This window comes from Phycisphaerae bacterium, assembly GCA_035275405.1.
Taxonomy (GTDB): domain Bacteria; phylum Planctomycetota; class Phycisphaerae; order UBA1845; family UTPLA1; genus DATEMU01.
Window position 1 is genome coordinate 1 of the sequence record DATEMU010000004.1, and the last position, 57,671, is coordinate 57,671.

General features: G+C 61.7%; 45 protein-coding genes and 1 pseudogene (1 of these 46 running past the window's edge). 16 read left to right on the forward strand and 30 right to left on the reverse strand.

Going from position 1 to position 57,671, the window contains the following annotated elements; genetic code table 11:
- Together VJZ71_06970 and VJZ71_06975 are read right to left on the reverse strand one after the other, a co-directional pair.
- The coding region (locus VJZ71_06970; GenBank protein ID HKQ47792.1) for a hypothetical protein at positions 1–2,106 on the reverse strand (2,106 nt) is incomplete at its 3' end.
- A gap of 528 nt (positions 2,107–2,634) precedes the next feature.
- On the reverse strand, positions 2,635–5,457 hold the full coding sequence (locus VJZ71_06975; protein ID HKQ47793.1) for a hypothetical protein: 2,823 nt from the start codon (positions 5,455–5,457) through the stop codon (positions 2,635–2,637).
- A gap of 131 nt (positions 5,458–5,588) precedes the next feature.
- On the opposite strand from VJZ71_06975, the gene VJZ71_06980 reads away from it, so the two are divergent.
- Positions 5,589–7,307 (forward strand): glycosyltransferase family 39 protein, encoded by a 1,719-nt coding sequence (locus VJZ71_06980; protein HKQ47794.1) that lies wholly within the window; start codon positions 5,589–5,591, stop codon positions 7,305–7,307.
- A gap of 30 nt (positions 7,308–7,337) precedes the next feature.
- Positions 7,338–8,006 (forward strand): hypothetical protein, encoded by a 669-nt coding sequence (locus VJZ71_06985; GenBank protein ID HKQ47795.1) that lies wholly within the window; start codon positions 7,338–7,340, stop codon positions 8,004–8,006.
- A gap of 75 nt (positions 8,007–8,081) precedes the next feature.
- Here the strand turns inward: VJZ71_06985 and VJZ71_06990 are convergent, their stop codons facing one another.
- Complete coding sequence (locus tag VJZ71_06990) at positions 8,082–8,690, reverse strand: superoxide dismutase (protein HKQ47796.1); 609 nt, start codon at positions 8,688–8,690, stop codon at positions 8,082–8,084.
- Positions 8,691–8,856: 166 nt separating this feature from the next.
- Between VJZ71_06990 and VJZ71_06995 the strand changes: the two genes are divergently transcribed.
- Positions 8,857–9,873, forward strand: a complete 1,017-nt coding sequence (locus VJZ71_06995; protein ID HKQ47797.1) for a hypothetical protein — start codon at positions 8,857–8,859, stop codon at positions 9,871–9,873.
- A gap of 43 nt (positions 9,874–9,916) precedes the next feature.
- On the opposite strand, the gene VJZ71_07000 is transcribed toward VJZ71_06995, so the two are convergent.
- Complete coding sequence (locus VJZ71_07000) at positions 9,917–10,960, reverse strand: hypothetical protein (protein HKQ47798.1); 1,044 nt, start codon at positions 10,958–10,960, stop codon at positions 9,917–9,919.
- Between the two features lie 227 nt (positions 10,961–11,187).
- Between VJZ71_07000 and VJZ71_07005 the strand changes: the two genes are divergently transcribed.
- The 4 genes from VJZ71_07005 to pdxA all read left to right on the forward strand — a co-directional run bounded on the left by VJZ71_07005 (position 11,188) and on the right by pdxA (position 14,000).
- Entirely contained in the window at positions 11,188–11,454 is a 267-nt protein-coding gene (locus tag VJZ71_07005) for a hypothetical protein (protein HKQ47799.1), read from the forward strand.
- Between the two features lie 112 nt (positions 11,455–11,566).
- Positions 11,567–11,989 carry a hypothetical protein gene (locus tag VJZ71_07010; protein HKQ47800.1) on the forward strand — a complete coding sequence of 141 codons (423 nt, stop codon included), beginning with the start codon at positions 11,567–11,569 and terminating at the stop codon, positions 11,987–11,989.
- Positions 11,990–12,262: 273 nt separating this feature from the next.
- Positions 12,263–12,919 (forward strand): riboflavin synthase, encoded by a 657-nt coding sequence (locus VJZ71_07015; GenBank protein HKQ47801.1) that lies wholly within the window; start codon positions 12,263–12,265, stop codon positions 12,917–12,919.
- 19 nt (positions 12,920–12,938) lie between these two features.
- Positions 12,939–14,000, forward strand: a complete 1,062-nt coding sequence (gene pdxA / locus VJZ71_07020; protein HKQ47802.1) for a 4-hydroxythreonine-4-phosphate dehydrogenase PdxA — start codon at positions 12,939–12,941, stop codon at positions 13,998–14,000.
- Between the two features lie 33 nt (positions 14,001–14,033).
- On the opposite strand, the gene VJZ71_07025 is transcribed toward pdxA, so the two are convergent.
- The 5 genes from VJZ71_07025 to VJZ71_07045 all read right to left on the reverse strand — a co-directional run bounded on the left by VJZ71_07025 (position 14,034) and on the right by VJZ71_07045 (position 23,027).
- Positions 14,034–15,986 (reverse strand): putative Ig domain-containing protein, encoded by a 1,953-nt coding sequence (locus tag VJZ71_07025; protein HKQ47803.1) that lies wholly within the window; start codon positions 15,984–15,986, stop codon positions 14,034–14,036.
- A 72-nt stretch (positions 15,987–16,058) separates the two neighbouring features.
- On the reverse strand, positions 16,059–18,188 hold the full coding sequence (locus tag VJZ71_07030; protein ID HKQ47804.1) for a putative Ig domain-containing protein: 2,130 nt from the start codon (positions 18,186–18,188) through the stop codon (positions 16,059–16,061).
- Positions 18,189–18,229: 41 nt separating this feature from the next.
- On the reverse strand, positions 18,230–20,200 hold the full coding sequence (locus tag VJZ71_07035; GenBank protein ID HKQ47805.1) for an NF038122 family metalloprotease: 1,971 nt from the start codon (positions 20,198–20,200) through the stop codon (positions 18,230–18,232).
- A 188-nt stretch (positions 20,201–20,388) separates the two neighbouring features.
- Positions 20,389–21,228, reverse strand: a complete 840-nt coding sequence (locus VJZ71_07040) for an inositol monophosphatase (GenBank protein ID HKQ47806.1) — start codon at positions 21,226–21,228, stop codon at positions 20,389–20,391.
- Positions 21,229–21,254: 26 nt separating this feature from the next.
- Entirely contained in the window at positions 21,255–23,027 is a 1,773-nt protein-coding gene (locus VJZ71_07045) for an ATPase, T2SS/T4P/T4SS family (protein HKQ47807.1), read from the reverse strand.
- Positions 23,028–23,440: 413 nt separating this feature from the next.
- On the opposite strand from VJZ71_07045, the gene VJZ71_07050 reads away from it, so the two are divergent.
- Both VJZ71_07050 and VJZ71_07055 read left to right on the forward strand, forming a co-directional pair.
- Complete coding sequence (locus VJZ71_07050; protein ID HKQ47808.1) at positions 23,441–24,319, forward strand: FHA domain-containing protein; 879 nt, start codon at positions 23,441–23,443, stop codon at positions 24,317–24,319.
- Complete coding sequence (locus VJZ71_07055) at positions 24,316–25,113, forward strand: type II secretion system protein (protein HKQ47809.1); 798 nt, start codon at positions 24,316–24,318, stop codon at positions 25,111–25,113. The genes VJZ71_07050 and VJZ71_07055 overlap by 4 nt, the downstream gene beginning before the upstream one ends.
- Before the next feature lie 9 nt (positions 25,114–25,122).
- Here the strand turns inward: VJZ71_07055 and VJZ71_07060 are convergent, their stop codons facing one another.
- The 9 genes and pseudogenes from VJZ71_07060 to VJZ71_07100 all read right to left on the reverse strand — a co-directional run bounded on the left by VJZ71_07060 (position 25,123) and on the right by VJZ71_07100 (position 33,025).
- Complete coding sequence (locus VJZ71_07060; GenBank protein ID HKQ47810.1) at positions 25,123–26,325, reverse strand: PilT/PilU family type 4a pilus ATPase; 1,203 nt, start codon at positions 26,323–26,325, stop codon at positions 25,123–25,125.
- Between the two features lie 86 nt (positions 26,326–26,411).
- Positions 26,412–28,142, reverse strand: a complete 1,731-nt coding sequence (locus VJZ71_07065; GenBank protein ID HKQ47811.1) for a DUF885 domain-containing protein — start codon at positions 28,140–28,142, stop codon at positions 26,412–26,414.
- A gap of 51 nt (positions 28,143–28,193) precedes the next feature.
- Entirely contained in the window at positions 28,194–30,176 is a 1,983-nt protein-coding gene (locus VJZ71_07070; protein HKQ47812.1) for a helicase C-terminal domain-containing protein, read from the reverse strand.
- A 15-nt stretch (positions 30,177–30,191) separates the two neighbouring features.
- The gene (locus VJZ71_07075; GenBank protein ID HKQ47813.1) at positions 30,192–30,617 is read right to left on the reverse strand and encodes a hypothetical protein; all 426 of its coding nucleotides are present in this window, start codon (positions 30,615–30,617) and stop codon (positions 30,192–30,194) included.
- 48 nt (positions 30,618–30,665) lie between these two features.
- On the reverse strand, positions 30,666–31,478 hold the full coding sequence (locus VJZ71_07080) for a thiazole synthase (protein HKQ47814.1): 813 nt from the start codon (positions 31,476–31,478) through the stop codon (positions 30,666–30,668).
- Between the two features lie 8 nt (positions 31,479–31,486).
- Entirely contained in the window at positions 31,487–31,699 is a 213-nt protein-coding gene (gene thiS, locus VJZ71_07085; GenBank protein ID HKQ47815.1) for a sulfur carrier protein ThiS, read from the reverse strand.
- Between the two features lie 122 nt (positions 31,700–31,821).
- Positions 31,822–32,124, reverse strand: a pseudogene (locus tag VJZ71_07090) (TlpA disulfide reductase family protein).
- 12 nt (positions 32,125–32,136) lie between these two features.
- Positions 32,137–32,331 carry a hypothetical protein gene (locus tag VJZ71_07095; protein HKQ47816.1) on the reverse strand — a complete coding sequence of 65 codons (195 nt, stop codon included), beginning with the start codon at positions 32,329–32,331 and terminating at the stop codon, positions 32,137–32,139.
- A 40-nt stretch (positions 32,332–32,371) separates the two neighbouring features.
- Positions 32,372–33,025, reverse strand: a complete 654-nt coding sequence (locus tag VJZ71_07100) for a phosphoribosylanthranilate isomerase (GenBank protein HKQ47817.1) — start codon at positions 33,023–33,025, stop codon at positions 32,372–32,374.
- An 86-nt stretch (positions 33,026–33,111) separates the two neighbouring features.
- Here VJZ71_07100 and recJ point away from each other — a divergent pair, with 86 nt between their 5' ends.
- Entirely contained in the window at positions 33,112–34,863 is a 1,752-nt protein-coding gene (gene recJ / locus VJZ71_07105) for a single-stranded-DNA-specific exonuclease RecJ (GenBank protein ID HKQ47818.1), read from the forward strand.
- Positions 34,864–34,905: 42 nt separating this feature from the next.
- On the opposite strand, the gene VJZ71_07110 is transcribed toward recJ, so the two are convergent.
- The 5 genes from VJZ71_07110 to VJZ71_07130 all read right to left on the reverse strand — a co-directional run bounded on the left by VJZ71_07110 (position 34,906) and on the right by VJZ71_07130 (position 41,079).
- On the reverse strand, positions 34,906–35,865 hold the full coding sequence (locus tag VJZ71_07110) for an acyl-CoA desaturase (GenBank protein HKQ47819.1): 960 nt from the start codon (positions 35,863–35,865) through the stop codon (positions 34,906–34,908).
- Positions 35,866–35,954: 89 nt separating this feature from the next.
- A complete protein-coding gene (locus VJZ71_07115; GenBank protein HKQ47820.1) occupies positions 35,955–36,227 on the reverse strand; it encodes an RNA-binding protein in 273 nt (90 codons plus the stop codon).
- A gap of 446 nt (positions 36,228–36,673) precedes the next feature.
- Positions 36,674–37,639, reverse strand: a complete 966-nt coding sequence (locus tag VJZ71_07120) for a fatty acid desaturase (GenBank protein ID HKQ47821.1) — start codon at positions 37,637–37,639, stop codon at positions 36,674–36,676.
- Positions 37,640–37,908: 269 nt separating this feature from the next.
- Positions 37,909–40,656 (reverse strand): protein kinase, encoded by a 2,748-nt coding sequence (locus tag VJZ71_07125; protein ID HKQ47822.1) that lies wholly within the window; start codon positions 40,654–40,656, stop codon positions 37,909–37,911.
- A 45-nt stretch (positions 40,657–40,701) separates the two neighbouring features.
- Complete coding sequence (locus VJZ71_07130; GenBank protein HKQ47823.1) at positions 40,702–41,079, reverse strand: FHA domain-containing protein; 378 nt, start codon at positions 41,077–41,079, stop codon at positions 40,702–40,704.
- A 202-nt stretch (positions 41,080–41,281) separates the two neighbouring features.
- Between VJZ71_07130 and VJZ71_07135 the strand changes: the two genes are divergently transcribed.
- The gene (locus VJZ71_07135) at positions 41,282–41,482 is read left to right on the forward strand and encodes a hypothetical protein (protein ID HKQ47824.1); all 201 of its coding nucleotides are present in this window, start codon (positions 41,282–41,284) and stop codon (positions 41,480–41,482) included.
- A gap of 152 nt (positions 41,483–41,634) precedes the next feature.
- Here VJZ71_07135 and VJZ71_07140 read toward each other — a convergent pair whose 3' ends face one another.
- Complete coding sequence (locus VJZ71_07140; protein HKQ47825.1) at positions 41,635–43,764, reverse strand: fused MFS/spermidine synthase; 2,130 nt, start codon at positions 43,762–43,764, stop codon at positions 41,635–41,637.
- 7 nt (positions 43,765–43,771) lie between these two features.
- A complete protein-coding gene (locus VJZ71_07145; GenBank protein ID HKQ47826.1) occupies positions 43,772–45,190 on the reverse strand; it encodes a UDPGP type 1 family protein in 1,419 nt (472 codons plus the stop codon).
- Between the two features lie 74 nt (positions 45,191–45,264).
- Here VJZ71_07145 and VJZ71_07150 point away from each other — a divergent pair, with 74 nt between their 5' ends.
- Positions 45,265–46,296: a DUF362 domain-containing protein gene (locus VJZ71_07150; GenBank protein HKQ47827.1), complete on the forward strand. Its 1,032-nt coding sequence runs from the start codon at positions 45,265–45,267 to the stop codon at positions 46,294–46,296.
- Between the two features lie 601 nt (positions 46,297–46,897).
- Complete coding sequence (locus VJZ71_07155) at positions 46,898–47,746, forward strand: prepilin-type N-terminal cleavage/methylation domain-containing protein (GenBank protein ID HKQ47828.1); 849 nt, start codon at positions 46,898–46,900, stop codon at positions 47,744–47,746.
- 81 nt (positions 47,747–47,827) lie between these two features.
- On the opposite strand, the gene pyrE is transcribed toward VJZ71_07155, so the two are convergent.
- The 3 genes from pyrE to VJZ71_07170 are packed head-to-tail and all read right to left on the reverse strand — an operon-like array spanning position 47,828 to position 50,817.
- Positions 47,828–48,361, reverse strand: a complete 534-nt coding sequence (pyrE, locus tag VJZ71_07160; protein HKQ47829.1) for an orotate phosphoribosyltransferase — start codon at positions 48,359–48,361, stop codon at positions 47,828–47,830.
- Positions 48,358–49,818 (reverse strand): adenylosuccinate lyase, encoded by a 1,461-nt coding sequence (gene purB, locus VJZ71_07165; protein ID HKQ47830.1) that lies wholly within the window; start codon positions 49,816–49,818, stop codon positions 48,358–48,360. Before purB ends, pyrE begins: the two co-directional genes overlap by 4 nt.
- A 3-nt stretch (positions 49,819–49,821) precedes the next feature.
- Positions 49,822–50,817, reverse strand: a complete 996-nt coding sequence (locus VJZ71_07170) for a DUF1570 domain-containing protein (protein ID HKQ47831.1) — start codon at positions 50,815–50,817, stop codon at positions 49,822–49,824.
- A gap of 76 nt (positions 50,818–50,893) precedes the next feature.
- Here VJZ71_07170 and dauA point away from each other — a divergent pair, with 76 nt between their 5' ends.
- Positions 50,894–52,654 (forward strand): C4-dicarboxylic acid transporter DauA, encoded by a 1,761-nt coding sequence (gene dauA, locus VJZ71_07175; GenBank protein HKQ47832.1) that lies wholly within the window; start codon positions 50,894–50,896, stop codon positions 52,652–52,654.
- 82 nt (positions 52,655–52,736) lie between these two features.
- Complete coding sequence (locus VJZ71_07180; protein ID HKQ47833.1) at positions 52,737–53,798, forward strand: LacI family DNA-binding transcriptional regulator; 1,062 nt, start codon at positions 52,737–52,739, stop codon at positions 53,796–53,798.
- Positions 53,799–53,809: 11 nt separating this feature from the next.
- Here the strand turns inward: VJZ71_07180 and rfbB are convergent, their stop codons facing one another.
- Positions 53,810–54,841: a dTDP-glucose 4,6-dehydratase gene (rfbB, locus tag VJZ71_07185; GenBank protein ID HKQ47834.1), complete on the reverse strand. Its 1,032-nt coding sequence runs from the start codon at positions 54,839–54,841 to the stop codon at positions 53,810–53,812.
- Complete coding sequence (locus VJZ71_07190; GenBank protein ID HKQ47835.1) at positions 54,838–55,554, reverse strand: sugar phosphate nucleotidyltransferase; 717 nt, start codon at positions 55,552–55,554, stop codon at positions 54,838–54,840. Before VJZ71_07190 ends, rfbB begins: the two co-directional genes overlap by 4 nt.
- A 188-nt stretch (positions 55,555–55,742) precedes the next feature.
- Here VJZ71_07190 and VJZ71_07195 point away from each other — a divergent pair, with 188 nt between their 5' ends.
- Positions 55,743–57,671: the 5' portion of an alkaline phosphatase family protein gene (locus VJZ71_07195; protein HKQ47836.1), read on the forward strand. The gene runs 261 nt beyond the window's last position; the window shows 1,929 of its 2,190 coding nt (coding positions 1–1,929); it begins with the start codon at positions 55,743–55,745; the stop codon falls past the right edge of the window.

Genomic DNA, 57,671 nt, shown 5'->3' on the forward strand with positions numbered 1-57,671 from the left:
CGGGGCCGCGTTGAACGAGAAGGGATTCTCCGAATTGAACAGGATGTCGTCGTTGCACTCGATCTGGCCGTCCGTGCAGTTGCAGACCTGCGTGCCGGCCGTGCCGCCGACATCGCCATAGACCGCGATGAAACCATCGAATTCCGAGCCCGCCATGCTGATCGACAGGATCGCGGCATTGTAGGCCACCCCGGCCAGATTCGTCGGAATCGTGTAGTTGTAGAAAATGTCCTCGCGCATCTGCGGCTGAGGATTCGGCGGTGCGCCCACCGAGCAGGTCGGCGGCGTGTCCGGCGTCCCCGGCGTCGCGTCGAAATCCGTGTCCGTCGCGAACGACGTGTCGAACGTCTTCATCACCGCCACGCCCGTCAACTGCAACTTATCAATGCACTCATCATTGACCGGGACGCCCGGACAAACGTCTGCGCAAGTGTCCGCACAGGAATTGCAGGGCGGATCAAGACTACCCAGCCATGTCCCCCCGCGGGGCGTACAGGCCTTCTCGGGCCTCTCGAAACAACCGGCCTCGCTGGCATCACAACAAGCCGCATAGACGAGTGGTTCTGCACAAGGACTCGCACACGCGACACTGATGCGGTACGCCGAATTGCAGGGAATTCCGAGGAACGTGCTCGGACGCACGCGCAGCCACCAGGCACCGGCCGGCAGGCACTCGGTGATGGTCTTCGTTTCACACGCTTTGCCGGCCACGATCTGACGCGTTGTGAACGTGCAAGTTTCATCATCCCCGCCGTTATTCATCAACGACATTTCATAAGGGAAGCGCGACGTTACCGTCCACGTCACCTCGCGCTCCGCCGTGAGCGTCAGCTCATACCAGTCGTTGTCGCGTGAATCGTTTTCGCCGTTGCACACATTGCTCACGCAAAGTACGCCCGAGGCGCACTCGCTGTCCTGCGTGCAGAAGGACTGGTAGTTGCCGGAAAAGCCGCACACCGCCGCGCCGCAGGAAATCGGCGAGAAACTGATGATGCCGCCGACGTTGTCCGCCAGGCAGCCGCTGTTGAAGGAATCCTGATAGCCGGCCCCGCAACTCGGCTCATTCTCCGTCGTGGCCCCCGCGCACGCCTCCGCCAGGGTAATGCACGACGTGCAGACCGGATTCGTATCATCGAAGTCCGCGCACAAGCCCTCTTTCCAGATGTTGACCAGGTTGTTCACGCAGTTCGCGCGCAGGATGTCGTCCGTGCACACGGCCGGAACCACGTCCCGATTACAACAGGCCCCGGGAGGACCGGGGTTTGCCCGGATTTCAATGGCCATACCCGAATACGGATTGCCGCCGAATGATCGATAATCCTGACCCCCGCACGTCCCATCGTTGTTGGGGCGAAGGAAGGAATCGACCGTGCTGCCGACATCTCCCCCATCAATGGTATTGCCGGCAATGCTCCATGCCGAATCAACATTGGATGAGGTGATACAAACCCACAGAAAATTCTCGTCCACCAAAAGCGGCGGGGAGATGTCAAATGTCACGGTCGTACCCGGATTGTTAAGCGGGTAGTTCTTCGTCGCCGAGTACAGTAGAGCAGACCCTGGATCGTCCGGGCAATTGGGCGTCTGGTTTCCGCTATGAAGCGTGAGCGTCGCCGAGTCAGGATCTCCGCTGCCGGCAAGGCCGCCGAGATTGACGAGCACCGAACACAGGAACCGGTCGGTTCCGACCAGACTGACATCATCACAAGATGTGTCCGTCCCCAGGTCACTGCGAACGATCACCGAGAAACCCGAGATGTTGTCGTTGCGATAGATCGCCGTCTCGCACGGCTCAAAGACGCACTCCGCCGGCGGGGAGCCTCCCCGCAAGCCTGCCTGCTCAGTCCCGGGCGGCGCAGGATTGACCGGATACCAGGTCTCAATGACCGGTTCAGCTACCGAAGAAACGCTCCACGCACGATCACGCGGCGTCTCGGCGCTTTTGGACGCGGCAGATTGAATACTGCTCTTCGCAAAGTTGTTTCTAACGGGCTTGCTTGGCAGGGAGGCCTTGCCGGCCGACGGCGTCTCCGCCATCGCGCTGAAGGCCCAAACCCAACAGGCACAAAGTCCTGCAATCACGGCAATGGTATTTCGCCTCGTCATCAGTCCAGACTCCTTGTTCGACGTTGTCGCTCAATCCATTCGGCTCGACCAAATATTCAACGATCCCCATCAACTCCCATCACCCACACATTGTCTATGTTTGACCCGACTGCGCGCAACGCGCAACGCGAACCGTAAACCGGGCGGTCGCGCATACTTAGACGGTCGCAGGCCTATCATTCATTTTTCAAGAAGCGGGGCGGTCAGGGATGGTGCTTCTATCTCCGGGCTTGGCTCGCCGAGTTAACGGCTTCGTCTATCGTATCCAAAGCCCCAAGCCCCGGTCAAGTGATATCGGTCGGAAAAAGGAAACGATTTCCGGTTTGAGGCTGACCCCGGCGGTCAATATTGAAAGTAACGGCGAATAAGCTCGATACCCGAACTCACTGTGCCGGCGCGGCTTGGGGACCCTGCAACATCCCAGAAAAAACCAGCTTGGGGCCCTGAAAAACGCCACTCGCGCGCATCAGGTACCTGGGCCGCCCGGCCATGCTATCAGTGGGTTGGGAAGCCCTGCATCGTCCTGTGTCAGGGCACCAAGAGCGCGGACGCCATGCCGTCAATGTCGCCGGCCTCCAAGTTACTCGAAACGTTGAAATCACCTGCACAGATTTGAGCCGCCGTGGGTGACCCAAGCATGGCATCGACAAAGACTTGCAGGTCCCGGCCGTCCACAAAAGTGTCTTCATCGAGATCACCCGTCGCTCCGGCGCAGGGCGGCGGACAGACAAAATCAAAGATGGTGAATTCATCGATCGCCGCCTCGACGACGCTCCCGTTCAGGGGAAGGTCTGACGCAGAAAACCGGATTCGGAATTGATTGGTGAGGGCCACGAAATCGGCGATCCGATAGGTCTTCACAAACCACCCGCCATCGACTTCCGGATTCGGCGAACCGGTCGTCGGTCCGACCGTCTCAAGATTCACCCAGGAGCCTCCTCCGTTACTTGAGACTTCCACCACCAACACGTCGGCCTGCGGCAGCGCGCCAAACGTGTTCGAGTACCACCGCGCATAGCTGACTCGGGGATCGCTCAGGCTCGACAAATCAATGACTTGCGAAGTCAATGTGGTCGTGCCGTCATCCACGTCGGAGTTGCAACTGTTTAGCGCGTTATTGTCCGTCATCCAGCATTGACCCGAACCGCCGAATCCGGATGTTGGGTCCCCCCGACCACAGTTGATCGGCGTCGCGGGATTGGCGTCCCAAGGGCCATCGACCACGCTTCCCGAAACCGTCCAACCGGGATTCGCCTGGAAGTCGTACGCGACGAACGTACTGACCCCGAGCGCCGCGGTGGTCGAATACACGACTGCCGGCGCATTGGTCGGATCGGTGACGGTCCCGATGTCCACGGCGTCCACGCTGAAGTAATATTGAATTTCCTGCGTACACGCGGCCGACGGAAGCAACCCCTCGTACTCATTGGGGTTGATCTCGTTCATGCTGACCGTCGTGAACGGCCCGATGTTCCCGATCCGATAGCTGATCGTCCCCGATCCGGGAATCGGCGGCCGGCATGCGGCGGCGGCATCCAACCGAACCGTGCTCGCCTGACTCGGGGGAACAAATTGCGGAAGGCCGATCGGGTGCGTGAATGTCAGGGGGCCATACTGCGCCGCGGCCATGCCATGGGCATCGAAGCCTTCAAAAATCTCCGGACAATGCGGCGTCCCGTTGCTCAGGTTGGCGTCATCGTCGTCCAGCGTCAGAAAATCGATGTGAATCTGCGGCGTAATCGACGATCCGGTGTGCATGAGAATGCTGTTGACCGTGAGGTCGGCAATGATATCGCGGTACGTAACGGGATTGGATGCCGCCAGGGCGTTTCGCGTTTCCCAGACGCATCCGGAGATCAACTGGCCGCAGAAGTGGGACTCGCCGCCGCACGGGTATTGCAACGAATTGACCGCATTGCGAATCCCCGCGTTGCAATTGTTGTTAAACCCCTTGCCCAGAGCCGGATCGTCGGCGATCAGCATCGACATGCAATCGCCCATGCCCTCGCCGTACTGGTCCTGGCCGCTGCCCGCTACTTGCACCAGATGATGGCCGTACTCGTGATGCACGACGCTCGAAAACGCCGAATTCGCGCAGCCCCCGCCGGCCCGATAGAAATTGATCGAGCTCCCGTTGTAAAACGCGTTGCACGTCGTCGCAATGTTGACGTTGACGGTAAAGTTCGACTGCGTCGAAATCGTCGGATAAAACGGATTATACGCCAGCGCGAAATCGCGAACGATGTTCGCCTGAACGTAGGCGTTGGCCTCGGCCCGCACGAATTCACTCGCGTTGGCCGCATTGTGTACAAAATCGGCCGGCCCCGGCGGAGTCACCGTCTGGGAGAGCGCCTCGGCCGCCTGCGCCTGGTCCACGACGATAAATCGTTGGCCGCGCATCAGCGAATCGACCTGCACATCCGCTGTCCCCGCGTTGGGAATCGTATAGTCCCCGTTCACATTGGCGAACGCATGCGTCGTCCCAATGCTGGCCCGCGCATAGGGCATCGGCACCAGCGTTTCATTCTCGCAAGAATCCGCCGCGTCGCCTTCGCTCGCCATCACGCTTACGTTTCCGTTAACGTCCGTCTCCAGGACCAGGTCCTCTTGATACAGGATCGCCCCCGACTGCGCATCTGCAATGAACAACCACTTCTCGTAGCCCTGCGGCGAAAACTGGTCGGCGGATGCACCGACAAACTCAATCGCTAACGCCGGCGGCACCACAGTTTCATCGTTCCCCGCCCAGATCACCTGCTTCGGCGCGGTAAAATTCGTCAATCTGGGAAACAGGGCGATCGCCGCCGCGCGCGCCGCCTCCGCTTGGACCACCGCCGCTCGCGGCACGGCAAACCCGCCCAAATCCCGCAAGTTGGACCCCGCCCACACGACCGGATTGCCCGGTTCATTGCGCACCAATAGACGAAGCTCGCCGCGGAACACCGGCAGACCACCCCGAACCTGCGAGTAATAGACCAGCGTGAACTTGAACTTCCCGGTCGCCCGATCAAACATGACCGGCTGAGTGTGGCGCCGATCCGCCAGGAGACTCTGCGGAACCAAGTCCTCCGCCGCCACGCCAAACATCTGCGAGTACGCCGTCCGGAATTGCGCGGCCGCCGACTCGGCCCCGTCGCCTTGCGCAAACACCGATCCGTGAATCGACGTGATGCGCGACTCCGATCGGGTCAATTGAACATCTGGAAACGCCCGAGTAAACGCCTCCACCGCGGCCTGCGCAGTCTCGACGCTCGTCGTCGGGGCGCTCGGCACCGGCTCGGCCGCAGACGTGTTCGCCCAACCTGTAAAAATGCCGATAAGGAGAAATCCCGCCCCTGCCGATCGTTTCATCGTGTGCTCCCAAATAAAGAAACCCGCGATCCGCGGGTCGATCCCCACCCTGAATTCTTCTCAGAGAGGACTTACGCTACGCATTTTACGGCGCAGGCTGTTAAAGTTCCAGCCTTGAAGGCCCATAATTGATGAAAATCTCGCCGGAAGGTCGCCATCGCCATGATCGACGACTTCGCTTCATTTCATTCGTCGTGTTGGTGGCGGCTGTTGCTGCGCGATTGAGCTACCTCATTGCTTCGCCCGACCGTGCATGGCCGCACAGCGTCGCCTACGAAGGCGATGCGCCGCTTTGGGCGCGATTCGCGGACGCGCTGCTAATCGGACAACCTTTTGAATTCGATCTTCCGGTCCATCCGCCCGGCGTTGCGTACCTCCTATCGTGGTTGCCAAATCACGAATCCCACGGCTATTTCCTCGCCGCCAAAGTAATCTGGTGCCTGCTCGGCGCCCTGAGCTGCGCCCTCACGATCGTCGCGGCGCGTCCGCATTTCGGCCTGCGTGTGGCGGCACTCGCGGGCCTGTTGTCCGCCGCTTCGTTCGGCCTGATCGTCCAGTCCACCTCGCTCAACAACGAGACGCCCTACACGCTGCTTTTGCTCATCACCATCATCGTGACGAATTCGATCCTCACCGCCCCAAGCGTCGCAAAGGCGGTACTGTGGGGGCTGTGCAACGGCTTTGCGGTGCTCCTTCGCCCCGAACACACCCTGCTGGTCGTCCTGCTCCTCGGCTTTCTCGCGCTCCGCCGGCGATCAATCAAGCCTGATCCGCAATCCGCCGGTGCACATCCCAGGCGAATCGCGATTCCTCTCGCCGTCGCCGTGGTCTGCTTCTTTCTGGTCCCGCTTCCTTGGAGCATCCGCAGCGCACGGGCGCTCCTCCGCTTCAATACTGTCGAGGCGCAGCCCATCGACTACGCCCGCAGCGAAGTCCCCTGGACGATGGACGCGGCGGATTTCCTCCGCGCGCTTCCCGCCTTCGCCCGTGAGGGAAACTGGCGATACATCACCTATCTCGCCCAACAGAAACGGCTTGCCCACGTCGACCGCGAATTCGTCCAATCGTTCTTTAGTGACGCCGGATACATCCCCAAGCCGATTTCCCCCTTTGTCTTCGTCAGCAATCAAGGACCGCTTTGCTTCGCACTCGCCAACAACGAACACGCCGATGGCGGGTTCTCCACGGCCCTCCTCGGCACCTCCGGCCCCTCCGTCCTCGCCTTCGGCAGTCCGTGGCACCTGCGCCTTTACCAGGAAGGCTACGCCGTAGGGATGCGCTATCTCCTCGACCACCCACGCGACGCTGTCGAGCTGTTCTATAAGAAACTACTCTTTTTCGCAGAAGGGGCCTCCCAGGGATTCACGGTTTGGAATTTCCCATTAGGTGTAGAAGGAATCCGCCGCCCCGTGGATCAGCTCACCGCCCCGATTACCAATCACAAGATTTGGGCGACCTTCATCCTCACCTTCGTCGCCGCCGGCATCGCACTCGCCCTTCGCCGGCGAATCACCAGTTTTTGGCTGACCATCATCGCCTACAAATTGATCATCGCCATCGCCTTTTTCGGCTACGCGCGGCAGGCCGTCTCCATCCTGCCGGTCTTCTACGTTTTCGCCGCCGTTGCCCTCGATGCCGTGCTTCTTTCGCCGCTTGCCAAACGCTGGCCCATTCTTGTCGATCGCTGGCGGCTTATTCTCGTCCTCACTTCTGCAGGTGTTTTCGCAACAGCCGCCAGGACGAGTTTCTTGTCGTGGAAGTACGAAATCTCCGGCCCCGCCGACAGCGCGCCGCAATGGGGCCCCGGGGCGTTTGAGTCACATCAGGCGCTAAACATTCGACGTCTATAACAGCGAGCCGTTCGCTTCTACAATTGCACAATGCAAACGCCCGAAGTACTAGCTGCGCTGTCGCCGCGCGGCATCGACGAGATCGCCGCCGCCGCCCAGGCCGTACAGGCCAATCTCATCGCCCTCCGCGTCGCCTGGTGCAAGCGCACCGGTCAGGACCCCGCCACCCACGACATCCAAACCCCGCCGCCCGGTCCCGTGCGCAAGATGCGCGAGATCCTGATCGACCGCCACATCATCAAAGACTATTCGCCCGAAGAAATCACCCTCCGTCTCCGCCAGGTCTGGGGCGAGTTCACGGCGCTCTGCTGGCTTTTCCCCCACGTAAACCCGCAAACGCCAATCTCGTTCGAACCGCTTGCGGCCGATCAGGGAATCCGCTGCCCTATGCACGTCTACGAAAAACTCGAAGAAGTCCAGCGAGGTCTCTGGCGTCTCCGCCACGAACAGCGCCTCCGCCACGACAAGAGCGCCACGCAAGACCCCGACTTCCGCCGCGAACACGAACTGGCCCTCGCCCACCCGCTCAGCGTCTTTGGCGAGTCCATCAGTACCTGCGGCAACGAGGAACTCCTCTGCTGCGCCTGCGAATATGCCGGCATGCTCGCCGCCCTCCGCTGGACCACCGACAACCGCTGGACCTGGGAAGCCCCCGGCATCATGGATGTGGCACTGTCACCTAGTTCGCCGGAGATTTGATAACCGGTCGTCAAAACAAAAAAAGCCCTGGCATAGGGAGCCAGGGCTGTATTCCAACAAAAGACTTGTACGATTTTATTTCGCGGCCTTGAAGTATTCGTCCACCTTCTTCCAATTCACCACGTTCCACCACGCCGTGATGTAGTCCGGCCGGCGGTTCTGGTAGTTCAGGTAGTACGCGTGCTCCCAGACATCCAGCCCCAGCACCGGCGTATGCCCGGTCATGTAAGGCGAGTCCTGGTTGCCCGTGCTGAAGACCTCAACCTTGCCATCCTTGACCGCCAGCCACGCCCAGCCGCTCCCGAAGCGCGTCGTCGCTGCGGCGGTGAATTTCTCCTTAAACGTCTCGAAGCTGCCGAACGTGCTCTTGATCGCGTCGGCGATTGCGCCCGACGGCTGGCCCCCGCAATTCGGCCCCATGATCTGCCAGAACATCGAATGGTTCGCGTGCCCCCCGCCGTTGTTGATGACCGTCTGGCGGATGTTCTCCGGCACGTCCTTGATCTCGCGGAGCAGCTTCTCGACCGGCTTTGCCGCGAGCGCTGCCTGCCCTTCGAGGGCCTTGTTCACATTCGTGATGTACGCCTGATGATGCTTGCCGTGATGGATCTCCATCGTCTTGGCGTCGATGTGCGGCGCGAGCGCGTCGAACTTGTACGGTAGCGGTGGAAGTTCAAAGGCCATGGCAAAGGCTCCTTTCAAGGTGCGTGGGTGAGATGTTTCCCAAAACCGGTTAGAATCTAGCCCCACGATGCGGAGGGGTCAAGATTAGCCCGTGCTTCCGAGGCCCTTCGGAACCGGAATCGCGCCCCGCTTTCAGTACAACCGCACCGCCTGGAGTACCGAATCCATGTGCCGCCGCCGCATTTTCGAATCCGCACTGATACCTATCTGCATACTCACGTTCACCCTTTGTTCGCCTGCCCGCGCCTGGGACGAAGACGGCCACATCATCGTCACCCGCGTCGCCTACGAAAAGCTCCCTCCCGAAATGCCCGACTGGCTCCGCTCCGAAAAAGTCCGCGCGCGTCTGGAGTATCTCTCGTCCGAACCCGATCGCTGGCGTGGTCAGCACAACATCCATCTCGATCATGATAATAGCCCGGATCACTACATCGACGCAGAGGACCTGGAGCCCTTCGGTCTGACGCTGAAGACGCTTCCGCCCCTGCGTCGCGAATTCCTCGACCTGCTCGCCACCAAGCGGGCCACGGGCGAGGTGAAGGAGCCGCCGCGAAACGCCGCCAAGGACAAAGACTACACGCAGCTCAACCCCGGCATGTTGCCCTGGGAAATCGCCGAGCTGCAATGGAAGCTCGCCGCCAGCTGGACGACACTCAAGACTTACGAGCAATATCGCTCACACGTCACCGACGAAATGATCGACAATGCCCGTCAGAACGTCGTCTACCAAATGGGCGTGCTCAGCCACTTCGTCGGCGACGGCAGCCAGCCACTCCACATCACCCGCCACCATCACGGCTGGGTCGGCCCGAATCCCAAGGGCTACACCATGGACCGCGGGTTTCACGCCTACATCGACGGCGGCGTAATCGCACTCCATCGCATCACCAGGGAAGATCTGATCCCCAAGGCCCGCCCGCCGAAGTCGGTCTCAACAAAAAACTACTGGCCCGAAATCTGCGGCTACCTCGAAGAGACCTTTCAAGAACTCGAACCCCTGTACGAGCTGGAGAAGACGGGCGAACTCGAGCGCTCCGCCGGAAAGGCCTTCATCGAAGATCGCCTGCTGGAAGGCGGAGCCATGCTCGCCGGCGTCTGGGTCGCCGCCTACGAAGGCTCGCATCTCGACGAATACCGCATCCGCCAGCTCACTGGCAAGAAACCCACCACACAGAAGAATTAAGTACCCACTCGGCTAATTGGAGAACAGCCGCACTCGGCTGTTATCACGGCCCCTCCGCCGGTCGGCTCGTCGCCTCAAGACGACACTCCGGCAATTCCGCAATCGGCGGCCCCAGACTCAACCAGCGATCGCTCCCCGGCGGCCATGGATCCGACCCCAATAGCCGATTGGCATCTTCCTCCGCCTCCGTCGCACGATCCTCCAGACCATCCTCCCTTAGACGCCGCGCCCAATCGCGCAGCAACTCAATGCGCACCCACCGAACGCTGTCTGCCGCCTGCCGCCGAGTCGTCGGATCGGTCTCTTCGAACCACGCGTCGACCCGTGCCGAAATCCGAAGGTTCAGCGCCACCGCTGCTGCATGATCCCCCTGGTCCCCTAGCGCCCGGCATCGTTCCATCCTCGCCCACAACCCTATCCGCCGTGCCCCCGGAACGCTCAGTACCGGTCGCAGCACCTGCAGCGCGCGCTCCGCGCGGCCGGCTCGACGATACGCCGCTCCCTGCCAGAGCTTTGCCGCCTCCGCCACGCCTTTCCGCGAGTCGTCAAAATACTCCGCCAACCCGCTGCACGCTGAAAGCAACTCATCCCGCGCCGGTCCCGTCGTCGGCGCGCTGCCCAGCGCGTGGAACACCGTCGCAAAGGTCCGCATCAAATCGATGCACGCCCTCAACGCTTCCGCGCTCTCCTCCCCCAACTCCGACTCCGCCAACGCCTTCTCCGCCGCGGTCAGATGCCCCAACACCCTTGACGCGCTCTCCCGCATCAAGACTCCTTGATCGCCCTCTCCGCATAGCTCCTTCGACAGCGCCGTCGAACATTGGGAATCGAGGAAGCACCGCGCCGCTTCCAACAGGGCCTCACAACGAGCCGCCGGCGTCCCCGCATGGGCCGCTTTTTCCTCCAGCGCCTCGCACGAGATTGGATCTTTCCCTGGCTCTTCCACTGAGGAACTGGTGGTGGGAGGGGCGGGCTGCGTCGAAACATCCGCAACGACCATCGACGCACTGACCAAGACAACCAACAGGACCAGCAAGGGACGGAGCGGATTGAAGGTGGAAGGGCTGAGGCCCGCGCGGTTTTGCATCGTTTGTCCTGCGGAGAACAGCCGCCTCGGCGGCAAGCTCGTTTAGGGCCAACCGGCTCGTAACTGCCGTCCGGGCCCGATTATAGGTCGCGCCGCTTTCTCGTCAAAAGTCGCGACTTGCGCAACTCCCGCCGACGGCCCGCTTCTTTATGGTCGTCCCTCGCTACGACCGATCATATGATGGGTTATCCTCGCCTAGCGCGGGGGCGCGCCCTTACGAGGTTCCGATGACGCCTTGCCGACTGCGAACGTATCTTATACTTGCTCTTGTGACGATCGGGCTGGGGTGCGGCTGCGGTTTCGACCGCCTGCAGCAACAGACGTTGCCAGACGAGGTGACGGGCCTGACGCTCGAACAACTGGAAGATATCCAGGACGACGAGACCCTCACCGACGACGAAAAAAAAGAGGAAATCCGCACGGCAATCGGTGCACCCGAGGATTCCAGCGGCGACCGGCTGGTGGACTTCCTCTTTAATCTCAACGTCCCGTGAACCGAGTGGCACCGTCCCTAAACCGATCCTCATGACCGCGCGTCACCGAAGGCCGCGACTTCTTTTTTCCTACAGAATTACCCAACCGAAATAACGTAAAGGGGGAAGGTCCATGTTCAAAAGCAAACAACGTGTTCTCGTGATGATCGTCGCCACCCTGGCCACGGCGTCCGCCGGCTGCGGCGTCTCCGACCTCGCCAGTGCGGCCTCCAAACTGGCCAATGGCCAGATTGGCGCCCTGACCGCCAGCGAGATCCGCTCGCTCAGCGAAGCCGCCATTGCGCTGCTCAAATCGCAGGACCCCAACTTTGCTCTGCAGCCCCTGAACGAGGCCCAGGCCGAGGCCCTCGTTAACTTCCTCGACGTCAATGAGGTGGAAACGCAACAAGACCTCGACGCCCTCGTGGCCAACGCCGACACCGACCCCCCCGTCGGTCTCGATGAACTCGCCAACGCCTTCGGCAACGTCGACCCCGACAACGCCGACCCCGAAGACCTCGAACAGGTCCTCGAACAAGCCTTTGGCGTCAACTAGTCGTAGCGCCCGGCCGCGGTGTCCCCACTGCGTCGGAGCCCTCGCCTAGGGTGGGCGAGTGCCGAGCGTTTCCGTTCCGCCAATCCATCGCGCCACCCACTATGGCGCCGTTTCGCCGTGCCGTTTTTCGGTCGTTTGCACTAGAAATGAATTGCTCAGGGCACAACCAATCGATGTCAGCGGTTACGCGCGCCGACGATCCGCCGTTTTTGGCCTTTGCCAATGCCCCCCGTACCATAGCGGCATGAATCTGAAGCGGAAACGAGCCTGACCATGTTTTCCGGCATCATCGAAGCTCTGGGGACGGTCCAAGACGCCCACATTGTCGCCGGCGGGAGTGAGCTGGAGATTCGCGCGCCCGGATATTGGCGGGACGTAACGCAAGGCGCCAGCGTCGCCATCGACGGCGTTTGCCTGACGCTGACTCGCGCGGACGAAAACGAGGCCTCCTTCGACGTCATCGCCGAAACGATGCGCCGCACGACACTTGGAACCCTTCATCCCGGCGACCGTGTCAATCTGCAAAAATCACTGGCCGTCGGCGACCGCATCGACGGTCACTTCGTCCAGGGCCATGTCGATGCCGTCGCCGAGGTCGTTCGCGTCGAAGAGTCGCCCGCCGAGGCCCTCTGGTGGTTCCGACCGCCCGCCGAAGCGCTGCGCTACATTGTCCCCAAGGGCTCCATCGCCATCGACGGAATCTCGCTGACCATTGCCGCCGTGCAAAGAGACGCATTCAGCGTTGCCCTGATCCCCACGACACTGGCCCGGACCACGCTCGGCCGGAAAAAGGCCGGCGCCCGCGTCAATATCGAGACCGACATCCTCGCCCGCACCCTGGTCCACTACCTAGAATCGGTCGTCGGCGCGCCCGGAACGATGGGTGGTTCGCTGACGCTGGAGAAATTGCGACAAGAGGGTTTCGCATGACGCCGCCGAGAAAACAACGATGATCGACGACGCGACACCGGCCGGCGACACCCCTCTACCCACGATCGGGATCACCATGGGCGATCCCGCGGGCATCGGCGCAGAGGTCATCGTCAAGGCCCTGGCCGATGAGTCGCTCCGCAACCGCGCGAACTTCATCCTCTATGGTTTGGACGAGACGATCGCCTACGCCGCCGATCTCGCCGAACTCACCCCTTACTGGTCGCGCCGGCCTCATGACGAACCCAGGGCCCTCGCCCGCGGCGTCGTCATCGCCGATTTCGACGAGGAATTTGTCGATGGCCGCCCTCCGCGAAAGCCCACCGCCGAATCGGGCCGCGCCTCCTTGCGCTTCCTCGAAGAGGCGATCCGCGACGCCCGCGGCGGCGCGATCGATGCGCTCGTGACCGGACCGATAAATAAGACGGCTTGGCAAATGGCGGGCATCGAGTTCGAGGGCCACACGGAACTCCTGGCCCGACGGCTTAAAGCGCGACGCGTCACCATGCTCTTCGTCGGCGGGCCTCTCAGGGTCGCCCTCGCCAGCATTCACCAGCCCCTGTTTGAACTGCGCAATTCCTTTACCATCGGCCTCGTCTTTCAGCCGATCGACCTCCTCCACCAGGCCTTGCGCGATTGGTTCGATATTCCCCGCCCCAGGATTGCCGTCGCCGCCTTAAACCCCCATGCGGGAGAGAACGGCCGATTCGGCGACGAGGAGGCGCGTGTGATCGAGCCCGCCATCGACATGGCCCGGCAACACGGCATCGACGCGATCGGCCCGATCCCCGCCGATACGCTCTTTTGGCGCGCCGCTCACGGCGAGTTCGACGGCGTCGTCGCCCTCTATCACGATCAAGCGTTGATTCCGGTCAAGCTGCTTGCGTTTGACGAAGCGGTCAACATCACACTGGGCCTGTCTATCATCCGCACCAGCGTTGACCATGGCACGGCGTACGACATCGCGGGGAAAAACCGCGCCGATCCCGGCTCCATGAAAGCCGCCATCCGGCTCGCGATCGACCTTGCGGAACGCCGACGAACTGCGTCCGAAAGTCCTCCTCAGGCTCTCGCGGACTGATCTCAGTGTTGTCGGCCGGATACCGTCGTCAAATCAAATCGGTTCAAGGGCCTTGAGACCGATGGTGATCGAATAAGCCCGGCTGCCCACACAACCGGATTCGCTCGTGGCGGTTACTGTAAAGGCGAAGACTCCGGTCTGTGTGTGCGGTACACCGGACAAGACGCCTTCGGCGGAAAGGGAAAGTCCCGGCGGCAGCCCCCCGGCCGAAATCCCGAAGCTATAAGGGCCGATCGCGCCGCCTGCGGAAAGGGTCTTGTTGTACGATCGACCGAGTTTTCCCGGCGGCAAGCTGGTCGGGGTCAAAGTTACAGGTGGACAAACTACAAACTGCGAATAGCTCTTGTTGGTGGTGCAGGCCGTCGCGGTGTCGGTGGCCGTAATGGTGAAGTTGGACGGGCCGGCCGGACCCGTCGGCGTCCCTGAAAGCGTGCCTGCGGACAAGGTCAGTCCCGCGGGAAGACTGCCGGACGTTACGGCATACGTGTACGGTCCCGTCCCCCCGCTTGCAGATAGCGCCTGGCTGAAGGGCTGTCCGATCGACGCGTCCGCGAGCGCCGAAGGATCGACGATCAACTCCGGACAAGCCGCCGTGGCCGAGAGGTTCAGGGTGTAAAGCTGGACCTCGGTCGGATTGTCGTTCTCGTACACGCGCACGAAATAGTCTCCGGCCGCGGGAAGATCGACCTGCGACAGCGTCTCTGCCGATCCCGCGCCCGTCGCATTGGCCGTTCCCAGCACCGTCACGCCGTCCGTCGCGAGGATTTCAACGCCCAGATCGGCCCGGGAGAGACTGTTGACGTTCGTCCCGGCGGAACAACTGCCGTCAAAATTCTGCCCGCCGCTGGGATAGGTCAGACCCTGCGGGGCAACGGTCACCGTCGTGCGAAGGGGGCTGTCGACGTGAAACGTGAAGAAATCGGTCTTACCGTTCGCGTCGATGCTGAGGAGCGACGTACTTGCGGGGCTGGTGCCCGCGGGCGGCGGCGGCAACGCCCCAATGCTGATCGTCGGACCGACGGCCAGCGTTCCGATCGCGGCCGCCGTTCCGGCCGTATCATTGCTTTCGTAAATGTCGCCGTAATGGCGCTGGCCGGCGCGAACGTCGTCATGGCGCAGCCCGTCAAAGCCGGTGTTCAGAAACGGCTCCATGAGCTTCGAGCCGCTGACCGGGCAAACGTGTGCTATCCCCAGTCCATGGCCGTGCTCGTGCATGACCGTGTTTCTGAAGAAGCGGTTCTGATTCGTTGTGGAGCCCCAGTTTTCCGAGCGGTCGATGACCATGTCGCCACTGGATGGGAAAAAGTTGTAGGCCAGGATCCCGCTGCCACCATCGATGTTCTTCATGGAGATGCGGATGTCTCCGCGCAATCCAGCAGACCCGGCGGACCCCCATGCGGCCCCATCATCCCAGTCGTTGCCGCCGACAGTGATCCGCGTGTACGACGTCCCGCAGAGCTGAGCCCAGCGATCGAAGCACTGCTGAAACCGGTTGATCCATGCGGCGCGGCCGCCCTGCGCCGCGAAAAGCGAGTCCATGCGGCTGAATAGCTCACTGGGGGCGACCGGTTCTCCGACGCCGTTGCTGATCGACAACCCGTCCGGAACGAAGCTCCACGTCAGCGCGCGGGGGGTTCCCTGCGCCCCCGACCATCGGCCCGACACTTGATAGCGTTCGCCCGCCTCCACTTGAAGAAGCTCGTGAAAGTATGCGACGACCTGCTCGTCGGTCCCTTGGGCGAAACAGGCAATGACCCGGCCCTGATCGGGATCGGGCCGGCCAAAGGACTGCTCGTAGAATTCGAGCGGTTGTCCCGGGCCGATTTGAAGCCCGGCCTCCGCCAGGTCTTCGTGAACGGTTGCCGATTCCGGCGGGTCACCGGCCAGGAGCGTGCCCGACAGGGCGAGTCCGGCGCCTACAAACGCCGCCGCGGCGAACACCAATATCCACTTTGCGCGATGAGCCAGCATCGTTTCCTCAGCCATAGAACGAATCTCCATCAAAGTCACTGGGAGTGCGTAGTATGTCAGCACCCGCCGGATTGCAAATCTCTGACTTTACGGCACAAGCACGTCCACGAACGCTTCCATGTCCAACTCCTCGGCGAGGCCGTTCTGGTCCATATCGGCGCAGCCGCAATAGTCGCCGGGAGAAGATCCAAATCCAAGAACGCAATCCGTGAAACCTTGAATATCGAGGCTGTCGACGAAACCGTCGTTATTTACGTCACCCAGGAGACCACAGGCAATATTGAGCGAATAGGATCGGGTTGCCGTACAGCCGGCCGCGTCCGTCGATTCAACATCAAAATTAAAGAGCCCGATCGCATCGACCGGTGTACCGGAAATCACACCGGCGGCGCTCACACTCAATTCGGAGGGCAAGATGCCACCTGACTGGATAAACGTATAGGGGGCGATGCCGCCCACGCCGGAAAGGACCTGATTGTACGCCACCCCTATGGCCGCATCTGGAATCGACGCAGGAGAAATATCCTCGACCGGGCAATCGATCGTGATCGAGTACGCCCGGTTGCCGGTGCAGGCGATGCTGTCGGTAGCGGTGACGGTGAAGTTGGAGGGCCCAAACAGGCCGATCGGAGTGCCGGAGATAATGCCGGCCAATGACAACGAAAGGCCGGCGGGCAAGCTACCGCTGGTGACGGCAAAGGTATAAGGCCCGGTCCCGCCCGATGCGGATAATGCCTGGTTGTACGCCGCATTGACCGTACCGTTCGGAAGCGACGCGGGATCAACTGTAATAGCCGGGCAGCTGGCGGCCGCCGAGAGGCTCATCGTGTAAAGCTGCGACTCCGTCGGCGTGTTGTTTTCCAAGACCTGAACGTAATAGTCGCCGGCGATCGGCAAATTCACGTTGGCCAGCGTCTCCGCTGAACCTGCACCGGTCGCATTGGCCGTTCCCAGAACCGTCACGCCGTTGGTGTCGCGAATCTCGACCACCAAGTCGGCGATGGCGAGGCTGTTGACATTGGTTCCGGCCGGACAAGACCCATCACCGTTTTGCGCCGCATTCAGGTAGGTCAGCCCCTGAGGCGTGACGGTCACCGTCGCCAGGACCGGCGTATCGACATGAAACCGGTAATAGTCATTCTTGGCATTGGCGTCGATGCTCAGGGTGGAGCTGTTGGCCGGGTTGGTTCCGGCGGGCGGAGCCGGCAGCGCGCCGAGGTTGATCGGCGTTCCGATGATGAGCGTCCCGATATTGGTCGCCGTGCCCGCCGTATTGTTACTTTCGTAAATATCGCCGTAATGGCGCTGCCCGCCGCGTATGTCGTCGTGGCGCAGACCATCAAAACCGGTATTGAGGAAGGGCTCCATGAGTTTGGTTCCATTGATGGGACATACATGGAGGATACCCAAACCATGCCCGTGTTCGTGCATGACCGTGTTTCTCAGGAAGCGGTGTTGATTGCTGGAGGATCCCCAACCTTCCGACCGATCAAGAACCATGTCACCCGGGGCCAACCCCCCTGATGGGAAAAAGTTATACGCCAGCACTCCATTGGCTCCGTCGAGATTCTTCATGCAAATGCGAATGTCCCCGCGCAATCCCACGGATCCGGCAGAGCCCCACGCCGCCCCATCGTCCCAGTCATTTCCTCCGACAGTGATCCGTGTATACGACGTCCCGCAGATTTGCGCCCAGCGATCGAAGCTCTGTTGGAACCGATTGATCCAGGTTGCCCGGCCACCTTGCGCTGCGAAAAGTGCATCCATCCGGGCAAAGAGGTCGCTATTGGCGACCGCCTCGCCGATCCCACTGGGGATGCTGAGTCCATCCGGCACAAAGCTCCAGGTCAACGCGCGGGGCGTTCCCTGCGCGCCGGTCCATCGACTCGTGAGCTGATACCGATCCGTCGGCTCAACGTAAAGCATCTCGTTGAAATGGGCCACGACACGCTCGTCCGTCCCTTGGGCGAAGCAGGCAATGACCGGGCCCTGGTTGGGATCGGGGCGACCGAAGTTCTGCTCGTAAAACTCCGGCGGCTGACCGGCGCCGAATTGAACGTCAACTTGCGCTGTTTGCAACGGTTCGTCGGACGCGGACTCCGGTGCTTCACCCGCCTGAAGTGTATGCGAAAGTGCGAGACCGGCCCCGACAAAAGCGGCCGCAACCAGAACCCATTTCCAATTCGCGCACTGAGCCGGAACGCTTTCTTCGGGCATAAACCGAAACTCCGTCAATGGTCAATGAGGGGCGCCATCCGTTAGCACCCGCCGAATTGCAGGCAATCGATGATAAACTGGATGTCCTCGCCATCCGTGATCTCGTTGTAATTCAGGTCGATCCGGTGGGCTTCGGGCGGTGGGCTGGCGTCGTTGTTCAACAAGACCTCCACGATGCAATCCAGATCGCTCTCCACGGTGAACTCCAGGTCGTTGTTGCAGTCGCCGGCCACCCAGAACGTATGAATCGAAACCGGGGCACACAACGCCGTCTCGACGCCATCGCGGTTCCGCGCCTTGACCACAAACTCGTAGTCCGTGTCCGGCAGCAGGCCCGTGGCCGTCGCCATCGTGCCTTGAACCCAGACATTCAATCCCGTGTCGCCGCCGGGCGTCAGGGAGTCGAAATACAACCCCGACTGGCCCTCAGTAAGGTTCGTGAACGTCCCCAAGGCCACCAGCTCGATGAAATCCACGCCGACCACGCCGGTCGCCAGACTCTGGGGCGTCTCGATCGCAGTCGACACATTCACGTCCGGCGAAAACGCGGTCTGGTTCGGCGTTCCCACGTTGTCGCGCGCGGCGATGCGATAGGAATACGGCGTATTGGCCTGCAAGCCCGTGTCCGTGTATCCGACGCCGACCTGCCAGAAGCTGCTCGTCCCGCCCGGCGTCGCGCTGGTGCATTGAAACATGTATTGAATCGGCGGTGTATCGTCCAGCGCGGACGTTGCCGTCATTGAAATCGACGTCGTGCCTGCCGCGGCCGGCGGCGCCTCAAACGTCATGGGGTCCGGTTCCGGCGGAGACACATCCGGCGGGCTCGCCGTGTTGTCCCAGCCGATCGCGTCAAACATGGCGCGATCCGCCGACTTATAGAAATTGGGCGAAAAAGTTACACCGGACGCAAATGTCGGATCCATGATCCCAATATTGAGCGCCTGTTCGCGAAAATGACTGGCTTGGTTGGGGTTCCCGTCCGACATTGGATACTCAATCACAATCAGGTCGGAGTTCACATCGTTATCGGGCACGTTAAAGTCCACCAGCCGCGCCGTCACGCCGAATTCCGACGTGTCGTCCGGGTTGAAATCGCCGCCGCCATCGGTGTTCTGGAACCGATACAGATCGAGCATCTCGATGTCCGACGTTCGAAAATCCGCCCCGGAGGTAAACCCCATCGCGTGGCCCACTTCGTGGACCGCGACCGATTGGAAACAATAGAACCCGCCGGTAATCCCATTCGAAGGATCAAAGTCAAAATTGAAATCACTATTGTAGGTCATGGAGGCATGAACGCCGCCCACGTTTCCGATCGCCGCGTTGTAATTTCCCTCGGTCACAAAAACGGTCCCCTCGTTGGTCACGACGCCGGTATTGCCGTCATAACGCACCGGAATCGTGACGCCGACGGGAAGGAAATCTTGAAGGGTGTCGTCGGGATCCTGACCGTTGATAAGGGCCGTCCGCGCCGTTGAATAGCCGACCGAGACATAATCACTGCCCGTCGCACCCAGAACGCCGCCACCCATGCTCGCAAAATCCACGTTGATCGAGATGGTGACGGGGTCCACCCACTGGTTTTCCAGGTAGGCCTCAACGGCCGTCAGCGCGGTGGCGGCCGAGGGGGGAACGTTTCCCGAGAGATTGAAGATAAAGTTCGCGCCGACGCCGCGCGGCCGCGGCGTATCCAACACCGTAATCGGATATTTCCCGGAAAAGGCGTCGAGCTGGGCCGCACGCCATCGAACAAGGTCCGCAGGGGTGATGTTCTGAGTATCGCTGCCGCACATCGGCCGAATAACCGTCTGGCTCGGAAGTTCGGCTTCGCTGCCATCGACATGGACGGTTCCGCGCACCGCGGGCCCCTGCTCAACGTAGACCAAAGCGCCAGGTCGAATGCCCTCAGGATTCACCAGCTCCACGCGGCCTGCGCGGTCGTCCGCCACGACGGCGGCGACAACACCGAGTCCGAGCATGCCAATAACCACCAAAAGCGCTGAACGCTTCATGATTACCCTCATTCAACAAACGGGAGACTTGCGGTAATGCGAGGCTGGAGGGAGCGCGACCACACTCCCCCCGAGAATAGAACTCTCATTAGGCGCAGACCGAACGTCCCTCCCAGAGAAGGTTCCTCTCTATTCTTCACATTTCGTCCGATTCAGTCAAGCTTTAAGTCCGCAAAAGTCGGGCTCAATTACCCAAGTCCTGTAGGCAGCGGCTGTGTGTCCACGCGCAACGACGTAACCAGATGCCCATGCATCGTCTTTGTGCCGGCTAAGACCGGTAAGTCCTGACCCTCATACTCGCCAGGATCGACCGGCCAGATCGATTGGTCTGCGTGATCGCTCACGATGCCTCCCGCCTCTTCGATCAAAAGCGCCGCCGCCGCGATATCCCAAAGCTTGCACTCGGCCGAATAGGCCGCGTCGACCAGTCCGGTCGCCACCCAGGCCAAGTGCAGGCTCGTCGAACCGAAGTTTCGGAGCAGAAAATGGTCCAACCACCCACGCACGGCTTGAGGCACGCTGCGCCGCCGGAACGAACCCACCGCTACAGTGGTGTCGCGATCGATCGGTCGATCGCGCAACCGGATCCGCTCTTGTCCGCGATACGCCCCGCCGCCAAGGGACGCCGAAAACACGATATCGGCGGTCGCGTCGTAAATCGCGGCCGCAACAGGTCGGCCGCCATGCATGACGGCGATGCTGGTCGCGTAAACCTTGACGCCGCGGCTGAAGTTCCGGGTCCCGTCGATCGGATCGACAATCCAGCAGTACTCGCTCGCCGTCAACGCGGCATGGCGATCCGGCCGAAGCACGTCCTCTTCCACGACGATCGAATGCGACGGATGTCGATGGGACAGCGCCGACAAAATTGCTTCTTGAGCCGCGTGATCGGCCTCCGTCACGGGGCTGTCGTCGGACTTTCGGGTGGCGATTACCTTGCCGAAGAATCGCGCGGCCGTTTGCCCGCCGATCTCCGCAAGAGCGATGGCGGTCTCGCGAAGACTATCCGGATGATTGACGAGCGCCATGTAAAACTGAGTGTCCCCGACTTCGCCTAGCCCGTGGACGACACGCGCTCGACTTCCTGTACCGTGGTCACGCCGTCGATGACCTTCTTGTAGCCGCTGTCGACCAGCGTATGAAACATCCACTCACCCGCGGCCTTGCGAAGGTCGGCAATGGTCGGCCCGCCCAGAATCACGTCCCGAACTTGGGGGGTAAAACGGAGAATCTCAAAGAGGGCCATCCGCCCGCGATACCCCGTATTCATGCAACGTTTGCAGCCGACGGCCTCGTAGAAATATCCAAACGGCCGGCCCTCCAGCTTCATCCGGCGGATGAGCGCGGAGTCGGCCTTGTAGGGTCGTTTGCACTCGGGACAAAGGACGCGAACCAAGCGCTGAGAGATGCACATCGTCAGGGCGTTCGCCACCAGAAAAGCCTCCACGCCCAAATCCAACAGCCGGAACACCGTACCGACCGTGTCGCGGGCGTGAATCGTCGTAAAGACCAGGTGGCCGGTGGTCGCCGCCTGCATCGCCATGCGCGCCGTTTCCTCGTCGCGAATCTCGCCGACCAGAATCACGTCCGGGTCCTGACGCAGAACGGACGAAAGGACCGACGCAAAAGTGAGATTGTGGAGCGGATCAATCGTGATTTGTGTCGTGTTGGCCATTTCGTATTCGACGGGATCCTCGATCGTCACGATGTGCCGGGACGCGGAGTCAATGCTGTGCAGCGCCGTATAAAGGGTCGTGGTCTTTCCGCTGCCCGTCGGACCGGCCAGGATGATCATCCCGGCGTCCTGTTCGCAGATTCGCATCAGCTCCGATACCGCGTCGAGGTCCATCCCGAGATTCTCGAAATGGCTGGGCACCGACCCCTTGTCCAGAAAGCGTAGCGCGAGCTTCTGCCCGTGCACGGACGGCGTCAGGTTGACGCGAAAATCCACGCGCCGGCTGGGCAATTCCACTGCGAAATTGCCCTCCTGGACCACGCTCCGCTTGGCGATATCCATTTGGCACAGGATTTTGATCACGTTGAGAATCGTCAGCCCGATCTTCGAGGTGATCTCACCGACGGCGTGCAACAATCCATCGATGCGAAACCGGATGGCAAACACCTCCGCCTTCGGCTCGATGTGGATATCCGTCGCCCGCGTGCGAAATGCCACGAACAGTAGCTGCCGAAGCATGTCCAGGGCCTCAGCGGATTTTGTCGCCGTGTCACCGGATTGAAGAATCGGTTCCGACTTGCGGTTCAGCAGGCGGATGTCCTTTGGGCTTTGCGGCGCGTCGGGCGGCTCGGGGACATCCTGACACGCCTGCATCAACGACGCTAGTTGGCGGGCGAGCGGCCCGCCCGTCAGCGGAACGCCGGCCCCTCCGGCGCGAGCTGGGGGCCGAACATCGCGGCGCGGCGCTGCTGCCTTCGCCGGGGCATCAAATCGCGACCTTGACGGGACTTCCTCCTCGTCCGATTCAACCTCGACGTCCTCCTCGGTCGTGACCACCGCCTGATCGTCCACCTCGAAGACTTGGCCCTCGTCGGGCAGCAATCGAATGTATGTGTCGCCGATCCGCAAGGCTTCGCCCATGCGCAGCGTCGCCTCGACGATTCGATTCTCGCCGATCCAGGTGCCGTTATGACTATCCAGATCTCGAAGCTGAACGTTGCCGTTCTTCTGCTCGATGACGCAGTGCCGGCGCGAGGCCTTCGAATCCGCCAGCACAATGTCGTTGCCCTCCTGCCGGCCGATGGTAATCTGCGGCGCATGGAAGGCGACGACGTGGGTCTGACCCTGGGATGCAATTTCGAGCCGCGCCATGTTTCTTCCTGACGGACCAATCGGCAGCGCGTTTTGGGCCGTCCGTTTTCTTCAAAGATAGTCTGTTGCGCCGCTCCTACGTCACGACCAGACGAACGCGCGACTCAGATTATACCTAACTTCTGACTCCACTGCCAGTTAAGGGTGTTCCGGCTGAGAAATCGAACGAGCTTTGGAGAGCGGATACCGGAATTGGGGCAACAAATCTCGTCCACCGCCGAGCGCGGAAACAAAAATTTGCCGTGTCGTGAACCGAATTCCTCCCGTCCGATACTCCGCATAACACGAGCCCGACGTCTACCAAAGGCCGCACTACGGATTCGCCCTAAGCGCTTGATTTGATTATACTAGTGATTGCTTGGGCCGGCAGGGTGTTCGCACTGGCCTGCCTCGGCGCTCATGGATCGTGTGAGATGCTGACCAAGTTTTCTTGTTCCTGCGGCCACCAAGAGGCCGTTGCGCCGGACGCCGTCAAGCGACAGTTAAGATGTAAGGCATGCGGCGCGTTGCTCTCGTTTTCCAACGGCGACCCCATTCATTGGCTCGTCGTGGGCGGCGACAACGGCTCCGTAACGCTGGCGGTTCCTATTCCGATGGAGGTTCCGCTGAAGATCGGCAGCGCCAACGGCTCGTGGATCGTCCTGTCAAAGGACATCGCCGACGACCGGCAGGCGGAATTGACGTACAAGAAAGGCGGCGGGTTGGCGGTTCGCCACACCGCCCGGGACAAGGCCAAAGGCACATGGGTGAATCAAGCCAGGATTCTGTCGGGCGTCCTGCACGATGGGGACGTCCTGAAAATCGGGCCGTGGGCGGCGCGCCTGATGGCCCATCCCGCCGTTCTGGCCCTGAGCCGGACGGTGGACCGCGGCGTTGTTGTTGAAGAGGAGTTTGAAGAAGCGGACGAGCCGACCACGGCGCCGGTCGTTTATGACGATGCGGCGGTCGCGGACCGACCGAAGTTGAGGACGTTACGCGTGACGGCGTGCATTATTGTGATCCTATTTGCGGGACTTTACATGGCCCGCTTCCTGCTCTGGCCCGGCGTGTCCGAGGATATGCCGAATCAGACAACGTTTTACTGTCCCGCGGATGGTTCGGCGATTCGAGCGGGGTGGAACAACGGCCCTCCCAAATGCCCGCAATGCGGACAACTCTGCCTCGGACCCATGCGCTTCACACCGGAGACGACGAAGCGAACGCCTCCAACCACCCAGCCGACCTCGAAGGCATCGTCAGCCAAAGCAGAGACGAACCCCCCACCCAAGGCCGGATCGGGAGGCAAGCCATGAGCCACTTCAGAACCATTCGCCGCCCCGCCTTTACCCTCATCGAGTTGCTCACGGTCATCTCGATTATCTCGGTCCTGATTGCCATACTTTTGCCCTCGCTTTCCGGCGCGCGCCAACGCGCTCGAACGACCAAGTGCCAGGCCAACCTGCGCGAAATCGACAACGCGACCCTTCGCTACACCGGCGCCAACGACGATATTGTCCCGGTCAATGCGGATTGCGCGGACGGAACCTGCGTCTATGAAAACGGTCATCAGTACTTCGGTTGGAACGGCCGTCTGCCGAATGCCCTGGGCAATATCTGGAACCGGCCCGTGAACCGGGAACTGGGGCTCGAACTGACGGAATCATCGTCGAGCGTGGCGAAGATCGCCGAGTGCCCCAGCGATACCGGCGCAATGGGGCAAACGGGAACGACGGACTCGGTGTTTCTCGCACTCGGTACGAGCTACCCGCTGAACCCCATCATGTGTCAGGGAAAATACTCCGATTGGAAATATCGCAATACGGATATCAACCTGAGCCAGGTCAATCAACCATCCCTGAAGGTCCTCGTCGGTGACCACGTTGCGTTTGGGATAACCTATGACGGCTATTGGACCGGCATCCGACCCGGCTGGCACGATCGATTCCGCCCTGCGGCCGTCGTCGGATTCGTCGACGGTCACGCCGAATACGTCGTGGGCGCAGCACGGATTCGCGAATGGCAATGGTACGGCGAGGCGACCGGGCCCTCGTACGTGCAGAATCTCGCGCGCAAGGTCAACTGGGCCGTCCTGCCCGGCGCACAATAACAAACCGCACTACGCCAAAATCCCCGCCGACTTGGAACGAATCCCCTTCATCCGCATTTTCAATTCATCGGGGTTCGGGGCGACCTCCATCGCCACCTTGATATCAATGTATTCCTCCTGAAGGAGCCGGTAGATCGCTTCCGTAAAGTCCTGCATTCCCTCTTCCGTCGAGGACTTGAGGATGGAGGTGATCTCAAAGTCCCGGCCTTCGGCCAGCAGCTTCCGGATGATCGCGTTCGTGATCATGATTTCGCAACAGGGAACGCGCGGCCGCTCGGGCTTGATGCTGGGCAACAGCTTCTGGCAAATTACCGCCTTGAGGTTGAAAACCATGGCCTGCCGCACCTGCGCCCGCTCTTCCTCGGGGAACAGATCGAGTATGCGCGTGACCGTCTGCGCCGCGCTCGAGGCGTGGATGGTGCCCAGGCATAAGTGGCCCGTCTCGGCGGCGTGAACGGCGGCCTCAAATGTTTCCCGATCGCGCATCTCCCCGACGAGCACGACGTCCGGGTCCTCGCGCATGAGATATTTCAAGGCATCATGGAAGTTTTTCACATCGATGCCGATCTCGCGCTGGTTAATGAATGCCTTGTCGTCCTCGAAGATGTACTCGATCGGGTCCTCGATGGTGACAATGTGACAAGCCCGCGAGTGGTTAATGTAGTTGATCATCGCGGCGATCGTGGTGGACTTGCCGGAGCCCGTGATGCCCGCCAGCAGGACCAGCCCCTGATGGTATTTGGAGATTTCCTTCAGGACCGGCGGGACGTACAGCTCTTCAAAGCTGCGGATGTCCTTGACGACGCGGCGCGCGGCGACCGAGGTCATGCCCCGCTGGCGAAAGACGTTTACGCGGAAGCGATCGAGTCCCGGGCACTGATGCGCGAAATCCAGCGCCCCATTCTCCAGGAAAAATTTCTGCTGCGTCTCCGTCAGCACCTCGAAGACCATCCGCTCAATCTCCTCGTTGGAGAGCGGCGGTTCCTGCGACCGGCGGATGTCGCCCTTGAGGCGAAAGCTCGGCGGCAGCCCGGCCTTCATGTGGACATCGCTCGCCCCCATCTTCGTGCACGCCTTGAATAGACGGTTGATCGCCGGCCCCTTGGACTTCTTCGGGTCGTGCGATGCGGGCTCTTCGGTGGTGACGTCCTGACCGACTTGATGGCAGTCGATGGGGTTGGTGAGGTGGGCGGTCTGCCCGTGGTTACGCATGACATTCCCCTTAATTCGGCAGGTTTCAATGCGGCCGGCGCGTGTCGCTCTATTCTACGAGGCAGGGTATGGGAATCAAGATCGCGTCATCGGCGATCATACGCCTTTTGAACCGCGATCCATTTTTCGACCTTTTCCCGAAGCATGTCCAGCGGGACCGAGCCATCCTCCAACAGGCAATCATGGAACGATCGGATGTCAAAGCGTTCCCCCAACGCCACCTCCGCCTCCGCCCGCAGTTTAAGAATCTCTAGTTGGCCGATCTTGTACCCCAGCGCCTGTCCCGGCCAGGCGATGTAGCGATCCACTTCCGAGATGATGTTCTGCTCAGAAAGGCCCGTGTTGTCCTTCATGAAGTCGATCGCTTTCTGCCGCGACCAGCCGAAATAATGCATGCCGGTATCAACGACGAGCCGGCTGGAGCGCCACGTATCAAACGTAAGCTGCCCGTACCGGGAATAGGGATCCTTGTAGCCGCCGAGGTCGTAGCCGAGTCGCTCAGAGTAAAGCGCCCAGCCTTCAATGAAGGCCGTGATGTGCTCAAACCGCCGAAACGCCGGCCAGCCCTTTTTCTCCTGCGCGATGGCGATCTGCAGGTGATGGCCCGGCTGGGCTTCGTGATAAGCCAACGCCTCCATCGTGTAGATCGGCCGCGTCTCGGGCAGGTACGTGTTCACATAGAAGTACGCCGGTCGCGATCCATCGTCCGGGGCGTTGTAGTAATACGCCTCGGGCGCGGCGGCCGCGCGAAACGGCTCCATCTCCTTGAGTTCGCAAGGCGTCCTGGGAAGCACACCGAACATCTTCGGCAAATTGGCGTCGCTCCGCTTCAGGATTTCCGCATGGCGGCGCATGATCTCCTCGGGTGTCTTGTTGTGCTGCGCAGGATCGGTCCGCATTTTGTAAATGAACGCCTTGAGATCACCCTTGAACCCCACCTCGGCCGCGATCTTGCGCATTTCGGCGTGAATCCGCGCCAGTTCGTCGAGCCCAATCTGGTGAATCGTCTCCGGCGAAAGAGCCGTCGTCGTATGATGCCGCGCCAACCGTCGATACCACTCCTTCCCGCCCGGCAGATGGCTGTACCCAACCGTGTCGCGGCACTTGGGCAGGTACGTCGTCTTTAGATAATCCCGCAACCGGCGGACCGATTTCATCGCGTTGGCCGTCGCTTCGACGATGATGTTTCTTGACGTATCGTCCCAGGCCTCCGGCGTAAGCTTCTTCGCGGGCTCGGCCAGCACCGATTGGGCCGGATCGTCCGTCAGCAGATTGTCGAACTGCGGCAGCGCCTGCTCGATGGTGATCTTCGGCCGGACGATGCCTTTCCTGATCCCCTCGTCCATGACCGCAATCAGATCGTCCACCTGTTTCGAGAAACCGCGCAAGCGCAGCGCATAGTTCTCGCAATCCCTCGGCGTCCTGAAGGGATGGTTCGTCTGGATCATCCCCCACGCGATCTGTGGGCTCTCCTGCTGCTTGATCGGCATCAGGTGCTCGGGGTATTCGCCCAGCTCGATCGTCTCAACGAGCGTCCGATTGAAGAGCTTCGCGCTGATCGCGTCATCACCGGTGAGTTGTTCAGGGTTGATGGCATCGAGCCGGCGCTTGAACCTGCGATAGATTTCCAATTCGCCCAATCGCGCCAATTCGCTGAAATTATACACCCGATCGTCGTAGCGATGATCCCCCAGATACGTCGCCCGCTCGGGATCGCGTTTCAACCGAAACTGCCAATAGTCATCGAACAGCTTGTGGAGGTCCGCCGCCTGGTCAGCGGCCGACAGAGGGCAAATGAAGGCGAACAGAGGCGCCATAAGTAAATACGTTGATCGCAAAGGAATTCTCCTCTCGGCCCAATCCGCAGTTCAATGGACTTCCACCGTGCACTTCGGCAGCGCTTCCAGAAATTTCCGGCCATACCCCTTCGTCTTTACCCGCTTATCGAGGATAACCACCGTCCCCCGATCCGTCTTCGATCGTATCAACCGCCCAAATCCCTGTTTCAGCTTCAGCACCGCCTCCGGCACTTGCAGTTGGTTGAACGGCTCTCCCCCCGCCGCGCGGATCGCATCGCACCGCGCCGCCAAAAGCGGTCGATCCGGCACGGTGAAGGGCAGCTTCGTGATGATGACCATTTGCAGTGCGTCGCCCGGCACATCAACGCCCTGCCAGAACGAATCGGTCCCGAAGATGACCGCGCCGGCCGTTTTCTTGAACCGCTCGATCATCCGCCCGCGCGGCAGCCCGCGCCCCTGCACAAACAGCGTCAGGCCGCTCTCGGAGAAAAAGTCGCCCATCCGCTCGGCGGCCTGGTTCATCGCCGAATAGCTGGTGAACAGCACGAACGCCCGGCCCTCGGATTGCGTCAGGTACGACTCGATCTTCTTGCTCGCCGCCTCCAGAAACGCCGGATCGCTCGGCTCCGGCAGGCTCGTCTCGATATGCAGCGTCGCCTGTTCGCTGTAATTGAAAGGCGAATCCAGCAGCAGTTCATCCGCCTCAGCCACGCCCAGCCGCTTGCGGATGTACTCGAACCCCTGCCCGCCCCCGGTCGAAAGCGTCGCGCTGGTCAGCACAATCGACTTGGTCTTCTCAAAGAGGTTGTCGCGCAGGATCGTATCGACCGATAGCGGGGCAGCCTGCAACGTCGTTGATCGCGTTCGAGCGGCCCCGCGTCGAAATCGCCCCGCCGGCTGCGTTTCATCCGCCTCCTCGGACGATTCCAGCCAGTGCACATAATCGGGGTATCGCTGCGTCAGCAAGGCGTCGATCGCGCCGGCCGTCTCCATGCATCGATCCGCGAGGCTCCCCAATTCGAATTGATCGTCGGCCCGATCGAACTTTCCCTTCATTTCCCGCAGTCGCTCGCCGAGCTCCGTCAGAGGTTTCGAAAGGACGTTCGGCACGATGTCGGCCCGCGCCACCCGCACGGACCCGCGCTGCGCCGCAGCGAAATCACTCAGCGAATCAAACAGCGCGTCCGCCTTGCGATGCGCGTCGGTCACCATCTGATTCGTACGCTCGTCATCCATCATGCCCAAAAACCCGCGCCCCGTCCGCGGATTAAAGATGCTGTTGAGCAGGTGCTGGACCTGGCGACTGGAGACGGCCATCCCGAAATGATCCGTCGCCACGGACTCAATATTGTGGGCTTCGTCGAAGATGACGTAGTCGTAATCGGGCAGGAAGGTGACCTCCGCCCGGCGCAGGGCCAGGTCGGCGAAGAAGAGGGCATGGTTGACGACCAACAGATCCGCCCCCTCCACCTCCCGCCGTGACCGCTGATAGAAACACTTCTCGTAAAAATCGCATTTGTTCCCCATGCAGTTGTTGCTCTCGCTCCGAACCCGCTGCCAGAGCTGCGGCAACGGTTGAAAGTCCAGGTCCGAAAGCGATCCGTCGCCCGTCTCATACGCCCAGTCCTCTATATGGCGAAGCTGCTCCAGCTCCATCGACCCCGAAAACACCGCCTGCTGCCGCCGGCTGGCCTGCATGAGCCGCCGCAACCCCAGGTAATTGTGCCGTCCCTTCACCAGCACCGCCTTGAACTTCCCGTCGAACACCCGCGCCAGTGCCGGAATGTCCTTCTCGATAAGTTGCTCCTGCAAGGCAATCGTGAATGTCGAGATGACGATCTTCTGCCGCCGCGCGAGGATCCGCTGAATCGCCGGGACCAGGTACGCGAAACTCTTCCCGACACCCGTCCCTGCCTCGACGACAAGGTGCCGATTGTTCTCAAACGCCTCCCCCACCGCCCGGGCCATCTCCGCCTGCTGCGGTCGGCTCTCGTAATTGCGAATCGCCCGCGCAATGAGTTGTTCAGCGGGCTGTTCCTTCACCAAAGCCATGGGCCGTCTGCACTCTCAAATCAGTTGCACGAAGTTCCAAATGAACGACGTCATGATCAGCGACGTCACGATGACGATGACCGTCGCCATGACCGTTACGAGCGTTTGACCGCTCATGACGCCCCCCTGGTAAGTGGCCATGATATGCGGCCGGGCCATCATCAGCATGGCCAGGAGCACCGCGGCGATCGACGGCCAAATCGATATCGAGTGCAAATAGCTATAAATCCACACCCAGCGCGGTACGTCCTGCTCGTATCCGATCATGCGATGCACGAAGTGCCCGCGGATGTAATAGACGAGCTGCCCCCCGACCTCCTTGATGTACCCGTTGGGTGCATCCCCGCCGATCAGCGCATAGACGACCGCATAGACGATGAAGTTACTTAGCCCGAGGATAATGATCCAAGTGCAGATGCGATTGCGGCGGCGCCGGTCCATTTGTCAAAGATTACCGCCCGCACGACCCGTCGTCGAATCGCTCATTCATCAATAGACAATCGAACCGTCAATTGGCGAACTCGCCGTCGCGTACAGTTTTTTCGGAATCCGCCCCGCCCGAAAAGCCAAATACCCCGCGTCGAGCGCATGCGCCATCGCCCGCGCCATCGCCACCGGGTCCTTCGCGCCGGCGATGCCGGTATTGAGCAGCACACCGTCCGCACCGACTTCCATCGCGATCGTCACGTCGCTCGCCGTACCCACTCCCGCATCGACGATGACGGGATAATCGGGATCACCCTCCTTGAGCATCTCCAGAATGATGCGAATATTGTTGGGGTTGAGCACGCCCTGCCCGCTGCCAATCGGGCTGCCTGCGGGCATGACGCTCGCCGCCCCCGCCTCCTTCAACCGGCAGGCCGCCGCCACGTCGTCGCTCGTATAAACGAGCACCGAAAACCCGTCCTTGATCAGCTCACGTGTCGCCTCCAGCGTCGCGAGAGGATCGGGCAGGAGCGTCTTCTTGTCGTGCAAGACCTCCAGCTTGACCCAAGCCGCGCCGGCGTTGTTCAACTGTTCCAGAATCTCCCGCCCCAGCCGCGCCACCCGCACCGCATCGTCCGCCGTAAAACACCCCGCCGTATTCGGCAGGATCGTGTACCGCGTCGTATCGATGAATTCGAGCAGGCTTCGCTGCTGGGCGTCGTACAGTCGCTCGCGCCGCACCGCGACCGTCACGACTTCGCACCGGCTCGCCTCCAGACATTCGCGCATCAGTTCATACGTCGCGTACTTGCCGGTGCCCACGAACAACCGCGAGCGAAAACTCTGCTGGCCGATCTTCAAAGGTTTCGGATCCATCGCTCGCTCTATCCTCCCCCTACCAGGGTCACGATTTCCACGACATCCCCCTCATGCAGCTCCGTCGCCGCATAATCCCCGCGCCGCACCAGCCGCTTGTTCACCTCCACGGCAAACGGCGGCCGCGGCCCGCGTAATTCAACGAGCGCGGCCACGCTGGCGGGCACCGTTAGCCCCTGACGCTCGCCATTGACGCTAATCGTAAGAGTTGCCGTCTCCAAGGCGCTTTCCTCCACGCAGCCACAAACGCAGCGTGGTCAAACTACCGCAGAATTATAGGAGAAACGCGGACTCACGCGAGGAAGGACATCCGAAGGGCTGCCAGAGCGCATCGGCTATGCGCTCAGGACTTCAGCAATGCCTCTATCTCCGCCGCCAGTTTTTCCTCATCGCCCGGCCCCCAGCCGAGATGCGACGAGGAGATCTTTCCCTCGCGATTAAGCAGATAAGTCTTGGGAATTCCGCCGCCGCCGTAACTCTTTTTGTAGAGCGAGCCGCCATTCATCAGGATCGTGTACGGCAGTTTTTGGTCGGCCACGAATTTCGCCACGCGATCCTTCGGCTCGTCCCATGCATTCACGGCGACGATCCGCAACCCACGATCAGCGTACTTCTCATGCAGCGCCTTGAGGTGCGGAGCCTCCGCACGGCAGGGCCCTCACCCGACCGCCCAGAAACCCAGCAGCACGACGTTCCCGCGATGTTCCGACAGGCTCACGATCGTGCCGTTAAGGCTGACCAACCGGAAATCCTCGGCAACCTGACCGCGTTGCTCTTTTCCGGTCGAACATCCCGCCGTCGCGAGCGCCGCTGCACCGAACAGGAACCACCGATACGATTGTCTCTTCATCATGCCCGCAAGTCTAAGTATCAGCTTTCGCGGCGACAAGCCCCTACTTTGCGCCATCGGATGCCGAGCGTACCGCCGCAACAAATCGCGAGATTTTCTCCGCCGACTTCACCCCGGGACTCGTCTCCACGCCGGTCGAGACGTCCACGCCCCAGGGACGCAGCCGGCGGACGGCGGACCGCACATTCTGCGGCGTCAACCCGCCGGCGAGGATGATCGGCGGCGCGCCATCGAGGGCCCCGGCTTCGCGCGCCCCCGCCACAAGGTCCCAGTCGAAACGCCGCCCGCTGCCGCCGCGCGCGGTCGGCGAAAACGCGTCCAACAAAACGCCGCTCACGCCCGCCTTCGCAAACTTCTGCATGTCGTCGATAAAAGTCTTGTTACGGACCCGGAGAGCCTTCACGACGCGCAATCCGCCCAGCGCCGTGGCGAGCGACAGCGACTCCTCGCCGTGGAGCTGAACCTCGCTTAGCCCCACCTCAAGTACAGCATTGAAAATCGTCGGCACATTGGCATTGGCAAACACGCCCACAATCGACACAAAGGGCGGCACTTCCGCGGCGATCCACTTCGCCTTCCGAAGCGTCACCTGCCGCGGCGACTTGGCAAAGACGAGCCCGATCGCGTCTGCCCCAGCCTCGGCGCAGGCGACCGCGTCCTGTGCCCGCGTGATCCCGCATATCTTGATCCTGGTCATGGCGCCGAACCTTGTATCCCCACGCTCCTCCAGCGTACCATGCTCTGTCGCGCTTCGGAACGCAACGCCCCGCAAGGACCCCAGTTATGCCCAAGGATTGGGTCATCGCCCCGCCGGCACAAGGACGTGACGCCCTTGCCACCGCGCTCCGTATCTCCCCCATCGCCGCCCAGATACTCTGCATCCGCGGCGTCAGCGAAGTCGCGGCTGCCCGCCAATTCCTCAAACCCGCCATCGCCGACCTGCCGCCCCCGGAGACCTTTCCCGCCACCCTCCGCGCCGCCGACCGCATCGTTGAGGCCATCCGTTCCGGCTGGAAAATCGTCCTCTACGGCGACTACGACGTCGACGGCGTGACTGGCGTCGCCATCCTCTGGCACTGCCTCCGCCTCGCCGGGGCCGATCCCGCCTTCTATATCCCCGACCGCATGGAAGAGGGCTACGGTCTCAGCCCCTCCGCGTTGGACAAGCTCGCCAACGAAGGCGCGCAACTGATCGTCTCCATCGACTGCGGCGTGACCGCCATCGAACCCGCCGCCCTCGCCCGCCAGCGCGGCGTCGAACTCATCATCACGGATCACCATCAGCCGAAAATCGGCGCGGACGGCCGACCACAATTGCCCGACGCCCTGCTCGTCCACCCCGATCTCGCGCAAGACGGCGACCCGCCCTATTCCAACCCCCACCTCAGCGGCGCCGGCGTCGCCCTCAAACTCGCCTGGGCCATCGCCCAACGCTACTGCGGCTCCACAAAAGTCCCACCTGAATTCCGCGACTTTCTCGTCGACGCCATCGGTCTCGCCGCGCTCGGCACCGTCGCCGACATTGTCCCGCTCATCGGCGAGAATCGCATCATCGCACACCACGGTCTCCTCGGTCTGCCGCAAAGCCGCATCCTCGGCGTGCAGGCCCTCCTGAAGACCTCGGGGCTTCTCGGCAAGAAGCTCGGCGGGTTCGACATCGGTTTCAAACTCGCGCCGCGCCTGAACGCCATCGGCCGCATGGGCCACGCCCGCCTCGCCGTCGAGCTGCTCACCCGCGCGGGCGCCGACGAGGCCGCGACGATCGCCCGCAACCTCGACGAGCAGAACCGCAAGCGCCAATCCGTCGAACGCGAAATCGTCGCCCAGGCCAAGCAGATGGTCCTCGACCAGCGACAGAACGACGACGCCGTCCGCGCCATCGTCCTCGCCGCGCCCGGCTGGCACGCGGGCATCATCGGGATCGTCGCCAGCAGGATCGTCGAGACCTACGGTCGCCCCGCCGTCCTCATCGCCGTCGAAAACGGCGTCGGCCAGGGCTCCGCCCGCAGCATTCGCAACTTCCCCCTGACCGCCGCGCTGAACGAATGCCGTGATCACCTGCTCACCTGCGGTGGCCACGCGATGGCCGCGGGTCTGCGCATCGACGCGTCCTGCATCGACGCCTTTCGCGAGGCGTTTCAGGCCCGCGCCGCCCAACTGCTCACCCCCGCCGACCTGCGGCCCCAACTCCGCCTCGATGATCTCGTGAGTCTGGACCATCTCGACGAATCGCTCGTCGCCGACCTGGACCGCCTCGAACCCTGCGGCGCGGGCAACCCCCCGGCGCGACTGGCTACGGACTGGCTCGAAGTCGTCGGCGAACCGCGCGTGGTTGGTTCAAGTGGGACTCACCTGCAAGTCACGCTCGCCCAGGGCCGCCGCCAGTGCAAAGGCATCGCCTTCGGTCAAGCCCCGCTCCGCGGCAATCTCCTCGACCACCGCCGCTGCCGCGCCGCATTCCGCCCGATCGTCAACGAATGGAACAACCGCCGCTCCGTTGAAATGGAGATCGTCGACTTCCAGTTTCCGCCGTGATGGCCCCCACGCAGTTTTTCCACCGTATCGGTCGGGGACGAACTACTGTTGCATCGCCAGCTTCTGCGCAATCGACTCGCGCGAAGGCAGACGTACCTCCCACGCCAGACCCAGCAGCTTCAGGACCCGGATGACCAGGTAGCTGGCATCGATCTCCCACCACCGCAGCCCATGCCGCGCGGACGTGGGAAATGCATGATGGTTGTTATGCCAACCCTCGCCCCAGCCGAGCAATCCGAAGATCACGTTGTTCCGGCTCTGGTCCCCGCTGCGAAAGGGCCGACTGCCCCAAATATGACACGCCGAGTTGATGCTCCAGGTGATATGGTGCACGAGAAACACCCGCACCAGCCCACCCCAGATAAAGCCGAGCAGCGCGCCCATCCACGACATCGTCAGGACACCGCCGAGCAGCGCCGGCAACAACAGACCGATCGTCACCCAGAAAGTAAAGTGCCGATTGATGAACTGGATCGGTCGATCGTTGCGAAAGTCGCCGACATAGCGCATCAGATCGGGCGGGTTGGGCTCGAAAAGCCAGCCGACGTGCGAGTGCCAGATTCCGCTTAGGAGCCCCCAGAATCCTCCGCCGTGCTGATGGGGGGAATGGGGGTCTTCCTCATGATCGCTGTGCTGATGGTGCCGCCGGTGCGTCGCCACCCATTCCAACACCGGGCCCTGAACCGCCATCGAGCCCGCGATCGCCAGGAGGCATTTGACGGTACGCGTTGTTTCGAACGCGCGATGGGTAAAAAAGCGGTGAAAACCAATGGTGATTCCGAGACCGGTGGTAACGCTCATGCCGAAGAAAAGCCCCAATTGGATCCAACTGAAGCCGTACCCCCACGAAAGCACGATCGCGGCAATGAGGGCAAGAAACGGTATGACAATCGCCAGCAGGTTAATGAGCCAGGTGCTCCACGGGAGGGTGTGCAGCGGCGATTCGTCAATGTCAAGCGCGGCGGACGGCGGAAGGCTCAGGGTCGATGCAAGGTTTTGCATTTCTTCCTCAAAGGCAAAAAATGATGGAAAGGGACGACCCATCGGCCTTCCCTTTCCATGTTCCGTTCAGTGAGTTTCTCTCCCGATACCTAGCGGGCGCCGCCCGGACGACTTTCCCGCGGCTTGGCTTCGTTGACCTTGAGCGCCCGTCCGCCATGCTGCGTCGTATCCAGGGCGGTGATGGCGGCCTGAGCCTCCGCGTCGGAGCCCATTTCGACGAATCCAAATCCTTTGCTCTGCCCGGAGTCGCGATCCATGATCACCTGTGCACTCACGATGCTGCCATGAGGTGAAAACAACTGCTGGAGGTCCGAGTCACTCACGCCAAAACCCAGATTCCCGACATACAACTTCTTGCCCATAAGAAAATTCCTTTACTTCGTGGGCCGATCGACCCGTTTTTTTGCTTTCCGGGTCAAGATAGAAAGAGTCCATGGTTCTGGACCACAAGGTGGGATGGGCGAGAGAGCAGAAGCAGGGACGTGAAAACGAAGAGCAAGTCGCCGGCGAAAAACTCGGTCGTCGAACCAACCAGAGGCAATGTAAGTGGGGGGATAGGGAAAGTCCAGTAACAAAAGGTTTCTCTATTTGAAACCCCGCGGATTTGGCTGGAAACGCCGTTTTTCGAGCCAAGCGCGCGAGGGAAGGGTAGGAATCGTTCCGAGGGAAATTACGACCAGGAAGATTGTCAATCTCCCAGTTGTCTGGTCATCTTGCCTTGCTGCATCCCACGCCACGCGCGACGGCGGTCTCGAATTGCTCGAAGATGTGAAATCGCGCCGGTCTCCCGACCGATTGAGCGCGAAAGCTAGCCCGCATTCTGCGCCGCCAGTTTTTGCGCAATCGTCTCACGCGACGGTTGGCGTACCTCCCACGCCAGACCAAACAGCTTGAGGAGTCGAATAACCAGGTAGCTCGCATCGAACTCCCACCACCGCAGGCCATGCCGCGCGGACGTGGGAAATGCATGGTGGTTATTGTGCCACCCCTCGCCCCAGGCGAGTACGCCGAAGATGAAATTGTTGCGACTGTGATCCCCGCACCGAAACGGCCGGCTGCCCCAGATATGACACGCCGAGTTGATGCTCCATGTCACATGATGCACGAGAAAAACGCGCACCAGACCGCCCCAGATGAGCCCAAGCAGCGCCCCCATCCACGTCATCGTCACCAGCCCGCCGATGATCGCCGGGAGCAACAGCCCCATCGCTACCCAGAGAACGAACGACCGGTTCACGAATTGGATCAGCCGATCTTCGCGAAAGTCGCCGATGTAACGCACCAGGTTTGCCGGATGTGCATCAAACAGCCAGCCGACGTGCGAGTGCCATATCCCGCGAATCAGCCCCCAGAATCCCTCGCCGTGCTGGTGCGGCGAATGCGGATCGTCCGGTCGGTCGCTGTGCTGATGGTGCCGCCGATGAATAGCCACCCAGTCAAGCACCGGTCCCTGTACCGCCATCGATCCGAGAATCGCGAAAAAGCCCTTGATCGGCGCGATCGTCTCGAAGGCGCGATGGGTGAGCAGGCGATGAAATCCGACCGTAACGCCGATGGCCGTGGCCGAGTACATCCCTACCAGCAGGCCGAGCTGCAGCCAACTGAACCCCGGCCCCCACAGGAGCACGATGGCCGCAATGACGGCGAGAAACGGCAGGATGATGGCGAGAAGATTGGCGATCCAGGTGCCCGCAGAGATGCCGGGCAGTGTGGCCAGTTCGGGCTCGGACGCTGGAGGCAGTCGCAGATCGAGGAACGCTGAAGAGCTTTGCATGGAGAATAGGAATCGTGTGGAAGGGAAGGGTCAGCCTTGGGCCTCCATTCCCAACATGGGCCTGATCAACCCCTTCTTTTGCTTTCCGGGGTCAAAGAAGAAAGGGTCCGCTCCAGTGGACCAAAAGGCGGGTTAGGCGGATGAGCATTCCACTGGAGGTGAGGCCCTTTACCCCAGATCAGAAACTCGATCCGTCGTACCAACCGCAGGCACTATAAGTGGTGGGATAGGGTAAGTCCAGCGACGATCCGCCTCTCGTCGGCGACTCCTCATGTCTCAGCGAGTTCATCTCTGAACAACGGCCGGCCCCCCATGGCGACGACACAGCCGTAACCCGCGATGGCCGTGACGAAAATCAGCGCGAGCCACGAGCCTCCGGACTGCCAACCGCTGAGTCCGACCGCGGCGGGCCAAACGCAATTCCTCATGAAAAACCAGGCAAACACCGACGCGAGCAGGCCGAACCGCAGCAGCACGATCAACTGGATCAGGAACCACATGCACGCCCCGACAACGGATGCAATGGTCGTGACGCGCGACGAATCGGCTGGTGCATATAAGACTTCGGTGATGGCGAACAGGCCGATCAGGAAAAGTAGCGCCAGCCCCTGTTTTCTCAGTAGCATCCACACGCCAAGAAAGAGGAAGAGAACCAGCATGGCGAAGAATACGGAGAAAGTTGACTCGAGAACTTGTCCAATCTGAAATCGCGGCCCGCGGAGTGTGGTCCATTGCCAGAAGAACGGGGCCGCCGTCGCCTTGACGAACCACCCAAGGGCGTGACTCTCAAGCACGCCAAGGGCTGAGAGTCCAACGGCGAATAGGCCTCCCACCAGGATATCGCGCCCCACCAAGGGATCACGGAGCCGGCCGCCGAGCAAACGGCTCCAGGAAACCAGCACGTGAGGCCATCGGCGACGGACATAGGGTTCCAGGCCGACGTACCAAAGCCACACGATGGCCGCGGTCAGGAGGGCCAGGCCGATTTGGAATCGAAGGCGCTGGAACTCGAACATAAATTCAGGCACGTGGTCGCAGAGCAGCAGCCAACTCATCGACAGCAAACAAAAGAAGGCGATCGCCAGGCGATTGGCGCCGGCCCGATCCGCGCGGCGGAGTCTCAGATTACGCTGGGCCATAAAGACACCGCCCAGAAGCAGCAACGCGAGAATGCCGAAGGAAACGAATTGGCCCACGTATTGTCCGGGTGGGAGCTCCTCTTCATCCATGCGGGAAGGTTTCGTCCACGGTCCGATTATCCTGAAATAGGTCGGCTTCCCCCGGTAGGCCCCGGCCTCAAGTCGAATGGGAACGTCGGACTGATTCGCGAAATGACCTTCCCAGGCGGCGCTCTCGTCGCAATAGACCTCCGGCGACCAGCGAGGGGCGACGCGAGAGAATTTCTCCTGCTCAATCTGGGCCTCCGAGAATAGCAGGGACCAATCCACCGACGCCGCGGGAGCCGTCGTCGGGGGTTCTTTCTCGCGCTCCGGTGGCACCACCTGGAGTTGAGTCAATCGCCCCAACGGATCGGTCCGCACCGACGCCATCCCTGAAGTTTGTAAGGGAGGGTCGCTTTCGCTGACCCAGTCCTCGGACGACGCGGGAGCGAGTGCGCGAGGACTCTGACGATACCAGAAGTAAACAGGCGACGGCCGGACGTTGGCCAACTGGTCCCATCGCGTCGTGGACTTGTCTGATTTTCGGACATGATCGAAGTAGTCCAACGATGAGCCGAAACCGTGCGATGTATCGGCCACCACTCCGCGATGTCCGAGCCTTGTGAGAATTTCCGCCGCGCGATCGGCCAGCACCGGCGGCGGTTTGGGCAATGGCACAATTCGAACGGTTGAATTGGACTTGTTAAGCGGTACCATCGCCAACGTACCGCCGACAATCAGCAGGAAGCAGGCAATCGCGGCGACGGGGTGCATTCCCTCGGATGATCCCGCTGCAGCCACCAGTTCCGGCGACGGCGTTTCTCCCGCGGCCAGCGCTGCGGCGAGCGGATCGCCGCCAGGCAGCGCCGCCGCGACGGCCATCGCCGAGGGCGGGCGGCGGTGAGGGTCCTTCTCCAAACACTGCTCGATGACTCGCTCGACCGCCGGGTCGATATCGCCGACGAAGCTGGAGGGCGTGGCCCGCGATCCACTGTCGTGCATCATCTGCAACTCCGCGATGGAATTGCTGTCATACAAACGCCGACCCGTGAACACCTCAAAGAGCACCAGTCCCAGGGCATAGAGATCGCTGCGGACCGAGACGTCCTTGCCGCTCAGTTGCTCGGGAGCCATATAGGCCGGCGTCCCGGCGCGAATCTCGCCCGAATGAAAAGTGTCGGCCAAGCCGGCGAGCCCGAAGTCGGTGATCCGCACGCGGCCGCGGCCGTCGATCATCACGTTGGCGGGCTTGAGGTCACGGTGCAGCACGTCGTTCGCATGCGCGGCCGCCAACCCTGCGCACAATTGCCGCGCAATCTCGACCGCCTTTTCTTTCGACGGCCGCCCCATGCGCCGCAACACCGCCGCCAGATCCTCGCCATCGACGTACTCCATCGACAGAAAATAACGCCCCTCGACCTGGGCGATGTCATAAACGCGGCAGACATTGGGATGGGCGATCTGCCGGGCGATGCGGACCTCTCTGCGAAAATGCTCCAACCTGCGCGGATCGCTGGCGAACTCCGGCGGCAGAAACTTCAACGCCACCGACTGGCCGAGTTCCAGGTCGTCGGCTCGATACACTTCACCCATTCCCCCCTTGCCAAGCATGCTGACCACGCGGTACCGCTCGACGAGCCTTGTGCCCGGCAGGAATTGGCCGTGGGGGATGAGATCGGAGTCGACGGATTCGGTCGCGCGAACCGTCGGCGCTCCCGCAAGCGAGCCCACCGCCTTTTTTTGGCTCGTCAGAGTGCCATGATCGGTGTCCACCGCGGCGCTGCAGTACGGACATACTTGGCTGTCCTCGGGAATCTGCCGCGAACAGGTGGAGCAGGTGCGCATCGTGGAACTCACATCAACGGGAATCCGAACGCAGAAATCCGCCGCTTTCGATCGACGTTAACTGCCGAGTTGCGTGGTCATGGCGCCCTGGCGCAACCGGCGCAAATGCTCTTCGATCGACACCGCCTTCGGATCGTTCTCGCCGGAATAGACCATCACTGTATCGCCGATTCGAATGATGTCGCCGGCGGACAGCGGCGTTTCGGCCGCGATTCGGCTGTCATTCACAAAAACGCCGTTGGAGCTTTGAAAGTCGATCGCCGCGTGACGGCTGCCGGTGTCCAACAGTTTGATTTGGAGGTGCAGGCGAGAAAGCCGCGGATCCATGATCTGAAAAGTGCAACTGTGATCGCGGCCGATCATCACCAGGTTCGATTGACCCAGCGCAAACGACTTCCCCTTTTCCGGTCCGTCAATCACGACAAGTGATGCCACGATACGCCTCCACGCTGACAAAAGCCCTGACCGGGATTCGATTCCGACCCCGCGCGATTATATGAAGACTTCCAATCTCCTCAAACCCCGCGGCCCCCCGAAAAAAGGTCGATTTCCCGTGACAGAAACCTGGCCCCTCCTGCGAACTACCGCATGAACGCCCCGGCATCAGGGGATGCCGGCGATTCGGGAGGACTGTGCCATGACCCTTGCCAGAACAAGTTGGAATCGCATCCGGGCAAACCGGGATTCGGCGATGTACCTGGTGGGCGCGATCGAAGTCGCCGCCGCCTGCTGCGTCGCGCTGCTCTGTTGGAGTGGGGCGTTCGTTCGCCTCTCGGCGGCGTGGAACGGTCTGGACGTCATCATCCGCAACGGCGAAATCGTCGGCCTGAATCGCTGACCGGGCCGGAACGTGCCTACTTCTCGGGCGGGTCGCCACGGCGACCCGACGATGCGACCTGCGGCGGCCCCGGGGCCGGGAACCCCCTTCCCCTTTTCGCTCTCCCCGGCCCACCGGGCCCGCGCAGCCCACAACTCATCGCCATCCTGATGCTACGGCATTGGAGACGACGGAGCGCTGGCGGGCGAGCCCTTCATCGCCGCCTCCACCCGCGCGAGATTGCTCCGCGCCTCTTCATACGAGGAATTAAGTTCGAGCGCCTTGCGAAACGCCGCCCGCGCGTCGTCGAGCCGTCCGAGATTGGCGAGGGCCATGCCCAGCGCATTGTGACTCGGGGCATAGCTCGAATCGATCGTGACCGCCCGTTCGTACGCCGCGACGGCAGAAGCATAATCGTGGCGCAGCATGTGGATTCCGCCCAGGTTGATGACGGGGCTCGGCATTTCCGGCCGCAGCCGGGAGGCCGTCTCAAAGGCCGCAATCGCTTCGTCGAATCGGCGCAGCTCCTTGGCGGCCAGTCCGATCCCCATGTGCGCGTCGTAGTGCGAGGGCTCCAACTCCAGCGCCTTCTGATACGCTTCGATGGCCTCGGCAGGGCGGCCCAGCGACGCCAGCGCGTTGCCGCGCTGGTGGTATTTCATCGCCGCCTCGTGAACGGCACGGCCCTGGCCCATCCGTTGCACGACTCCGAGCAGCAGGTGCTCCACCGGGGCGTGATCATCCGTCAGGACGATCGCTTCGGGCCGGCCGATGAGGTCGTTCTTTTGTTCATCGGTCAGCCGCAGCGCCTCCAGATCGGCGGCCAGCGCCAGCCTGTTCAGTTGCCAGTCTTTCTTCGAGGACGCGATGACGAACGTGTACCGACCGGACGGATTGAGGACTCCGCCGCGCACGCCCGCGCAAAAACATTCGCAGTACGGAAACGTCTCGCGCAGAGTCTTGAGGGTGGAGCCCAGAAACCCGCCGACCTCCATCACGTCGATCAGCGTCATGAGAAACACACCGTCCGGCGTGAGCAGAGAATCGATCATGCGCTGACACTCGAGCGTCGTGAGGTGGAACGGGACGTTGAAGTCATTGACCGCATCGAGAAATACGAAATCGAATCGCGGGACCGGCTTCCTGCGAAGCAAATCCGCGAGGTGCTGCCTCGCATCGAGGTGAACGATTTTCATCCGCGGATCGGGCGTGAGGCCGAAGGCGACCATGGCGGCCTCGGTCACGACGGGGTCGATTTCCGCCACTTCCACAAAGCTGTGCGGTCGACGGCGGAGGATGTGGCGCGGGTGGGTATACCCCCCGCCGCCCAGGATCAGTGCCCGTACGGCGTCGCGCGATCCGGCGACATGATCCGTGATGGCGGAATAAACGCGTTCATAGCTGTAGAGCAAATCTTCCGGGCGATGCAAATTGACGTAACTGTGGTCGAGCTTGTCCAGGATCATCAACCGCAGTCCGGGGACTTCGTGCGATTGCTCGACGCGGACATGGCCGTATTCACTGTCGGCGTCGAAGAGGACGAGCGGCGTGATCGACTCGCGCATCCCCCAATCCGCACCGACGGTCCGGGCCCACGGCCACGGCGCCAGCCCGATCGCCATCAGCACAATGGCCGCGCCGCCCCACCCGTACGGCAGCCACTCACGGGTGCCGCTGACGATCGCCATCCCCGCGAGCAGACCGCCGAGACACTGAATGACGGCGTGGTTTCCGAAATTGGGAATGAGCAGGAAACCGCAGGCGAACGTGCCGACGATGCTCCCCAACGCGCCGAGGGCGTACACGCTGCCGACGGTTCGACCGACATGGATGCTGCGCAGCAGGGCCATCTTGGCGACGACCGGCCCGATCGTGCCCAGCACGACGGAAGGTACAAGAAACGTGAGGGTGACATGAGCCGCAATCCGCTTCGGCCACGACAAATAGAACAGCGCCGTCCACTCGCCGACCAGATGGTTAACCACGGGCACCGCAAAGCAGGCGGCCGACGAAAGGACGAAAAGCAGGGAAAGCAATCTTCCCAGCCGAAATCGATCCGCCAAATAGCCACCCAGGAAGTTTCCCGCCGCCAGTCCGCCGAGAACGACGCCAATGATGGCCGTCACGGTGTAATTCGAGCTGCCCAGATGGCGTGCGATCAGGCGAAATGCCAGCAGCTCCAGGATCATGACGCTGCCGCCCGCAATGAAGGCCATCGCACAGGGCCCGGCGATGGACCGCGCCTTCGATGCGCTCGTCTCCCCGTCATCGGAACGAGGTGTGGGTGGCGGTTCGCTGGGCACGTGGGGTTTATCCAAGATAGACACTTTCGCCGGCGGATATCGACCGCGCGGGCCGAGGTTGTTCCGTCAATTGCGTCGCATCCAACGCCACCAGCGGGCTGATTTCAAATCGTCCGTCGGGCTCGCCGTCCGCCCGGCGGGGAATCGCGTACCCCGCCGAGGCCATCCACCGCGCCGCCCGCCGCGACATATCGCGCTGCGCCGTCTCGATCGAATCGACGCCGGTCGGGTTCTTCACCGGGCTGAACTCCTCCTCGCGCGAGGTCTCCAGCGTGACGGTCCGATTCGCCAGGGGCAAGGCGTCGAAGATGAAGGATTCGAGCTTGATTGCATTGGGCCGTTCGGGATGAACCCGGCGACCGCTCGACAAATCCATGTAAGGCACTTTCTTCTCGGCGCGATGCCACGGCAGGGCAAACGACGCCGGGTTCTCCGTCAGCCGCTCGACAAATCGCCGGGACAGAAGGTGAACCGCGATGTTCGCCGCGTTAAAACGGCGAGTTCCGTCCGGGTTTTTTGCATGGCCCAGCGTCGGCGGGAGATCCGAATACTCGATGACGGCGGCCTTGCCATTCACGCGGACAAAGTTGCCCACCTTTTCCAGATCATCCGCCTTGGGCACCGACTTGCTCGACATTTCCGCGCCGGCCGAAACGTGCAGCCCGATGAAGGCCGGATCGAGGCAGGCCACGAGCGGGTTGTCGACCTGGAAATAACTGATCTGCTCGACGCCCCGCGCCACCATGTCGGCCAGCATCCCGCCATGGGCCAGCGCCAGGAGCGTCCCCCCGTGACCGTCCGGCGAGAGCGCCAGGCGATGCGGTTGGTCCAGAAGGATTTTGCCGCCAGGGTCGAACGCTGGCATCACGCCCTGCTTGAAGAACCGGATCCGCTCCGACGACAGCCCAAAGTATTGATTCGCCGCGAAGAACGCGCGCGTCTGCGCATCGTTCGCCGGACTCGTCATGACGTACCACGTGGTCGCGCAGCCGTAACGACGATCGGTCGCCGCGATGAACTCCGCGAAGAGTTGAAACAGCGTCTTGCCCCGCACGGGCGAAATCGGCAGCGCCCCCTTGGGGCCGTCCAGGCCCAGCCGGGTCCCCTGTCCGCCCGCGACCGTCAGGGCCGCCACGCTCCCCTTCGCCAACGCCTGGCGCCCCAATTCGATCGTTTCGTTGGAGACGTCCTGCCATGAAACGACCTCGGCCGGCTCAATCTCCGCCGTCGGGTGGCGATGATCGGTCGATGCGGCCATCGCGGACAATGCGGAAAGTTCCGCCGTGTTTACGCCCTCCAAATCGTCCAGCAGCTCCGATCGCTCACGCTCGTCGAGTGATTCCCAGAACGTGAAAACCTGACCTTGACCCGCCGCTTGATACGACGATCGGAGGCGTTCAGCTCGGCTTCTCTCACTGGCGGGCATCGACAAACCGCTTTCCTGGTAAGCGCGACCGGCACGGGGCGTCGATAAACAATCGAGGCCCCAGGGCGGACAGCGTGCACTCATCCGATCAAAGCCGACCTCCGCCGCATCCGGCGCGGCACAAATCGCGCCGCGACTTCCTGCGCCTCGCGGCATCGTCCGCCGCGGCATTGGCGCTTCCCGACTCGACGAGGCTTCTGGCGCAGGCGATTGTATCCGGAGGCGAAGCTTCCTCAAAAACGGCTCTCGGCGACGCTTCACGGGTCCTTCGCGTCACATCGAAGCGGCTGGTCTCCGCGCACGGCGTCAATCCCACGCTCCTACGGGAAAGTCTTATCAAAGGACTCTGCGCCCTCGCGGACACCGGTGTGGTCGCTGACGCCTGGCATCGTCTTCTGCGGCCCGATGACACGATCCTGTTGAAATTCAATCAATCCGCCGCCGAGCGCCTCGGTACCACGCCGCCGCTGGCCCGGGAATTGGTCCTCTCGCTCCAATCCGCCGGTTGGCGCCCAGAACAAATCATGGTCCTGGAAGTCGGCGGCGATGATCTTCGACTCGTTCGCCAAACCCGGCCGGCGGACCTTCGTTGGCAGGGTGAAGAAGTCCACTTCGGCGTCAGCGGGCGGGATTCGTTTATCGCCGCACTCGACCAAGCCACCGCCGTGATCAACATCCCGTTCCTCAAGACCCACCATCTGGCGACCATGACCGGTTGCTTGAAAAATCTTTCGCACGGCCTGATTCGCCACCCCTCCCGTTTCCACGCGGCCGGCTGCGACCCTGCGATCGCAGAAATCGTCGCTTCTCAGCCCCTCCGGAGCCGGCTGCGGCTCAATGTCCTCAATGCGATGAAGGTCGTTTACAACGGGGGGCCGGAAGCTGGCGCCGCCGATATCCACGCGGCGGGAGAACTCCTACTGAGTCGCGATCCCGTCGCCTGCGATGCCCTCGGCTTCGGTATCCTCAATGAAATCAGGGCCTTACACGGCTTGAACCCCCTGCTTCCCGGCGCCGCCATCCCGAAGTTCCTCGCCTCCGCGGCCCGCATGGGAATCGGTCACGCCGACGCCGAGCGGGTGCAAGCGACCCTGATTACGATTTGAGACGAAACTCTCGTTTTAGTCCCAAAAAGGGTTGACAGGAAGCGTTCTTGGTGTACGATATAATAGGAAAAGGTGGGTTCCGATGGTCGGTTTCCACCAATGACAGTGTGACTGGGACTTGGCAAACGATTAGTAGCTATCATTCCTGATTTCCCTCATTAGTGCCCGCGCGGGGGCTTGGTGCCCGCGAGTCAATCTTCAAGATCGTGCCTCGTACTCCTGCCACACGCTGCCCAATAGGGGTGGCCCAACTTGGGTGATCTCGGTTCGCTTGGACGGCAAGGCCGCCTGTTGCTAGCCGACGTTCGCCGCCAACCGCGCGAATAAACGCGCGAACGAGAATTGTCTCTTATTCGTTGCCTGAGGCCCTCGGCATTGGGTTGCCGGGATTTTCCTGAGGCAATTGAAGTAATCGTGCGAAGGGACGGGCAACTCCTCCGCACGCGATGATCGGTTGCTCTGGCGAGGCCCAGTCGCGTTGATCGCGTGGCGTCACGCGACGCTATCGAAGAGGTCTTATCCCATTGTTTTGAGTCCCATCGGCCTGCCAGACGTAGATCCGGGTCAGGCACAAGGACGTTGCCCAGAGGAGTTTTGAACCATGCAAAGGATTCGGAAAAAACTACAAGCCTTCACCCTGATCGAGCTGCTGGTGGTCATCGCCATCATCGCCCTATTGATCTCGATCCTTTTGCCCAGCCTGTCGCGGGCCCGCGAGCTGTCCAAGCGGACGGTCTGCTCCGCGAACCTGCGTGGCATCGGCCAGGCCATGTACATTTACGCCCAGGACGATCCGGGACTCTTCCCGGTAATCGCCGACGTATGGACCGGCTCACCGCAGGGAGCCATGATCCTGTTCCGGCCCCAGGATCGCACCACCGAGCCCTCGACGACGGGCATTCCTTCGCCGACCGTGGACCTCTGGTCTCTGGTGCGGCAGAACAACACCACGCCCAAGCAGTTCATCTGCCCGAGCACAACGGACTCGCCCGATCCCGCCCAGGATTCCCTCGCCTACTACGACTTCGAGACGATGAAGCACCTGAGCTACGCCTATCAGTATCAGCACGATCCCAATCGGCCGCAGATCGGCACGAGTTCCGAGCCGACCTTCCCGGTCATGGCGGACGGCAATCCCTACATCAAGGGCAACGTTGGGACGATCATTCTCAAAAACGACCGGACCTCCGCCTTCCGCGGCAATAGCAACAACCATACCAACCGCGAAGGCGAAAACATCCTGTTCCAGGACTCTCACGTGAGTTTCGAGAAGGGCCCGGACGTTGGTCTCTCGGGCTATTTCGAGCAGGGCGTCCCCTCTCGCGGGCGTGACAACTGCTACTCGACGCACTTGTCCACCTCCAATGCGAAGGTCGACCCCGGTAACGCGGCCCCGACGGCGTCGCAGTGCGACCTCGGAACGCGTTCAGACGCCTGCCTCGTCCCGTAAGAATACGGGCGGGCCGGTATTTGATAGCTAAGTCGTAACTCCAGGAGGCGGCGGGTTCATCACGACCCGTCGCCTCTTTTCTTATGCGCTCTCGGTTGGAAGTCGCAAATCGACTTGATCCAAGAGCGCCTCAAATGCGAACCCCGCTTCTTTGATTTTCTGCGCGGCGCCCTGGCCGCGGTCCACGACGGCCACGATCTTCTCCACCTCCGCCCCTGCGGTTCGTAGCACCTGGGCAGCCTCGAGGACCTGACCGCCGGTCGTGGCGATATCCTCCACCAGAAGCACGACGTCCCCCGCCTGTACGCGACCCTCGTACATCTTGCTCGTGCCGTAGTCCTTTTTCGCGTTGCGCACAATGACAAAGGGCAACCTGGCCGCCATGGCCGCCGCCGCGGCCAGCGCTACGCCGCCCAGTTCAGCCCCCGCCACCAGCGTGGTCCGACCTGTCACGCGCGCCGCCAGTCGCTGTCCCAACTCCGCGAGGATGTCCGGCTGCGTTTCGAAGAGGTACTTGTCGATGTAAAAGCGCGATTTCTTGCCCGAGCGGAGCGTAAAATCACCCTCCAGATAGGCCACTTCCCGAATCCGTTTCGCCAGATCGTCCTTCGTCATACCGAAATCTCCGGCCGTCGCCGCGGCGTGCCGCGATGCCGCCGGCGCAGCGGGCCGACAGTCTTGCTCAAAAACTCGTCCACCTGCTCGGCCGCCAATCCGGTGAATCCGGCGGGGTCCATGATCCGCTCGATCCGCACCCCGGAAAACGCCGGATCGCGCTTCAGCCGCCCCAGCAGATCATTCGGCTTGCCGTAGCGCTTCACTTGTTCGCCTGCCGCCCGCGAGTGTACGCGGATTCGCTCGTGCAATCCCTGCCGATTCCCCCCGGCGGCGACCGCCGCCATGAGGATGTCCTCTGTGGCCATGAAGGGCAATTCGGCCTCGATGTGCGACCGAATCATCCGCGGGTAAACGACCAGCCCGTTCGCGACGTGGGCGACGATCTGCAGCATCCCGTCCGTCGCCAGAAAACACTCCGGCACGAGCAATCGCTTGTTCGCCGAATCGTCCAGCGTCCGTTCGAGCCACTGCTCCGCGGCGTTCTGAAAGCCGGACTGCGCCAAGCTGATGACGAACCGCGCCAGCCCCGTCGCCCGCTCGCAGAGCATCGGATTGCGCTTGTAAGCCATCGCCGAGCTGCCGACCTGCCCGGCCTCGAAGGGCTCTTCCACCTCTTTCAGGTGGGCGAGCAGCCGCATGTCGTTGCCAAACTTGTGGACGCTCGCCGCAATGTTGGCCAGCGCGGCGATGACCTGCGCATCGACCTTTCGCGAATAGGTCTGCCCCGTGACCGGCTCACAGTCGCGAAAGCCGAGTTTGGCGGCGACGCGCTGTTCCATTCGCCGGACCTTGGCCGCGCTGCCCAGCAGCTTGAAAAACCCCGCCTGCGTGCCCGTCGCCCCGCGCAGGCCGCGAAAGCGAAGACCCGCCAGCAGGCGATCAACCTCCTCCAGATCGCGGACGAAGTCCCAGCACCACAGCGAAATGCGTTTGCCGATCGTCGTGAGCTGCGCCGGTTGGAAATGGGTGAACCCCAGACACGGAAGATTGCGATGCCGCTCAGCTTGCCGGGCCAGCGCTTCGACGACCGTGACGAGCCAACCCTGGACGATGCGCAGGGCGTCCCGGAGCAAAATAAGGTCTGCGTTGTCCACGATATCCATGCTGGTCGCGCCGAGGTGGAGGATCCCCCGCGCCGCGGGCGCTTCATCCGCGAACGCATGCAGATGGGCCATGACATCGTGGCGCAGCCGCGCCTCGTGGCGCGCGGCCGCCGCCAGATCGATCTTTTCGACGGCGGCCTTTAGCGCGCGAATCTGCACCGCGCTGATCGGCAGACCCAACTCCCGCTGCGTCTGGGCCAGGGCGATCCAGATGCGCCGCCAGGTGGCCACGCGCCGGCGCGGGGAGAACAGCGCTGCCATCTCCGCCGACGCATTCCGCGCCACCAGCGGACTTTGATACACGTCGCCTCCCGGGGAAGCGCGAGGACGGCGACGGGAATGCTTGGCCATAAGCTAGGAAACCATCAGGCTCAGGAGTTCCGGCAGGAAAGCCTCATACTCGGCCTCAAACTTCTCCAAATCGTCCGTCACATAGGCGCGGAACACCGCCTCGCCGAAGGTCATCGTGCCGTCGGTGTCCGCGGCCATGAACGCCTGGGCCTTGCGATCCATCGATTCGCTGCCCAGTTCGCGAAGCAGCTCCTGAAACCCCGCGTGATAAGGATTCTCGCGCGGAGGCCGTTGCAGAAAGACGATCAGCGACCACCATTGGCTGTAGCAGCCCAGCACCTGCTGCGTCGGGTTGTGGATCTCCCGCCCGGCGTTCGTCCCCAGCAGCTCCTTGAGCGGCTTCATCGACTTGTTGCTGAATTGCTTGCGCAGCGCCGGCGTACGCAGGGTATTCTGGCGGGGATTGAAGACGGGCCGGCCCTCCTCGTCGAGATCGAAGGACTCAAAGTAGCAGGCCAGTCCCTCGTTGATCCACGCCGGAATCGACGGGCCGTGCGTCGCGTCAAGATACTGGTGCAGTCCCTCGTGGGCCAGGATGGACAAGGTGCTGCGTCGCGAGCCGTAGTGCGAGACCGTCACGCCGCGCTCCGAGTAGCCGCCGGATCGAATCTGCTTGTACGTCTCGGCCCGTGGTCCGGCGAACTCCTCCGTGAATCGCTCCCATTGCCAGCGCGTCTGAAAAAGGTACGTCTCCAGCGGCCGCTCGGACCCGCTCGGCGCCGGCAACAGCTCGGAGTAGGCCAGATAGCAACTCTCCAGAAACCCGGGCAACGCATCGACAAACGGCTTGGACTTGCACGTCGTTCGCACGATGTAATGGGCCGATGTACACTCCGATCCCTTGGCCCCGCGATAGGTCCAGTCCTCTGCGGTGTAGGGGACCGGAGTGTAAGGCGAGGGCGAGTGACAACCGGCGATCGAAGCGCCGACGCAGCCGACCATCCCGGCCAGGCTCATCCTCACCAACCGGTTCGGACGATGAAGATACGTTTTGCTCATGGCCGTGCAATGCTAATCGAAGAGTCGCCTGGGCGACAGACAGGCGCGGCCGATTCGCAACAAAGGATGACACCCCATGCCCGATAGACACCGCGCCGCGGTCACCGCTTTGCCGGCGGATCGCGCCCGGTTCGCCATGGCCCTGCGCAAGGCCCTCTCGTCCGGCTACAGCGCCCGCGATCTGCGCAAAGACATCCTCGCCGGCCTCGTCGTCGGCGTCGTCGCCCTGCCGCTTTCGATGGCGCTGGCCATCGCCTCCGGTGTCCCGCCGCAACACGGCCTTTACACCGCCATCATCGGCGGCGGACTGATCGCCCTGCTCGGAGGATCGGCCGTCCAGGTCTCCGGACCCACCGCCGCGTTTGTGGTCATCCTGGCGCCCATCGCCACGAAGTTCGGGCTCGGCGGTCTGCTGGTCGCTACCCTGATGGCCGGTCTCCTGTTGATGATCGCCGGGATGGCCCGCTGGGGCAGATTGATCGAATTCATTCCTTATCCCGTCACCACCGGATTCACGAGTGGCATCGCCGTCGTGATCGCGACACTGCAAATCAAGGACTTCCTCGGTCTCACGATTCCTCAAATGCCCGAGCACTTTCTCGAACGCGTCCATGCCATCATCGTGGCGCTTCCAACGATGCGAACGACTGATTTGTCGATCGGAGTGCTGACACTGCTGATCCTCGTCATTCTCCCCCGGCTGACCAAGGCGATTCCCGCGCCGCTCGTCGCCCTTCCCGCGGGCGCGCTCGCCGCGTGGATCCTGCCCCGGTACTTCCCCGGTTTCGACGTCGCCACGATCAGCAGCCGGTTCACCTATGTCCTGGATGGCGTGACCAGGAACGGTATTCCTCAACTGCCACCGATGCCGCTCTTGCCCTGGTTATGTTCAGGGCCGAACGGGACAGAACTCGTCCTCTCCATGGAGCTGTTTCGCGCCCTCGCCGGTCCCGCTTTCGCCATCGCTACGCTCGGTGCGATTGAATCGCTCCTCTCCGCCGTCGTCGCCGACGGCATGACCGGCGGAAAACACGATCCCGACGCCGAACTCATCGCGCAAGGTTTGGGCAACATCGCCGCCCCCTTCTTCGGCGGCATCGCGGCCACCGGCGCGATCGCCCGCACCGCCACCAACATCCGCTACGGGGCCCGCACGCCGGTCGCCGCCATCGTCCACGCCCTGTTTATTCTCTTCGCGATCCTCCTCTTCGCGCCGCTGTTGGGATACCTGCCGATGGCCTCGATGGCCGCCCTCCTCATGGTCGTTGCCTGGAACATGAGCGAGGCCAAGCACGTCGCCCACGTCGTCCGCGTCGGCCCGGGGAGCGATGTGTTCGTCCTCTTGACCTGCTTCGGACTGACCGTGGTCTTTGACATGGTCATCTCGGTCAGCGTCGGAGTCGTGCTCGCAGCCGTGTTGTTCATGCGGCGCATGGCGGAAGTCTCCAACGTGCGGCTCATCAGCGCCGGCCCGGAGCACCCGCAGGTTTTCCTCCCGCCCGGCGCCATCATCTATGAGATCGCCGGCCCGCTCTTTTTCGGCGCCGCCCAAAAGGCCATGAGCGAGTTGCGGATCGTCGAGCGCCACGTCAAGACCGTGATTCTGGACCTGTCCGCCGTCCCCATGATGGACGCGACAGGGCTCGTCAATCTGGAGTCGGCCATGGAGCGGCTTCGCAAGGCGGGTACGTCCATCATCATCGCCGGAGTCCAGAACCAGCCCCTCCAGGTAATGGCCAAGGCCGGCTGGAAAGACCGCCACGGTTGGATAACCATCCGCCGGAGCCTCGACGATGGGATCGCCCTCTCGTGGGCACGCCACGCGACCGGCGTGTGAAAGACCCCCCAAAGATCCTATTCCTCTCCGCCTGTTACAGGCCTATGATATAACAGTTAGCCTTAACTGTTGGTCTAAACCGATGACCCTGCACCTCACAGACCGAAAGTCCAAGACCGTCACGCTCAAGGACATCGCCGACCGACTGGGGCTGTCCGCCATGACGGTCTCGCGGGCGCTTTCCGGCAAGGCCAACCTGGTGAGCCCGGATACCGCGCAGCGTTGTCGCGAGGCGGCCAAGGAGATGGGGTACTCGCCGAATCTCATGGCCCGCAGCCTGCGCGGCGAGCAGCTCAGCACGATCGTGATGTTCGCGGAACATATCTCCAGCCACCACTACCTCGCGGAATTGGTGGATGTCGTGGCGCGCTCCATCGAAAAGCGCCACTACGGCGTCATCAGTTGCCAGTCGATCGGGAGCTTTCATCAGGCATTGCGGAACTTCCGGCTGGCCGGCGCCGTGGTGATCGCTCCGCCGGAAGGATTCTACAACGATCCCTACGGCGAAGCGGAATTCGGCGTTTATCGTCACACGCCGACGGTCCTGATCCACAGCGCGGTCGATCAGAATATCTTCAATGAAGTGAGCCCGGATATTGTCGCGTTCAACTACCACGCAGCCTGCCACCTGGCGGAACTGGGCCATCGTCACATCGGCTACATCGGCGGCCCGCGCGCCGAAGAGGAGCCGCGCTGGTTTGAGCTGCGCCGCGCCGGGATCGAGCGGGCGATGATCGAATACGGAATTGTGCCGTCTTGCCTGCACCATCAGGCCTGCGCCGACGCGAGCATGGGGGCCGCCGCGCTGCAGCAACTCATGACCCGCTACCCCGAGACCTCCGCGGTCATGTGCATCAACGACGAAATCGCCCTCGCCGCGGTCGTCGGTGCCCAGGAGATGCGGATATCGGTGCCGCGCGACCTGTCCGTCATCGGTTCCAATGACATTAAGATCGCCGGATTCTTCCGCCCATCGCTGACGACGCTGGCCATTGACATCCGCGGTATGGTCGAAACGGCGCTCGATCTTCTCTTCGACGAGATCAGCGATCATCGGGAAGTGCCCGGCCGCGAGCCGATCAAGATTAAGCTGCCGGCGAACCTGATCGTGCGCGATTCCACCGCGCCGCCGGCCGAGATTTGACAGCGCGTCCCTCAGCGCCCGGCATACATTTCTTCGTAGTATTTCTTGTAATCGCCCGACGTGATGTGATCGAGCCAGTCCTGGTGGGAGAGGTACCAGTCAATCGTCCGCGCGAGGCCCGCCTCAAACGCGACCGACGGCGACCAGCCGAGCTCGTTCTTGATCCGCGAGGCGTCGATGGCATAGCGAAAATCGTGTCCGGGGCGGTCTTTCACGAAGGAGATGAGGCTTTCCGGCTTGTTGAGCCGCTTGAGGAGCGTCTTCACGACTTCAAGATTCGTCTTTTCGCTGTTGCCCCCGATGTTGTAGACCCGGCCCGCCGTCCCGCGCGTGAGCACGGTCCATAGCGCCCGACAATGATCCTCAACATAAAGCCAGTCGCGGACATTGGACCCATCGCCATAAACCGGCAGCGGCTTATTCTGCCGGGCATTGTTGATCATGAGCGGGATCATCTTCTCCGGAAACTGATACGGCCCGTAGTTGTTGGAGCAGCGGGTGATCAGGACCGGCAATCCGAACGTATGACCAAAGGCGGCCACCAGATGATCGGCGGCCGCTTTCGACGCGCTATAGGGCGAGTGCGGATCGAGGGGCGTTGTCTCAGTGAAAAAGCCAGTCGCTCCAAGGGAGCCGTACACTTCGTCCGTCCCCACTTGCAGGAACCGCAGATCGCCGCAATCGCGGGCGACCTGCAACATGCTCAGCGTCCCCTGGACGTTGGTGCGGATGAACGCCGCCGGGCCGGTGATGGAACGATCGACATGGCTCTCGGCGGCAAAGTGGACGATGGCCTGTGCGCCATGTTCCTTGCAGACGGCGGAGATGGCCGAGGTCTCGCAGATGTCGATCCTGGCGAATACGTAGCGTGGATCGTCGGAGAACTCCGCGAGGTTTTCGAGATTCCCGGCGTAGGTTAGGCAGTCAACGTTAACGACGCGCACGTCGGGGCAATTCGTAAAGACGTAGCGGATGAAATTGGCGCCGATAAATCCCGCGCCGCCCGTAACGAGAATGCATTGGGGGGAAATCGGCGTCGTCACGGGGCCTTCCCCTGCAGAAGCAATTGCACATGGTCCAGAGATTCGAATGTCCCTGCATCGCTCCACCAGCCGCGGAAGAAGCCGTGGGTCAGATCGCCCCGGGCGAGATAGGCATTGTTCACGTCCGTAATTTCCATCTCCCCGCGACCCGAAGGTTTCTGCCGGCGAATGATGTCGAAGACGTCCGCGTCGTAAAAGTAGATGCCGGTCACCGCGTATTTGCTCTTGGGCTGTTTCGGCTTTTCGACGATACGAACGATCTTGTCGCCAACAATCTCCGCGACGCCGAAGCGGTGCGGATCGGGCACTTCCTTGAGCATCAGACGCGCCCCGGAAGCCTGCTCGGCAAATCGCCCCACCTCGTCACCGAGCGGGTCCGCGAAGATGTTGTCGCCGAGGATGACGGCCATTTTCGACCCGCCGCAGAAGTTCTCGGCCAGTCCCAGCGCCTGGGCGATGCCCCCCGCCTCGTCCTGGACCTTGTAGGTAAACCGGACGCCAAATTCCTTGCCCGAGCCCAAAAGATTCACGACGTCACCCATGTGTTCGAGACCGGTGACGATGAGAATCTCCTGGATACCAGCGCCGGCCAGCTTTTCAACGGGGTGGTAAATCATCGGCTTTCGGCCGACGGGAAGGAGATGCTTGTTGGTGACCTTGGTAAGCGGCAGCAGCCGGGAGCCGGTGCCGCCGGCGAGAATGATGCCTTTCATAGTGTGTACCTCGAATCCCGTTGCCAGCGAGGCGGAAATTATCGTCGGAGGGCTCAAATCCGGCAAGTCGCGGGACGGTACACAGGCTCCGCTCGACCGGTTGCTTGGGGTTCGACTATACTATTACCCGATGTAGAGGGGTGGTCGCGAGCAGCCGGCAACTCTTACGTTTCTCTGGGGATTATTGCGTGATCGTTGGAAGATTCACCACTTATTTCGCACGTCGACGCGGGTCGGGCCGCATTTTTGCGATTTTGACCGCAGGCGTGCTCGTGCTGGGCCTCACAGCGCCCGCTCAGGCCTACATCGGCCCCGGCGCGGGCTTCGCCATCGCGTCATCCCTGTTCGTCATCATCTGGACGATGTTCCTGGCCTTTCTCACGCTGCTGTTGTGGCCGATCCGCTACGTCATCCGCGCGATCAAGGGACGACGCGCGTTTGCGCGGAGCCGCATCAAACGACTGGTCATCCTCGGCCTCGACGGCATGGAGCCCAGCCTTGTCGATCGCTTCATGGGGGAGGGCAAGATGCCGAACATGAAGCACCTAAAGGAAATGGGCAGCTACCATTTGCTGGGCACGACGACCCCTCCGCTTTCGCCCGTCGCCTGGTCGAGCTTTCTGACCGGCGTCAATCCCGGCAAGCACAACATCTACGATTTCCTGAACAGCGATCGCAAGAATTACCTCCCCAACCTCTCGTCTGTTTCCATTCACCCACCGACGAAGTCATTCAAGCTGGGCAAGTACACTATCCCGCTGAACAAGCCGGAAATACGCCTGCTCCGCAAAGGCAAGCCCTTCTGGAACACCCTCGGCGAGCACGGCATCTTTACCTCGGTCATTCGCGTGCCGATCACGTTTCCGCCGGAGAAGTGCCGGGGCGTTGTGCTTTCGGCGATGTGCGTGCCGGACCTCCGCGGAACGCAGGGCTTGTTCGCCTATTACAGCACGAAGCCCGCGGGTGGGGAGCGCACAGGCGGTGAACAGCACGTCGTTCGACGCGAGGGCGACGCGGTGAATTGCGAACTGATCGGCCCGGACAACAGCATGAAAGAAGGCGCGGGGGCCATGAAAGTGCCGTTCACCGTGCAGATCGGCGGAAAAGGGCGCGATGCGACGCTGGAAATCGGGGACGAGAAGTATCCGCTGAAAATCGGCCAATATACTGATTGGATCACGATCGTTTTCAAGGCCGGAGCCGGCGTCAAGGTGAACGGAATCTGCCGGTTCATGTTGATCGCCACGCAGCCGGAGTTCGAACTATACGTCATGCCCATCAACCTCGACCCCGAAAAGCCCGCCATGCCGATTTCGTATCCCACGGCATACAGCACCTACCTGGCCAAGCAGTTCGGCAGCTTTGCCACACTGGGACTGGCCGAGGACACCTGGGCGCTGAATGAAACGCTGATCGACGATGACGCATTCCTCGAGCAATGCGTCTCGATCGACGGCGAGCGAGAAAAGCAGTTCTTCGACGCCCTGGAAAAAACCAGCCGCGGGCTTTGCGTCTGCGTCTTCGACGGGACCGACCGCATCCAGCACATGTTCTGGCGGTATCTGGAAAACGACCACCCCGCCCACCCGCGCAATCTCGCCCCCGACACTTACAAAGCCAACGGTCATGAAAAGACGATCGAAGACTTGTATGTCCGCATGGACCGGCTGGTCGGCCAGACCATGGCCCAAACGCTCGAGGACGACGGCGAGACGATGCTGATGGTCATCTCCGACCACGGCTTTTCACCATTCCGCCGGGGCATCGACCTGAATCGATGGCTCATCGAAAACGGTTACATGAAACTCAAAGCTGACGCCAAGCCGGGCGAAAAGTATCTGGTGGGAGTGGATTGGGCGAACACGAAGGCCTACGCGTTGGGGCTCGCGGGCCTGTTCATCAATCAAAAGGGCCGCGAGTCCAAAGGGATTGTCGAGAAGGGGGACGAGACCCGCCGCCTCAAGCAGGAAATCATCGCCAAGATGAACGGTCTGAAAGACTCCGCGAATGGACACGTGGGAATCGTCAAAGTCCGCGACAAGGAAGAGGCGTACACCGGTCCGTACCGCGAAACCGCCCCGGACCTCGTCGTCGGCTACAACCGCGGCTATCGCGTT

Excerpts from the sequence above, each read along its gene's own strand:
- VJZ71_06975 (HKQ47793.1), bottom strand. The coding sequence starts at position 5,457 with ATGAAACGATCGGCAGGGGCGGGATTTCTCCTTATCGGCATTTTTACA.
- VJZ71_06980 (HKQ47794.1), top strand. The coding sequence starts at position 5,589 with ATGAAAATCTCGCCGGAAGGTCGCCATCGCCATGATCGACGACTTCGC.
- VJZ71_06985 (HKQ47795.1), top strand. The coding sequence starts at position 7,338 with ATGCAAACGCCCGAAGTACTAGCTGCGCTGTCGCCGCGCGGCATCGAC.
- VJZ71_06990 (HKQ47796.1), bottom strand. The coding sequence starts at position 8,690 with ATGGCCTTTGAACTTCCACCGCTACCGTACAAGTTCGACGCGCTCGCG.
- VJZ71_06995 (HKQ47797.1), top strand. The coding sequence starts at position 8,857 with ATGTGCCGCCGCCGCATTTTCGAATCCGCACTGATACCTATCTGCATA.
- VJZ71_07000 (HKQ47798.1), bottom strand. The coding sequence starts at position 10,960 with ATGCAAAACCGCGCGGGCCTCAGCCCTTCCACCTTCAATCCGCTCCGT.
- VJZ71_07005 (HKQ47799.1), top strand. The coding sequence starts at position 11,188 with ATGACGCCTTGCCGACTGCGAACGTATCTTATACTTGCTCTTGTGACG.
- VJZ71_07010 (HKQ47800.1), top strand. The coding sequence starts at position 11,567 with ATGTTCAAAAGCAAACAACGTGTTCTCGTGATGATCGTCGCCACCCTG.
- VJZ71_07015 (HKQ47801.1), top strand. The coding sequence starts at position 12,263 with ATGTTTTCCGGCATCATCGAAGCTCTGGGGACGGTCCAAGACGCCCAC.
- pdxA (HKQ47802.1), top strand. The coding sequence starts at position 12,939 with ATGATCGACGACGCGACACCGGCCGGCGACACCCCTCTACCCACGATC.
- VJZ71_07025 (HKQ47803.1), bottom strand. The coding sequence starts at position 15,986 with ATGGCTGAGGAAACGATGCTGGCTCATCGCGCAAAGTGGATATTGGTG.
- VJZ71_07030 (HKQ47804.1), bottom strand. The coding sequence starts at position 18,188 with ATGCCCGAAGAAAGCGTTCCGGCTCAGTGCGCGAATTGGAAATGGGTT.
- VJZ71_07035 (HKQ47805.1), bottom strand. The coding sequence starts at position 20,200 with ATGAAGCGTTCAGCGCTTTTGGTGGTTATTGGCATGCTCGGACTCGGT.
- VJZ71_07040 (HKQ47806.1), bottom strand. The coding sequence starts at position 21,228 with ATGGCGCTCGTCAATCATCCGGATAGTCTTCGCGAGACCGCCATCGCT.
- VJZ71_07045 (HKQ47807.1), bottom strand. The coding sequence starts at position 23,027 with ATGGCGCGGCTCGAAATTGCATCCCAGGGTCAGACCCACGTCGTCGCC.
- VJZ71_07050 (HKQ47808.1), top strand. The coding sequence starts at position 23,441 with ATGCTGACCAAGTTTTCTTGTTCCTGCGGCCACCAAGAGGCCGTTGCG.
- VJZ71_07055 (HKQ47809.1), top strand. The coding sequence starts at position 24,316 with ATGAGCCACTTCAGAACCATTCGCCGCCCCGCCTTTACCCTCATCGAG.
- VJZ71_07060 (HKQ47810.1), bottom strand. The coding sequence starts at position 26,325 with ATGCGTAACCACGGGCAGACCGCCCACCTCACCAACCCCATCGACTGC.
- VJZ71_07065 (HKQ47811.1), bottom strand. The coding sequence starts at position 28,142 with ATGGCGCCTCTGTTCGCCTTCATTTGCCCTCTGTCGGCCGCTGACCAG.
- VJZ71_07070 (HKQ47812.1), bottom strand. The coding sequence starts at position 30,176 with ATGGCTTTGGTGAAGGAACAGCCCGCTGAACAACTCATTGCGCGGGCG.
- VJZ71_07075 (HKQ47813.1), bottom strand. The coding sequence starts at position 30,617 with ATGGACCGGCGCCGCCGCAATCGCATCTGCACTTGGATCATTATCCTC.
- VJZ71_07080 (HKQ47814.1), bottom strand. The coding sequence starts at position 31,478 with ATGGATCCGAAACCTTTGAAGATCGGCCAGCAGAGTTTTCGCTCGCGG.
- VJZ71_07095 (HKQ47816.1), bottom strand. The coding sequence starts at position 32,331 with ATGATGAAGAGACAATCGTATCGGTGGTTCCTGTTCGGTGCAGCGGCG.
- VJZ71_07100 (HKQ47817.1), bottom strand. The coding sequence starts at position 33,025 with ATGACCAGGATCAAGATATGCGGGATCACGCGGGCACAGGACGCGGTC.
- recJ (HKQ47818.1), top strand. The coding sequence starts at position 33,112 with ATGCCCAAGGATTGGGTCATCGCCCCGCCGGCACAAGGACGTGACGCC.
- VJZ71_07110 (HKQ47819.1), bottom strand. The coding sequence starts at position 35,865 with ATGCAAAACCTTGCATCGACCCTGAGCCTTCCGCCGTCCGCCGCGCTT.
- VJZ71_07115 (HKQ47820.1), bottom strand. The coding sequence starts at position 36,227 with ATGGGCAAGAAGTTGTATGTCGGGAATCTGGGTTTTGGCGTGAGTGAC.
- VJZ71_07120 (HKQ47821.1), bottom strand. The coding sequence starts at position 37,639 with ATGCAAAGCTCTTCAGCGTTCCTCGATCTGCGACTGCCTCCAGCGTCC.
- VJZ71_07135 (HKQ47824.1), top strand. The coding sequence starts at position 41,282 with ATGACCCTTGCCAGAACAAGTTGGAATCGCATCCGGGCAAACCGGGAT.
- VJZ71_07145 (HKQ47826.1), bottom strand. The coding sequence starts at position 45,190 with ATGCCCGCCAGTGAGAGAAGCCGAGCTGAACGCCTCCGATCGTCGTAT.
- VJZ71_07155 (HKQ47828.1), top strand. The coding sequence starts at position 46,898 with ATGCAAAGGATTCGGAAAAAACTACAAGCCTTCACCCTGATCGAGCTG.
- pyrE (HKQ47829.1), bottom strand. The coding sequence starts at position 48,361 with ATGACGAAGGACGATCTGGCGAAACGGATTCGGGAAGTGGCCTATCTG.
- purB (HKQ47830.1), bottom strand. The coding sequence starts at position 49,818 with ATGGCCAAGCATTCCCGTCGCCGTCCTCGCGCTTCCCCGGGAGGCGAC.
- VJZ71_07170 (HKQ47831.1), bottom strand. The coding sequence starts at position 50,817 with ATGAGCAAAACGTATCTTCATCGTCCGAACCGGTTGGTGAGGATGAGC.
- dauA (HKQ47832.1), top strand. The coding sequence starts at position 50,894 with ATGCCCGATAGACACCGCGCCGCGGTCACCGCTTTGCCGGCGGATCGC.
- VJZ71_07180 (HKQ47833.1), top strand. The coding sequence starts at position 52,737 with ATGACCCTGCACCTCACAGACCGAAAGTCCAAGACCGTCACGCTCAAG.
- VJZ71_07190 (HKQ47835.1), bottom strand. The coding sequence starts at position 55,554 with ATGAAAGGCATCATTCTCGCCGGCGGCACCGGCTCCCGGCTGCTGCCG.